This is a genomic window from Enterococcus sp. DIV1283b, assembly GCF_051710965.1.
Classification (GTDB): domain Bacteria; phylum Bacillota; class Bacilli; order Lactobacillales; family Enterococcaceae; genus Enterococcus_B; species Enterococcus_B lactis.
On sequence record NZ_JBIOLR010000001.1, the window covers coordinates 643,015 to 700,685 of the forward strand.

Here is a 57,671-nt window from a genome sequence, read left to right on the forward strand (position 1 = left end):
TCAGCAATATTTGTCGGCTGGTTGGATCGACGATCATGTTCATTGTTTTGAGGAAATGACTTTGTATTATGATTATCCAGACCAGATCGGTGTGAATAAAGGTGTGACAACAGTCATAGATGCAGGGACAACTGGGGCAGAAAACATTGCTGATTTTTATGAACATGCCAAACTGGCAAAAACAAATGTCTATGCGCTTTTGAATATCTCAAAATGGGGAATCGTTGCACAAGATGAACTAGCAGACCTAAACAAGATCCAAGCTGATATGGTAAAGCAAAAGATCAAGGAACTGCCAGATTTCATTATTGGAATCAAAGCACGGATGAGCAAGAGCGTAGTTGGTCAAAACGGCATCACTCCACTAGAACTGGCAAAAAGGATACAAAAAGAAAACCATCAGCTTCCTTTGATGGTCCATATCGGTTCTGCTCCGCCGGAATTGCCGGATATCCTCTCTTTGCTGGAATCAGGAGATATCATGACTCATTGTTTCAATGGGAAAACAAACGGCATCTTGGATCAAGAAACGAAAACAATCAAACAAATAGCTGTAGAAGCAAAAAATCGAGGAATCATCTTCGATATTGGACATGGGACGGATAGTTTTAATTTCCAAGTTGCGGAAACTGCCTATAACCAAGGGATAAAAGCAGATACGATCAGTACAGATATCTATATTCGTAATCGTAAAAACGGTCCAGTCTATGATTTGGCTACAACGATGGAAAAATTGAAGCTTGTCGGATATACGTGGGAAGAAATCATCGAAAAGGTGACGGAAGTTCCTGCACAGAATTTCCATTTGAAGACAAAGGGACAAGTCAAAGAAGGCTTTGACGCTGATTTTACTGTTTTTGAATTGATCAATCAACCCAAGGAACTAATCGATTCCAATGGAGAGAAAAGACAGTCAAATCAGCAAATCAAACCAGTACAAACAATCATCGGAGGAAAAAGTTATGCATGCGAATCATGAGAAATTTCAGCTGAAGAAAGTCATTAATGCTTCAGGAAGAATGACGATTCTAGGCGTCTCGACCCTTTCAGAGACAGTTCTTGACGCGCAACGTTTTGGCGGTCAGCATTTTTTTGAGATGGAAGAATTAAGCATTCAAACAGGGAAATATTTAGCCGATTTGCTAGAAGTAGAAGATGTCCAGATCGTTTCATCCGCTTCTGCAGGAATTGCTCAATCGGTAGCTGCTGTTATAGGCAAAGGAGAATTGTATCCCCTTTATCACCCTTATGCAGAATCCATCAAAAAACGACAAATCATTTTGCCGAAAGGACACAATGTAGATTACGGAACGGCTGTGGAAATCATGGTACAGCAAGGAGGCGGTCAGGTAGTCGAAGCAGGTTACGCCAATATGTGTACGCCGGAACAGATCGAAATGATGATCACAGAAGAAACAGCAGGGATTCTCTATATAAAAAGCCATCACACGGTACAAAAAAGTATGCTTGACGTGTCAGAGGCAGCACAGATTGCCAAAAAGCACCAGATTCCGTTGATCGTTGATGCCGCGGCAGAAGAAGATCTGAAAAAATATGTGCAAATGGGCGCCGATTTGGTTATTTATTCAGGGGCAAAAGCAATCGAAGGACCAAGTGCCGGAATGGTCATTGGGAAAAAAATGTATGTTTCATGGGTCCGGATGCAATCAAAAGGAATTGGACGTTCCATGAAAATCGGAAAGGAAAATATCCTTGGTTTTGTCCAAGCAGTGGAAGACTATTTGAACAAAGGCAGTGAGTCTGGCTCTGCAATGAAAGAAAGACTACAGCCATTCATCGAACAACTTAATCAGATCAATCATTTAGAAGCTAAGATCGTTCAAGATAGTGCAGGTCGAGCAATCTATCGAGCAAGTGTGAAAGTTTCAGGAGATCAATCAGCAAAACAAGTGATTAAAGCATTGAAAGAAAAAAATCCTGCCATCTATACAAGAGAATATCAGGCAAACAACGGCATCATCGAATTCGATATCCGTTCTGTCAATCAACAGGAGATGGCAAAAATCATTGATCGTTTAAAAGAAATCTTGAAGAACTAGGAGAGAAAAAGGAATGAGATTAAGTCCCAATTATTTAAAAGATAAGATCTGTTTAAATGTGTTAGCAAATTCTGTAGAAAACGCAAAAGAATGCTATGAGGCAGCAGAAGGCCATATCGTTTTAGGTGTACTTTCAAAGAACTTTTCTGACGACGAAACAGCTATTGCAGAAATGAAAAAATACCAACAAGCAACAAATAACGCCTTGTCCATCGGTCTAGGCGCGGGAGACCCAAACCAGAGCCAGATGGTCACTCGTTTAGCCGAAGTATTGCAGCCTCAGCATGTCAATCAAGTATTTACAGGAGTAGGAGCTTCCAGAGCAGTATTGAAACAGACAGAAACGGTCATCAACGGTTTGGTTTCTCCCACGGGTAAAGAAGGGTACGTGAACATCGCAACTGGTCCTTTAAGTTCACAAGGACCTGCAGGAGTCGTGACACTTGAAACAGCTATTCGATTGTTGAAAGATATGGGCGGCAGCTCGATCAAATATTTTCCTATGAAGGGACTTGCCCATATCAAAGAATATAAAGCACTAGCAGAAGCTTGTGCTGCCAATGATTTTTATTTAGAGCCAACTGGTGGGATCGACCTTGATAATGTGGAAGAAATCGTACAGATCGCAATAGACGCAGGAGTGAAAAAGGTCATCCCTCATGTATATAGTGCAATTATCGACAAGGATACAGGGAATACACGCCCAGAAGAGGTACGTCAACTGTTGCAATTGATGAAAAAAATCGTGGAATAAGGTGAGAAGAATGAAAATCGGTGCATTTGGGGAAGTCATGCTGCGACTCACTCCTCCTGAACATTTGATGCTGGAACAAACCCATACCTTACGCATGGCTTATACAGGGACTGGCGTAAATCTGGTAGGGAATCTTGCCCATTTTGGCGTTGAAAGTTATTTACTGACGGCTCTGCCAGACAATCGGCTAGGAAAAGCAGCACTCACTAATTTGAACGGCCTAGGTATCCAGACGAAGTATGTGATCCATCAATATCAACACATCGGCACTTATTTTGCGGAAATGGGGTATGGTGTCCGCCCGACAGAAGTCACTTATCAAAATCGAAAACATAGCTCATTTGGTTTATCTGTGATGGAGGATTATGACTGCGTAGCGTTTATTGATGAGATCGACTTGATCCATATCTGCGGGATCAGTTTAAGTTTGTCCGATGAGACAGCTGAAACGGCTATCCAATTAGCAGAACAAGCACATAAAGCAGGGAAAAAAGTTTGTTTTGATTTCAATTATCGTCCTAGTTTGAATCAAGAAGATGGAAAAAAAGAACAAATGAAGAAGCGTTATCATACAATGTTACCTTATTGCGACATCTTGTTTGGCTCAGTCAGAGATCTGACAGAGCTAGTGCAGTGGGAGGAAACAGCCAATGTAGAAAACGAACATGATCCTATTTCTTATATCCAGTCCTTTATGAACCACTACGATATCCAATGGTTTGCTGGGACAAGGCGAGAAAGTGTAGATGGAAGAAAACAGTTAAGTGGTTATTTGATCACACAGCAAGAAGCAAAGAAAACAACTGTTTATCCCTTGGATGTACTCGATCGAATCGGGGCAGGGGATGCATTTGCTGCAGGGATCTTACTCGGTTTCTCTGAAAAGTGGTCCTTACAGAAGACCGTTTATTTTGCTTTAGGAAATGCTCGATTAGCTCATTCGATCCAAGGAGATGTTCCGTTAACGACAAGAGAACAAGTCGAACGTCTGCTGAATGATCCTGAAACAGACTTGATCCGGTAAAAAGATTCAGGGATAAAACAGGTTAGGATGATTTGTTGTCCTAGCCTTGTTTTTGCTAAAGGAGCTGAAAGTAAAATAAAAGGAGTACACCAAGACAATTACATAAAGCTAAAAAGTACATGAAAGGATAACACAGGCGAAGAAAATGCGAATGAATGTATTTTTTCCACATGTTGAAAAGAAATAGAGCAATCACAGAAACAAAAGGGATCAGGAAAGACAGAACAACGAGTAAACAGATGAAAAATCGAATCAATTGTATTCTTTCCGAAGATATTTTCTCTGATTCCATGGGCGCTTCAGGGAGATCAGGAAGAAATATAGAGAGTGTTTGACCATATAATTTAGCTAAGCGATAAACATTTTCGTGATCTGGAAACGAGCGGCCATTTTCCCAATTTGAGACTGTCTGTCTAGTAATCGCGAGCTTTTTTGCTAATTCTTCTTGCGTATGTCCATGTTCTTTTCGTAGTTGTTTTAATTTTTTTGGAAAAAGATCCCTCATAAATACTCTTCCTCTCATTATGTAAAAGCGCTTTTACATTCGTTTAACTCATTGTAAAAAGATTTTATCTATTCAGTCAAGAACAAAATAGGCAAAATAGAATTATCAAAAGAATGAGGTGAAAAGAATGAAAAAAATAATTTTAACTCTTACTAGTATAAGTATGTTGGGTGTATCATTCAGTCCAAGTGTCTCTGCTTTCACGATACAAAATTCAGCAGAAACAAGCGATAGTCAAACTATTGAGATGAACGAATTTGATAACGACATGTACGACCGCAACTAATGAAAAAAACGTTGAAAGTAGGAATATAATGGAATGGATTCGCACAGCTTTTCATATAATCTTTATTGAAAACGGATTGATTCTAGCTATTTTACTGTTAAGTATTGCAGTTGTTTCCAATAGTTTAGTGATATCTACTCAGAAAAAAGAAATGGAGATTCTTGAAAAACGCATGAGTTGTTTGGAAAAAAAGCAAACATCAAAATAATAAGCTATTTATTTAAGTGAATGAACGAAGGAAAAAGTTTATCTGATTTATTGAAATCAAAAACATTAGATTCTCTAGAAAATGCGTATGATACTCATGTAGGAGAGATTGCTTACAAAGAATATTTGAACGATCCTGTTTCTCGCTCATTAGGTGAATGGATGAAAGAAATGGGTATCGAAAAGTAATATGAGGTGTCATGTAGAGACCACGAAAAAATTTGAGAAGCAAATCGAAAAAATGGATAAATTCGTCACAAAAAACATCTTGAACTGGCTATTTAAAAATTTAGAAGACTGCGAAAATCCCAAGGCATTCGAAAAACAGTTGCTAGGTATTTATGTTAGTAAGTGGCGTTATCGAGTGGGCGTCTATCGAATGATTTGTAAAATCGATCATGGTAAAAGAAATGTATGAAAAATAAACGAAGTGTGCATAGATAAAAAAGCTTTTGGTTAATAGAAACCGATGAGTTGAGTAAAATCAAAACTGGGTCAGGATGAACATCATTCTGACCCAGTTTTTTTCCATCCAAAAAGAAAAGGGCAGTTAAAGAATCACTAGATTTTTATGTTTCACTATACCTTTTTCCTGTGTTATGATTTGAAAGAACTTTTGCTGATAGTAAAGCAAGTACATTGGTATTTTTAGTATGTGAAATGAAAAAGAAAGCTGGCGTATTTTTTTGAAAGCATTATATTTTTCAACTTTTGGTTCAAGTGAAGTGTTAAGGTATGGAGAGCTTCCAAAACCGAAGTTAGGTGAACAAGAGGTATTGGTACAAACCGAGTATATTGGATTAAATTTTGCAGACATCTATCGTAGAAGAGGCACTTATCATATCGAGAAACACTCACCATATATCAACGGATATGAAGGGGCAGGAACAATTGTAGATGCTGGTTCATCAGAACTGAAAGCGTTGATTGACAAGAAAGTTCTTTTTGTAGACGTTCCTTTTGCAAATGCTGAATTTGTAGCAGTTCCTGTTGAAAAGTTGATTTTTCTCCCCGACAGGATTGGAATGAAAGAAGCAGCCACAATTGGTTTACAAGGATTAACGGCCGATTTTTTGGCTCATGATCTTGGAAACAATGCACCAGGAGACAAGGTATTTATTACTGGTATCAGTGGTGGTGTCGGACAGCTTCTTTCTCAAATTCTGATTGCAGATGGCGTCAGAGTATTTGGCTCAGCTTCTACAAAGGAGAAGCAAGAAATAGCACTTTCTTTAGGAGTAGAAGAAGTATTTTCCTCAAGAGAAACCGATTGGCAAGCAGCTAACAACAATCGTTTCGACACAGTATTTGATGGCGTTGGCAAAACATTGGAAAGCAGTATTGAATTATTGCATAACAGGGGAAAAGTAATCTTTTTCGGAATGGCAGGAGGCAATCCGCCAGCTATTGATCTAGTAGATATGCTTGCTCATTCGAAAAGTATCCTTACAGGAGACCTTTGGGATTATCTTTCTTCTTTTGAGGAAAGAGAAAAAAGGAGTCAACGTCTCTTTTCTTATCTTACAAATAACAAGATAGTGATCCATGAACCGACAATTTTTTCGTTAAAGGATGGAAAAACAGCCCACGAATATCTTGAATCGGGAAAAAACATCGGAAAAGTATTGTTGAAGACAAAAGAGAAATAAAAATGAAAATACTTATAATTGGTAGGAATGGCATACTTGGAAAAGAAGTTGCGAAATCAGTGTTTTGAGCTAATGCCGAGGGTCAGATGATTGAATACCCTTTAAGGAAGAGGTTGTGAGCCTGCCGTTCAGCTCTGAGTCACAAGGAACAATTTCAAAAAACAGCTTCTTATGTTTGATGGCTATTGTGACTTGTGACCGAGGAGTTGTCAGGAGGACACCGTTTATTCGGAAAAAGGAACTGTGACACGTTTTTGTCAAAGTTCCTTTTTGTTTAATCTTCAGTACTTTGTTGCATTCATGTAATAGTTCTTAGTACATGACAAATTAATGATCTGTTAGTTTGAGAGTACTAGATGTATCTATCTTTTAACAGAAGGTTTCTGAATCCATATAAGGAGGGTACGCCTTTTTGTAGACGTCCTGTCTCAATCGAAGAAAGTTAACTTGTTTAATGTATGTCTTTTGTTCCCCTCGTTCAATTGTCGATTACCATGACATCAATAAGCTGTTTGATATCTTCAGGAGTGTTGGTCGGGATACTGATTGTAGAAGCTTCATCTAGTATTTTTTTAGTCTTTTCTTTGACTAGCTCAGGATGATCAGAAGTTTCATCATGTTGCCAATGAGAAGGAACAGGGTATTGAGTTATTGTACCGTTATGATTGCTAGAATAAACTACTAAACCTTGGAAAGTTATATTTCCACTAAGTGTGACTGTTTCAGCTGGAAAAGCGACACTTCCTTGGTCATAAGGGTCAATTGGTGTTCCTGCTGGAGACTTAGAAACATGCAGTTCAAAACCAGTACTTGGATCAGCTAACCATTGTTTATATTGTGTGCCCATCACAGCTAGCCAAACTCTAGCGTATTCTATTTCTAGATCAGAATAATTACTTAACAAATCAGTTGAATTACTGACTTGTGGACTTGTCGATTCACTGACAGAAGCATAAGTCTCACTACTATTTGTTGACGGTACAGTTGACGACGAAGTAGTTGATGGAACGATGGAAGAACTAGTGGTGTGTGAAACTGATTCACTACTGCTTTTAACAGTAGCGCTTGATTCGTTATTCGTTTTACTGTCAGTTGTTGCTTCACGAGCAGTAGTGTTTTCAATAACAGTCGAATGAGGTGTCGACTGGCGAGTGTTTTTTTGCTCGCAACCAACAAACAGAAGTACGAGAGGGAGTAAAATGAATATCCTTTTTTTCATGAAATTAACCTCCAATTATCTAAGAAAATAAAATAACGTTTTTATTTCTCTTTATTGTACTCCTGTATAATAAAGAGGAAAAGGATATTTGGTTAAGAAATCTCTCTGGTTTGGAGAGAATTAGATGAAAATTAAAAGCTAATCTGAATAGAATTTTTTTATAACCATATGACACAGCAAAGTTATTCTTTTACTTAGTATGGAAATCAAATTATTTAGCATAAGTATTATTTTTTTACATAAAGTTGTTGTTTTTGATATATATTTATTTGGCACTTTGTGATTATGTAAAAGAACAACGTGATGCTGGGCGAATCAAAGTAGTGACGGCATCTGATCTTTCAAATGATGTACAATAAAGAAGTTGATTAAAGATTCGAAAAACGATAATTAATCATTTGAGCCACACACTTAAGAAGAGGGGAATGAAGAAAGAATTTTGATGGAGGAAATAATGTATAAAATCAAGAATCTAGCGGGTGACTTAGATTTCCCAGAAGCCGTGATAGAACAAATGATGCTGGAATTAGAAAGTATTTCTAGTGAAGTGCTTGAACAATATAGTCGTGAATTACTGGATGCTAATAAAGCAAAAGCAGCTGCCAAAAAAATAGACGAAGTTTATGGAGAAGAGCCGTTTGTAGCATTAACAATTTATCTATATGCAGCTTCTCAAAGTTGGTTAAAAATTTATCAACTATTGAAGATTCCAAGAACTATCTATTTGGCAACAATGAATGCTTTTACTAGATTTATTCATGAACATTTTCAAGTAACAGGAAAGTATCGCTTTGACCGTGGTTTTTGGATTTGGCGTTACACTAGCGGATTGATCTTTCGGATTGGTGAATTGGAATACGAAAGGACATATTTTCCAAAGGGGCACAAAGAGCTAAAATTAGAGGGGAAGCAGTGTCTTTCTCTTCATATTCCTTCCGATGCAGATTTATCCCGAAATAAGATAAGAGATAGTTACGAAAGCGCCATTCGTTTTTTTGAATTGTATTTTTCTGATTATCATTACCAAGTGATGTACACAGATACTTGGTTACTGTCGCCAAATCTTACTAAATGGTTGAAACAAGATTCAAAAATCCGACTTTTTGCAGCTGATTATCGCCTTTTGTCAGTGGATGAACAAGATAATAGTGGAGTTCCATGGATCTTTGGACGAGTAGATGCTCAAGTACAAGACTATCCAGAAAAAACCAGTTTACAACGACAAGCGAAACAACAGTTACTTGCAGGTGCACACATTGGCTCCGCTTTAGGTATTCTTTCCCTATAACTTTAGCACTTCGAAATATTTTAAACATATAAGTAACTGCATTAACCGAAAAAATAGGCTTCTATGCATGAGAGAAACCTACTTATTATTGTCATAATAAGTCTAGTGATTAAACGAAGCTTTTAATTCATTAAAGCTACGATAAGGTACTCCATAGATCCATTAAATGAACCAAACGCCTCACCTCTCATCTTGAAACTATTAGAAGAAAGAAGAAGAGAAGGGGCACTAGAAACAAGTGTATTTTGCAAATGGGTCGTAAAAGAATAAGAAATGTTGCTTTTACAAAAACCTGGTCGAAAAACAGTACACATTTTCGTGATTTTTCGTTTTTTCTTGACTACTGATGGCGCTATCAGTATCATAAATGGCAGATAGAGACAGCCAAATAAAAAAAGGCACCTCTACTTCTAGTGGCAGCTAGAAGTAGAGGCCTTGAAAAGTCATCACACGTGACCGTCCAAGTTTGCCATAGTCAATGTAAATACATCAACCTTGTTTATTGTATCGAATCTAAAAGGAGAAATCTACCCTTTAGAGGAGAAATTTTAACAAAATGTATGCGTTTTATTTGCTGAGCAAAAGGTATTGGACAGTGTGTTCAATACCTTTTTTGTCTGAACATACACCCGAAGATAAATCTGCTCTATTCGAAGATCTCCTAAACTTTTCTTTTAATAGAGCTACAGCCAGCAGATCCGGTCAGTGTAAAAAGATGTTTTTCGCCAAAGAAATCAGCCTTTGCGTATCATATTATGAAAGCAGATTTTATTTGGCTGTTTTCTATCCTGTTTATTATAGAAAAAGCCAGTAGCCCCAAATGCAGAAATCATTCAAGGAGAAAAAGAGGTATCTTGGGATGATTTGACGATCATTTAGGAAGGTAGAGACGGAACAGAATGGATTACAAGAAAAGAGTACAACAAATGTTCCTAGATTCAGGAGTAGTATTGAAAGAAACAACACTAGAAAAAATCGAATATACAGTTTTTAGTATCGAAAAGGCTTAGTATATCTTTATGTCGAAGGAAAAGAAACAAAAAAACTTTCCTGTACTATTCCAAAGGGGCAAGAAAGTTACTATACGGCAAAAAAAGAAATCATACTTCACGTTGGAGACCAGTACACGATCGAACCAACTATCAAACACTGGTTCCAGGCAGGTGCAACAGGCGCGGTTATCACCGAATGTTCTTCCAGCAGTGATGATCCAAGTGATAGTTTTACGAATCCAGCTATTTATCGTTAATACAAAGGTTTAGGAACAAGCTGATGAACCAAAATGATCAAATTTCGATCATTTGGTTCGTCGGCTTTTTTATTTAGAGAAACATCAGGCGTTGGTGAAACATAACACGAGAATAAAATGGATTTTTCATTAATAGGAGAAATAAGTGTGTGACGATTTAAATAATGCGTGTTATTGACATGTAGGACGAAATCCCAATTTCTTCTATAAGTAAGTCGTTTCAATTTTATATTTACTAGTTATTTATTTTTTTTGTTACTGTAAAATAGCTGAAAAATTCTTTTTTTGTAAATACTATATATAGTGGTGCTTGATCTATATACCACTAAAAAACTACAAAATCTAGTCTTTTATTTTAAAAAAACACGTGTAGAATGAAGTTAGACTTTTGAGTTAGGGAGTGTTTTTTTATGAAACTTACTGTTTTTTGCGGTTCCCGTTTTGGCAATAAAGAAAGTTACAAATTTATTGCGCAAACGTTAGGAAAATATATGGCACAAGAAGAAATCGAACTGGTTTACGGTGGTTCATACTCCGGGATTATGGGAGTGATTAGTAAAACAGTACTGGAAAATAACGGAAAAGTCACAGGTATCTATCCAAATGGCCTTTTTGAAACTGAGCTGCCTGGGAAAGATGTTACTACATTCATTCCTACAGAGACGATCGATGAAAGAAAGGTATTATTATTTGAAAAAGGAGATGCTGTCCTCGTTTTCCCTGGAGGTCTAGGTACATTGGAGGAATTTTCGCAACTTCTTTCTTGGATAGCGATCGGCCTGACGCCTGATAAGCCAATCGGAATATTGAATATTGGCGGTTATTACAGCGGCTTGCAACAATTATTAGAAACTTTTGCAAAAGAGGATTTTATGGATAAAAAATGGTTGGATCAAGTGATCTTTTCCAACAATCCATTGGAACTGGTCAATGAATTACGAGCAGTATCTATTAAAAATCAGTTATTATTGAAGGAGGCAAAATAATGAGTCAAATATATTTAGCAGGACCATTTTTTTCAGAGGAGCAAATCGATCGAGTAAGTCGTATCGAAAAAGCGTTGGAGGAAAACAAAACAGTTACAAGTTTCTACTCTCCACGTCATCACCAAGAAAGCAATTATGAACTATTCAGTGCTGGTTGGGCGCAAGAAGTATACGAAAAAGATATGGAAGAGTTGACAAATGCAGAATTTGTTGTTGCTATCCTTGACTTTGAGCATCAAACAATCGATCCAGGAACGGCTTACGAATTAGGTGTGGCAACTATGTTGAAAAAACCGATGATCATCGTACAAGAAGAGACGGTACCTACGAACTTGATGATTACACAAAGTCTTCACACATATTTAAAATCAGACCAAGCTGTACGTGAATATGATTTTGAAAAATTGCCTGTTGAAACTTACGTAGGCGAGTACTTATAGAAGAGGAAGGGTTGTATGTCAGTGATTTTGATTTCAGGAACGATTGGTGCAGGTAAGAGCAGTTTGACGGATATGCTTGCAAAAGAGATTGATTCTAAACCATTTTATGAAAATGTCGAGGATAACGAAGTATTGCCGCTTTTTTATTCAAATCCTGAGCAGTACGCATTTTTATTGCAAATCTTCTTTTTGAATAAGCGATTTTTAGCAATGAAAAATGCTTTAGTGAACGATGACAATGTGCTAGACCGCTCCATCTACGAAGATAGTCTGTTGTTCCATCTAAACGCGGATTTAGGTCGGGTAACGGATATCGAAGTGCAGCAGTACGATAGCTTATTAGATACGATGCTAAACGAGTTAGATGATGTTGCTCCAAAAAAACGGCCTGATTTGATGGTCCATATCAAAGTTTCTTTGGACACGATGCTAGAACGTATCAAAAAACGCGGGCGTGACTATGAACAGCTAGAAAGCGATGAGACGTTATACACTTATTACGAAACATTGAACACCCGCTATAATCAATGGTATGAGGATTTTGATGTATGTCCTAAAATACAAGTGGATGGGGATACATTCGATTTTGTAGAAAATCCAGAAGATGCAAAAAAGGTGATTCGTCAGATCCAAGAAAAATTAGCTGAATTGGAAGGAAAGCCTGCTGGAAAATATTTTACAGATAATCAGCATGCAAAAGGTCAAGAATTAGGCTAAAAATAAAAAACCAAACGACGGGAAAGAAAAATTACTACGTGATGTAGAATAAGTCTTTCTATCGTTTGGTTATTTTATATTCAAAGATGTGAAATAAATAAAACGTTACTCTTTGATTTGTGAACTGAAATGAACCACTGTTTGTTTTACTGATGAAGCTTGATCAAAGGAAGAAGCTGAGTTTGAAGTTCATAAAAATCAGCCATAGTGAGTTTTGCTTGATTTTGCTTATCTTCTTTTGCTTTTTACATAATTTTTGACAGGATAAGATTCAAACGATTTAAAAGAATCTTTGACTAGTTTGTGGCAATTGTCGCATATACTCAAACTTCCTTGATCATTAAATTCTGTATGGATATTTTTGTTGTTATTACATGTACAATAATCAGGACTATCGATCATCCATTTCGTCTCCTTTACAGTCATCTTGCTTCTTTACTATAGCAGAAAAGAAGGGGAGAAACAAAAGAAGATCCAACAGACGGCACTATAGACTGTAGATGTTGCCATCCTCATCCTTCAAACGGTAATTACCGATTTTGGTAAATGTGACTGTTGCTTCTTTTTTATTTTCTTTTCCTGAAATAATATATTCGTCATCTGTGGTAGTGATCTTAATATCTGTCAGCACTGTTTTTTCTTCAGATGATTCAGAAGAATCAGTTCCTTGTGTCTGATACGTGCGTGTCCATTCCATTTTTTTATCTGTAAATGTCAACTGTCCCGCGGATAAATCCATATCTTTACGTACTTTTAGCGTATATACACTGTTAGTGATATCTGCTTTTTCCGCTTTTAAGACAGAAGAATCGGTTGTTTCGTCCGAGGATTGGTCAGAGCCGCCAAACAAATCACAGCCAGTCAATGTCAAAAGTCCCGCAGACAAAATAAATAGTACGATTAATTTCTTCAAAATACTTCCCCCATTTGATAGGATAAAGAAATTATACCATTGGAAAGTAAAACTTCAAACGGATGGAAGAGAAAAAATTCACAAAATACCATTAAATAGAATAAATTTTCAAAAGTCATAAAAAATCCACCACTTTTAGAAAGCGTTTTAAAAAATGTGTTGCAATCTTTTAGAAAAATGCTATATTAAAAATGAACCGGTTCAATTTTAGAATCTAGGAGATGAAATAATGAAAGTCGTAGACAGACTATCTGAAAAAATGCTACCAATCGTATCTAAGATGAGTAGCCAGCGGCACTTGCTGGCCATTCGAGACAGTTTTATCGTTACTATGCCGTTAGTAATGGCTGCTTCTGTCATGGTTTTGCTGAATGCTCTGATTTTTTCAAATGCAACAATCCAAAGAATACTTGATCTAAGTCCATTGGCAGAACTTGCTTCAATCGTGAATAATGGTACGATGAGTATTTTAGCTATTATCGTGTGTTACAATATCGGCTGGAATTTGGCAACCCATTATATCCAAACAGGCGTGATTGATGATCCATCATTTAGTCCTGTTCATGCAGGAATTCTAAGTACAGCCGTAATGTTTATTTTGATGCCTTTATCAAGTACAGTCACTTTGTTGGACGGAAATACAGCAGAAGCTACAGGGGTTTTCTTACAAAGTCTGACTTCTTCGTCTGGCTTAGCAACGGCGATGATTGCTGCCCTTGTCAGTACAGAATTATTTATCAAATTAGCGAAAATGAAGAGTTTTAAAATCAGGATGCCAGAAGGAGTTCCACCGGCAGTAGCCACGTCATTTAATTCTTTAGTACCAGAAATAGTTGTCATTTTATTTTTTTCAGTTGTCGTTTTTACTTTAAACCATACGACTGGTTTGAATGTTCCGCAATTAATTGAATTAGCGATTCAGACGCCATTGAAAGCTTTTGTTTTATCCGTCCCAGGCATCTTATTTTTACAGTTTTTCTCTGATTTCTTATGGGTGTTTGGGATGCATGGTTCGAGTATTTTGGCTCCTATACGGCAAGCACCTTTGTTACAATCTATTCAGGAAAACATGGATGCTTTTTCAGTAGGAAAAGAAATTCCTAATATTATTACGGAGCCCTTTACCAATGCATTTGGATTGATTGGAGGTGGCGGGTGTATTTTACCGTTAGTTATTGCTATCTTGTGGGCTTCTAAACGTCAAGAACAGCGATCGATCGCTAAATTTGGTCTGACTACTTGTTTATTTAATATTACTGAACCAATTATGTTTGGATTACCAGTAGTCATGAATCCAATATATATGATTCCTTGTGCTATTATACCATCTATTAACTTGATTATTGCCTACGCAGCCACAAGTCTTGGAATCATCAGTAAAACAGTTGCTGCTGCACCTTGGATCACTCCGCCGGTTATACAATCTTTTATTGCTACAGGAGGCGATATACGAGCAGCAGTCTTAACAGTAATACTTATCATTCTAGATGTATTTTTATTCCTGCCATTTGTGTTAGCCGCTAATAAGGCAAAATTGGCAGAAGGAGGATATTAAGGTGTACGATTACCCGTATCAAAACCCAAAGTTAACCATCCGCCAAAGAGTAGAAGATTTACTTTCGCGGATGAATATTGCTGAAAAAGTAGGACAGGTAAACCAGCATTTGTATGGTTGGGAGTGTTATGAAAAAAACGGAGACAAGATCGAATTAACAGAAAAGTTAAAAGAACATGTTAAATGGGGAGGCGGTCTGGGTGCCTTATACGGTCTGTTTCGCTCTGATCCGTGGTCTAAAACAGATTATAAGAATGGAATTCCTGCAAAAGAAAGCTGGAAGGTGGCTAATCTAGTCCAAGAATATGTACTACAGCATTCGCGATGGAAAATTCCTGTTTTGCTTGTGGAAGAATGTCCACATGGTCATCAAGGTTTGGATGGGATTTCTTATCCAACGAATATCGGCCGTGGAAATACCTTCAATGTAGCGTTATTAGAACAAACGAGCCGATTGATGGCAAAAGAACTGGCTGCTAAAGGTGTTCATTTAGCGTTGGTTTCGACTTTGGATCTGGCAAAAGATCCTCGTTGGGGAAGGACAGAAGAGTGTTTTGGGGAAGATCCGATTCTCTCAGCTCGTTTTTCTGAAGCGGTCGTTCGAGGGTTCCAAGGAGAGCTTATTTCAGAAAAAGTTTCTTTTCTTGATCAGACAGTAGAGGAAATCAATAAGAAGAAGGATCAGATCGGTGTTGTGTTAAAGCACTGTATCGCACAAGGAGAAGCTTTAGGCGGTCATAATTCAGGCACAGTGACGATTGGACGCAGAGAGTTTTCCGATATTTACGGACCATTATTGAAGAGTACAAGAAATGCAGTAGGTGTCATGGCTGCTTATAATGATATCGACGGGGTACCTTGTCATATCAATCGAGCGCTTTTTGAGCAAATATTAAGAAAAGAGATTGGTTATCAAGGGATCGTTATGGCAGACGGTGTTGCTTTGGATCGTTTATCCGATGTTTTTACAGATAAAAAGACTGCTGCAGCATATGCATTAGCGGCAGGAATCGATCTCAGTTTGTGGGACGAGACCTATACCAAGATTGCAGAAGCCATTGATGATCAAGTCGTAGATGAACAGCTACTAGATCAAGCAGTTCGCCGAGTTTTATCTGTCAAATTTTTATTGGGTTTGTTTGAACAGCCGTTTGCAAACGATCCAAAGGAGTATTGGGATCATCTCATGGAGGAATCAGAGCACTTAAATTTAGAGACAGCAAAAGAAAGTATCACTTTACTAAAAAATGACGGTATATTGCCGTTGGATCAACAAGTAAAAAACATTGCTGTTATAGGACCAAATGCTCACGATGTATACCACTTGTTGGGAGACTACTCTGCACCACAAACAGAAGACCGTTTGAAAAAAACGATAGTACAAGAAATAAAAACAGAGTTTCCCCAATCAACGGTTTCTTATGCACAAGGATGTGAAGTAAGAAATCAGGAGGATCAGGAAGAAAAATTATTAGAAGCGGTGACCCTTGCTCAAAACTCAGATGTGATCATTGCAGTTCTAGGTGGATCAAGTGCGCGGAACTTTGATATGGAATTCCTTCGTAACGGGGCAGTTTCATCGAAAGGGATCAACATGGATTCTGGAGAAAATGTAGATGTTGCTTCTCTTTCTTTAGGTGGATACCAAGAACGGCTGATCGAACAATTGCATCAACTAGGCAAGCCAATCATCACGATACTTGTGCAAGGAAGACCCTACGATTTGATGAAAATCGAGTCATTTACGAATGCCATTGCAACAGCATGGTTTCCTGGACAGGAGGGTGGAAAAGCCATTGCGCAGATGATTTCTGGAAGAAATAACCCAAGCGGACGATTGAGTTTGTCTTATCCTAGAAATAGTCAGCAACTACCTGTTTATTACTATCAGCGTGCTGCTTCTAAACAAGAGAATTATTATGATTTAAGTGGCAGTCCATTTTATCCTTTTGGACATGGTCTAAGCTATACAACATTTGAATACAGTCAGATGGAAGTCAAAACGGATATTGACAAAGTAATAATATCAATTAAAGTTAAAAATACAGGAAGTGTTTCAGGTAAAACAAGTACTCTTGTCTATGTCCGATTAATTGACGGCGCTGTCATCCAAAGAACGAAATTATTGAAAGCTTTTCGTAAAGATGAATTGGAATCTCAAGAGGAAAGACTGCTTGTTTTTGAACTCACTTCTGAAGACTTTAGTTATATGGATATTGATGACAAACAGCATTATGCAAAGAAAACGGTCATCATGGTCGAACAACAAGAAAGAGAAATCAAATGTAACTGGCAGGAGTGAAAATGTATGGCATCGATCCGTGACGTGGCTAAGATGGCTGGTGTTTCAGTGGGAACAGTTTCCCGCTATTTAAACGGTCAGCAGCTGAAGGAAAAGAATATGGAAAAAATAGCAGAAGCGATTTCAGCGTTGGACTATAAAGAAAACATCATTGCTAAAGGATTGAAGAATAATCGAAGCTTCTCTATTGGACTTTTGATAAACGGGATATCTAGCCGTTTTGGTTCAGAGGTTGTTTCAGGGATCGAAAGAGTAGCTGAAGAAAATGGGTATAGCTTATTATTAAGCGGGTTTGCCGATCAGCCAGAAAAAATCGAACAAAAAATCGAATACCTGATGAAGCATGCGATCGATGGGTTGATCGTCTTCTTATCAGAAGAAGAGTGGTCTGGATTTGAAATGCTCACAAAAATGAGTATCCCAGTTGTCGCATTGAATTGTCCGGATGGGCCAGCAGGTATTGATACAATAGTAGTGAATGATCGAGAAAGTGTAGCAAAAGTGATTGCTCATCATGGCGAACAAGGACATAAAACAATAGGATTTATTGCTGCCGCTCAGACAGATTACGTAGCAAGAGAACGTTTAGCTGGAGCTAAAGAAGCGGTACAAAAGGATCCGTCTATCCATTTAGAGATCTTTACAGGAGACTATTCTAGAAAAAGCGGCTATTACGGAGCAAAAGCATTATTAGAAAAAGGGGCAACTGCTATTTTTGTCAGCAATTACAATATGTCGATTGGTGCCATCGAATGTTTCAATCAAGAAGGTGTCAGAATCGGGAAGGATATTGCGTTCAGTCACTATGATTATTTAGATAAAAACGATCTGAGTATCCTTCCGAAAATCACGATCACGCCACCAACAGATAAAATCGGGGAACGAGCAGCAGAACAGCTGTTGAAACGAATCAAAAAAGAAGAGGAAGAAAATGAAAAAGTGATTGTGATGGAAAATATCATATATGGAATCAACTAAAAAAGAAAAAGAGGTGCTTTGATGAAAAGATATCAATTTCCAGAAAATTTTTGGTGGGGCTCTGCAGCAAGTGGTCCACAAACAGAAGGAAGAATTTCAGGCGATGGAAAAGGAGAGAACATTTTTGATTATTGGTACAAAAACGAACCGCAAAAGTTCTTTGATCAAGTAGGACCTGAAAAAACCTCGCAAGTTTATACGAAGTATCAAGAGGATGTACAGTTGATGAAACAGACTGGGCATAATTCATTTCGAACCTCTATCCAATGGAGCCGTTTGATACCTGATGAATCTGGAACAATCAACGAAGAAGCCGTTCGTTTCTATCATCGCTATTTTGATGAGTTGATTGAAAACGGTATCGAACCCTTTGTTAATCTGTATCATTTCGATATGCCGATGTATCTGCAAGAAAAAGGCGGATGGTTGAACCGAGAAACGGTTGAAGCCTATGAAAAATACGCAAAAAGTTGTTTTCAATTGTTTGGTTCGAAAGTAAAAAAATGGTTTACCCATAATGAACCGATCGTTCCAGTCGAGGCAGGCTATTTGTATCGATGGCATTATCCGGAAGAATCAGATATGAAAAAGGCAATCCAAGTTGGTTATCATGAAGTGTTGGCTTCAGCGTTAGCCATCAAAGCTTACCATGAAATGAACCAAAGCGGTGTCATCGGAATCATCTTGAATTTGACACCGAGTTATCCAAGAGACGAATCAAATCCCGAAGATGTTAAAGCAGCACGAATAGCAGATGCGTTTTTCAATCGTTCATTCCTTGATCCAGCTGTAAAAGGCGAGTTTCCCAGTGAATTGATCGAGAGAATAAAAGAACTCGATCTAATGCCGGAGATCCATCCAGATGATTTGACGATCATTAAAGAAAACACAGTAGATCTTTTGGGAATTAATTATTACCAGCCACGCCGAATAAAAGAAAAAGAAACACCAATCGATACTAAAAACGGTCCTATGCCTGAGGATTACTTCGACAATTATGAAATGCCTGGTCGTAAAATGAATCCTTATCGCGGATGGGAAATCTATGAAAAAGGAATCTATGATATTTTGATCAATGTACGAGATCATTATGGGAATATCGACTGTTTTATTTCTGAAAACGGCATGGGTGTAGAAAATGAAGCACGATTTATCAAGGAAGATGGTATGATCCACGATGATTATCGGATCCAATTTGTTCAATCTCATCTGAAATATGTCCATCAAGCCATTCAAGAAGGTGCCAATTGTTTAGGTTATCATATGTGGACATGTATGGATAACTGGTCGTGGACCAATGCCTATAAGAATCGTTACGGTTTTATTTCGGTAGATTTAGCACAAGATGGAAAAAGAACGATCAAGAAATCGGGTCATTGGTTCAAAGATGTATCGGACAGAAATGGATTTGAAGCTTAAAGAAAGAATAGCCAAGAGAGAATGTATAAAAGTCCCTATTCTTACCGCTTCAGGAAAAAGAAGTTCAATTATTTACGATCTTTTTCAACTTTTTTGTCTTTCTATTTCATTTTTTGTATATAATAGAATAGTCAAAATTAAATAGGAGTGGAGGAAGGCATGAGGAAAAAAAGACCGTTTCTTCTCTTTTGGTTATTCGGTTTTTTCTTACTGCTTATTTTATCCGCAGCATTTTCAGGAAAAATGACAGCAGATCTTGCTCAGAAAGAAACAGAAAAAATCGTAGCAAGCAAAGAATCAGTAGATAATTTCAAAAAAGAATTCTCAACTTATTGGTGGGAGGAATATAAATTAACTGCCAATTACGAAAAAGGTGAATTGGACATCTATTTGCCGAAAGGAAAAGAAGAAAATCAATTTATCAATATCGATGACGTACTTAGTGCGATTTCTCTCAGACAATATCAATTCAAAGATAAACATTTGACCGTTTTGCTTTTGACTCATGATGGCGACAAGGTAGCTCGTTTGAAAAATGGAAAAGTGATCACAGCTTATTCTGAAAAAGTGGACAAAAAAGTGGTGGCCGATCGATTAGCGGAATGGAAAAAGACCAATGAACAAGTCAAGAAAACAACAGATTCTTCTCAAAAAAACGAATCGACAGGAACAAGTCCTTCAGATTCTGGCAGTGGACAAACGATAACGGGAAATGAAGAAAATCAAGCCTCAATCATTACGAATGAGTCATCAGAAGGACAATATCAAACTTATGGGCAATGAAAAACAGAGGTTGTGACAGAAGTGGTCAGCTTCAAGAAATAAGAAGCTGCGACAAGAATTTTGTCACAGCCTCTTTTTTTGTACGAATACCGAGAAACTGGCTTTTAAATACCGTGGAGTGAAGCGGTCACCACAAGACTTTTATCTCTTCATTAGTTTAATCGCTTACATCACAGCGGTTTTATGCTGTGAAAAGTGGACGGAATAATCTTTAGAAAGAATAAAAAAATCTTAAGATAACAACTTTTTTAGGAAATTTTCATTTTTCAGGAGCAAAATAAGAAAAAATGTGAATAGAGAGAAGTGATATACGTGACACAACTTAAAAAATTGTGCCAAAATCGTTTAGCAATCGTTTTGACAGCTGTTTTCTTTTTCTGGCTGAAGACGATCATTGCCTACTATGCAGATTTTTCATTAGGTGTGGAAGGTACGATCCAGTACTTTATCTTGTGGATCAACCCAATTGCGACTACCTTATTGTTTTTTGGCCTTTCTTTGTATATTAAAAAGCCAAAGCCAGCGTTAGCTATTCTTTTGATCATTGATATTTTAAATACGCTTTTGTTGTACTTGAATATTATTTTTTATCGGGAATTCACAGATTTCATTACAGTCAAATCTGTATTAGGCTTTTCGAAAGTGTCGCAAGGGTTGTCAGGAAGCTCCTTTTCTTTGATGAAGCCCCATGATGTCATCTACTGGCTGGATATCGCTGTGTTCATTGGGCTACTGGTTTGGTTGAAGGTCAAGAAAATACCTATCAAAAGCAACCCTGTCAGTAAACCGATGGCTATCGCTGTTACCTGTCTTTCAGGATTGATTTTTTCAGGAAATCTAGCGTTGAGCGAAGCCAACCGTCCACAATTACTGCAGCGGACATTTGACCGTTCCTATATTGTCAAATATCTAGGGATCGATGCATACACTATTTATGACGGGATCAAAACAGGAATGACTAGCAGTGTTCGCGCACATGCAAGCAGTAATGGAATTGATGAAGTTTTAGATTATACAAAGAAGCATTACGCAGAGCCAAATCCTGAAACATTTGGGCTCGCTAAAGGAAAAAATGTGATTGTCCTTCATTTAGAAAGTTTTCAACAGTTTTTGATCAATATGAAGGTAGACGGACAAGAAGTCACGCCATTTTTAAATAGTATTTTCCAGAATCAAGCAACGATCAGCTTTGACAATTTCTTTCATGAAGTAGGACAGGGAAAGACAAGTGATGCTGAAAACATGCTGGAAACTGGCACATTTGGTTTACCTCAAGGCTCATTATTCACAGAACTTGGGTCAGATAATGTCTTTCAAGCAGCACCAGCGATCCTTGGACAAACACAAGGCTACACAAGTGCTGTTTTCCATGGAAATGTAGCTAGTTTCTGGAATAGAGATCATGTATATAAAAATTTAGGGTATGACAATTTCTTTGATCGATCTTATTTTGATGAATCCGACGAAACGTTAGGTTATGGGATATTAGATAAAGATTTATTCAGAGAATCTGCCCAATATCTTGAGCATCTACAACAGCCGTTTTACACGAAATTTCTTTCCGTAACCAACCACACGCCTTATTATACGGATGACAAGAATTTCGACTTTCCATCTTTGAATACTGGCAATAGCACAGTAGATAATTATGTTCGAACGGCACATTATCTGGATCAATCATTGGAACAATTTTTTACGTATTTGAAAAAATCTGGTATTTACCAAAATTCAATCTTTGTGATTTACGGGGATCATTTTGGGATCTCGAATACAGATAATAAAGATTTAGCAAGTGCTCTTGGTAAAGATCCAGATACATGGGATGAATTTGACAACGCACAGATGCAACGAGTGCCATTGATGATCCATATGCCTGGTTATACTAAAGGGACAGTCAATCATGAATACGGTGGAGAAATCGATGTTTTGCCGACATTACTACATCTATTGGGAATCGATGATAAAGATTATCTTCATTTTGGTACAGATTTATTATCTTCTCAGCATGATCAAGTAGTTGCTTTTCGAAATGGGAACTTTGTGACACCCAAATACACCGTCTTAGGAGGAAAAGCTTACAATAATCAGACAGGAGAAATCATCGATACGAAAGCAGCAGGAATCGACGAGGAAATCTCCAAAGATCAGGAAAAAGTCAAGACTGCGTTAAGTCTTTCAGATAAGCTGAATCAGGAAAATCTCTTGCGGTTTTATGTGCCAAACGGATTTGAGACGATTGATCCGAAAAAATATGACTATAAAAATGAAGCGGAACGTAATGAAGCAATCGAAAAGCAAAAAGGTGAACATTCGACCAGTGTCTTTTCAAAAAACGGCAATAAAACAACGACTAACCTATATCCAGTAACAGGAACCCATGCGGAGCAGCAAAAAAATACTCAATAAACAATCAAACCAACCTTCAGGGATTAGACAGCAGTCTCATGCTTGAAGGTTGGTATTTTTTATGAGAAAAACATTTTTTTATTTTTTTCGTGTATTTTTTCTTTTTAACGTATCTATTTATTGAATGCGGAAAATTTAAATTGAAATAATCATTCCTCTTATTGGCAAGCATTCTGGAAAAGCCAAGGGTTAATTTCAATTAAAAAAGGAGAACTATTATGTATGATGGAGAATTGATCAAGAAACTTCGAGTCAACAAAAAGCTGACGCAGTCCCAATTAGCGGAAGGAATCTGTTCTAAAACTTCGCTAGTCGGGATCGAGACAAATTCAGTGAAAAAAGTATCGTTTGGAACATTGAAATCATTTTTAGAGCGAATGAACATGACACTTGCCGAATATGAATGGATACGAAATCAGCTTGATGAGCCAAAAAAATTAAAGAAAAAAAGGCGAATGCTAGATCGGGTTCAAGAAGACAGCTTTGATCCTTATAAAGAAATTGCTAATAACCGCAGGCACTATAAGAAAACAGAAGATCTGTACTATTTGGTTTTGAATCTGCACATGTCCAAAAAAACAGAAGTATCTGAGACGGAATTTGAATTTTTGCGTTATGAATGTCGTATCATTGAAGAATATTTGATGCAAGTACCAGAGTATGGGCAATTTGAAGTATCTATTCTAGCTGATTTTCCTTGGATATTCAGTGATCGGTTTATTGAGAATAATTATTTGAAAATCAAAAAAAGAATGCGACGAATCGCGCAACTGAATAATCACGAGCAGTATCTTTTTACTTTTTTGACGAATTTGACTTTGTTTTATATAGAAAATGGTCGCTTAAAAAAGGCACGTAGCGTGAATGAAGATATGAAACGGAGTTTAGCGCATAAAGAAAGAAGTACAGTGATTTATGAAACATTGATGGCGGATTATTACCAACGACTGATTTCCGCTGCTTTAGGGGAAGAAAAATCGGAAGACTACCAAGAGTTTTTCGCAGTGATCGAATATACATTAGGGAAGAATCAAAGGAATTCTTTAGAGAAAAAACTGCTGGCCATTGCTAAACCCAGCAGTTAGACCAACAGTTTAAGATTTGTATCACTTCGCCGCTTTTTCAGACGGTTTGTTTGTATCGAATGGTGGGAAAAAGCGGGCGATCTCTTTTGTTGCAGCATCACGGGAATCAGAAGCATGGATGATGTTTTCAGTTCCCGGCAGTGCATAATCTCCTCGGATCGTACCTGGAACGGCATCAGCCGCTTTTGTTGCTCCGACCATTTTACGGACGATATCGATTACTTCCTCGCCGACCAGCACAAGATAAACGACCGGACCAGAAGTCATGTAATCGATCAGCTCATCAAAAAAACTGCGTTCAGTCAAGTGCTGATAATGCTCTTTTGCTAGTTCAGGTGTCATCGTTGCAAATTTCATTTCAGCAATGGCCAGTCCCTTTGCTTCAAAACGTTGGATGATGCTTCCGACCAAATGGCGTCTTACGCCGTCTGGCTTGATAATAACAAGTGTTCGTTCCATAACAGCACCTCGTTTCCTACTATAATTCTATTATAGCGGGAGGTGGAAAATGAGACAAATAAAACTGCGTGAGACAGGAAATATAACGCGTGTATTTTAAAAAAGTATGAAAAACATGGAAAATTAATTTGACATCCTCTTTTTTAGTTGTTATATTAACGAAGGAAAACCGAATAGGATTTGTTAGGTGAGGCTCCTATACAAACATAGGCTACTGCCCAAAAACGTCGAGAGACGCCAATGGGTAGAACAGGAATTGTCGAGATAAGGCTTTTCATAAGGTAGCTAAAAGCAGATATCTGCTTTTTACGTTGTACAGTGTCAAAACTCAACGATGAGATCTGAGAAGCTTTTTTGATTTGCTTTTTCAAACCTTTCGCTGAGTATTTGGCGAGAGGTTTTTTTGTTGCCGCAAATCCCATCGGTGAAAAAACAAAAAGGGGGGTGAGCGAGTTGGGAAAATAACTATTCGAAAAATGATTGGAAGTCATGAATTAAAATTACTTAGTAAAGGAGATGAGAACAAATGGATGACAGTCATTCGAAAAACAAGGATTTAGAGGAAAGGCCAGGGCTATTATCTATCTGTTCTCAGCCCCTTTCAGCATTTTCTCTATCGATCCGATAAATAGCAAAAGACCAGAAACAGCGAGAACAGCTGTCTTTTGGACACAAAGGAGAGATCGAGATGGAAAAAAAGAAAGATACACAAAAAATCTATGCAGCTTTTGCTGGAAAAACGAAGCAAGAATTATTTGAATTGTTCCATGCATCAGCAAATGGATTGTCAGAAGAACAAATCGAGCGTTCAAGAGAAACTTATGGTGAAAATGCGATTTCATATGGCAAAAAAACACCATTCATTATAGAAATATTGAAAGCATACATCACACCCTTTACATTAGTGTTGATTGCATTAGGAATTATTTCATTCATTACGGAATACGTATTAGCCGCTCCAGGAGATAAAGATCTCTTCGGTGTAGCCATTATCTTCACTATGGTTATCGTCAGTGGGACGATGACGTTGATCCAGTCTGTGCGTTCTAATCAAGCAGCTGAAAAACTGAAATCACTTGTGAAAGTAACGGCAGCTGTCAAACGAAATGGCGAATATACTGAGATTCCTATGGAAGAAATTGTCTGCGGAGATCTTGTTCGGCTTTCAGCAGGAGATATGATACCAGCGGATATGCGTTTATTGTCCGCAAAGGATCTATTCATTTCCCAAGCAGCACTGACAGGGGAAAGCTATCCAGTAGAAAAGCATGCGAAAGTATGTGAAGACGATCAGCAAAGCGAAACAAGTTATGAAAATCTTGTCTTTATGGGAAGCAATGTCATCAGTGGAAGCGCGGAAGGAATCATTGTTTCTGTCGGAAATGACACACTATTTGGGCATGTAGCAGAAACGCTATCTGAAAAACCCATCCAATCAAGTTTTGAATTAGGCATCCACAAAACATCCATGCTGCTGATCAAATTTATGTCATTGATGGCTCCAGCAGTTATCGTTATCAATGGGCTTACAAAAGGAGATTGGTTAGAAGCTTTTCTTTTTGGGTTATCTGTAGCAGTTGGTTTAACACCTGAAATGCTTCCAATGATCGTTACGACGAATTTGGTCAAAGGAGCAAGTGTGATGGCCAAAAAAGGAACAGTCATCAAAAATTTAAATGCTATCCAGAATTTTGGTGCAATCGATGTGTTATGTACGGATAAAACGGGGACATTGACACAAGATAAAATCATTCTTGAATATCATATGGATTGTGAAGGAAATGAAGATGATCGTGTTTTGCGCCATGCTTATCTAAACAGCTACTATCAAACAGGGCTGAAAAATTTGTTAGATGTGGCTATCATTGATGAAGCAGCAGAAACTTTAGATACAGATACGATCAATTATCAAAAAGTAGATGAAATTCCTTTTGATTTTGAACGTCGCCGTATGAGTGTTGTGGTCGCTGATCCAGCTGGCAAAACACAGATGATCACAAAAGGCGCGATTGAAGAAATGTTGAACATTTCTAAATTTATTGATCTTGGTGGTACTGTCGCACCATTAACAAAAGAACGAAAAGAAGCGGTGCTTGCAAAAGTACAATCACTTAATGAAGACGGCTTGCGAGTGATTGGTGTCGCACAAAAGACCAATCCAAGCGTTGTTGGAGAATTTTCAGTCAAAGATGAGTCAGACATGGTTCTGATTGGTTATCTTGCTTTCCTTGATCCACCAAAAGAAACAACAAAACAAGCGTTGAAAGCTTTAAAAGAACATGGTGTAGCTGTAAAAGTTCTGACTGGAGACAATGAATTAGTCACACGGTCTGTGTGCCGTCAAGTAGGCCTAGAAATCAATGAATTGATTACTGGTGAGAAAATCTCAGAAATGAATGATCATGAATTAGCGCAAGTAGCTGAAGACCATGAAGTATTCGTAAAATTGAATCCTCAGCAAAAAGCACGTTTGACGACAGCTTTACGTAAAAATGGTCATACTGTCGGATTTTTAGGAGATGGTATCAATGATGCTCCAGCAATGAAAGTGGCTGATATCGGTATTTCCGTGGATACAGCTGTGGATATCGCAAAAGAATCAGCAGACGTGATCCTTTTAGAAAAAGATTTGACGATTTTGGAAAGAGGTCTTCTTTCTGGACGAGAAACTTTTGGAAACATCATGAAATATATCAAGGCTACAGCAAGTTCTAATTTTGGCAATATGTTTTCCGTACTGATTGCCAGTACGTTCTTACCATTTTTACCAATGTTGCCTTTGCAACTTCTGTTTTTGAATCTGATCTATGACGTTTCTTGCATTTCCTTACCATGGGATCGGATGGATAAAGAATATTTGGATGAGCCAAAGAAATGGAATGCATCTAGTATTGGAAAATTCATGGTTTATTTTGGTCCAATAAGTTCGATTTTTGATATCACTACTTACTTGTTGATGTATTTTGTTATTTGTCCTGCTGTAGTTGGTGGAAGTTTCCATACATTGGATAGCTCACAACAAGTGATTTTTATCGCATTATTCCATGCAGGATGGTTCGTCGAATCCCTGTGGACACAAACATTAGTGCTCCATGCATTGCGTACACCGAAAATACCATTTATCCAAAGCAATGCAACATTTGCCATGCTAGTTATCACTACATTAGGAATCATTGTTGGTTCAGTCCTTCCGTTCACAGGATTTGGTGCTGAGTTAGGCTTGATGCCGCTCCCTGGCAATTACTGGTTATGGCTACTTGTAACAGTCGTCGCTTATCTGGCGCTTGTGACAGCTGTGAAGAAAATCTATATCCGTCGATTCCAAGAACTCTTATAAGTGATACGGCTGGCTCTATGCTTCTGTTCATTTTGGATCAGTCATGCTAAACTAGGTGTATTGTTTTGGAAAGGATTAATGTATAGATGAAAGGTGCAATATTTGATTTAGATGGTTTGTTAGTGGATACGGAAAGAACGTATCGCGATGGTTGGCTTTGGGGATTCCAGCAATTTGATATTCATATCCCGAAAGAAATCGTTGACGCTTGGGGCGGAAAAAACTGGAAACAAAGTTTTGATATTTTAGTGCAGGCAGCAGGCAGTCCTGAAAAAGTGCAGGAAGTCCGAGCAAAGCGTGAAGAATATTTTTATCAACAGCTGACAAGTGGAGCTATCCAATTGAAACCCTACGCAAAAGAAATATTGGCAGACTTAAAAGAACGTCATATGAAACTAGGAATTGCTACGACAACTGTTACGAAAAGAGCAATAGATATCTTGGATCACTTTCAATTAGCCGATTACTTTGATACGTTTACGTTCGGAGATGAAGTATCGGAGAACAAGCCTTCACCGGTCCCTTATCTGACAGCTTTGGAACGAACAGGATTAGAAGCTCCTTCAGCTTTTGCAGTGGAAGATTCTTTAGTAGGAGCGACAGCCGCTTCACGTGCAGGACTAGGCGTTGTTTTGATACCCGATTCCAGTTTTGTTCGAAATTATAGCGTCGAAGAGAAGGAAAAATTGAACCTTCTTGCGGAAGGGAAAGATCTTCGAACTGTTATTGAAATGTTAGATAAAAAAACAGAAAAATAAATATAGAAAAAATAATTTGAATTTCATGCTTGACTTTTCAGTTTTCCTCCTGTAGATTAATCCCAACAACAAAATATTGATTTCGTTGAGAAGGAAAGTAAGTTTGGAAACTTTGCAGAGAGGCTCTGGCTGGTGAGAAGAGTCAAGTAAGAAAAGCTGAAAATGGCCTTGGAGAATAATTTGTCGATAAGTAGGCAAATTCGGAAATGTTCGACCGTTAAAACGAACGCCAATCTCTCTTTTTGAGATGTTGGGCTTGAGGGAAGGAAACTTCCGAAAAAAGGTGGTACCACGATACGTCGTCCTTTTACTGACATAGTTTATGTTAGTAAAAGGATTTTTTTTTGAATATTATTTGCATTGAAATGGTAAGTACGATAGAAGAACCTTTGACAGAGAGCTTCGGTAGCTGAGAAGAAGCAAGGAACGACTATTGGAAAATGGCCATCGAGCAATTCATCCCGAGCATAGATGTAAGGCGATGACGGCTGCGACCGATATCTTGCTAGAGTATGATGGTACTTGAAGAGGAGTTGTGTGTGAACACAGCTTGAACATGAGGTGGTAACACGCAAAAAGGCGTCCTCAAGAAAATGACTATTTTTCATTTTCTTGAGGATGCTTTTTTTATAGACAAGGAGGAATGTTAATGATTGAATTGCGAGATGTTTCTGTATGTTTCAAACAAAAAGAAAAAGAGATACAGGCAGTAGATTCTGTAGATTTAACGATTGAAAAAGGGGATGTTTATGGGATCGTCGGTTACTCAGGTGCAGGAAAGAGTACGTTAGTCCGCGTGATGAATTTGTTGCAGAAACCAACAGCAGGAGAAGTCATCGTCAATCAGACGAATTTAAGCCAGCTCTCTCCAAAAGAATTGCGAAAAGAAAGAAAGGCCATCGGTATGATCTTTCAGCATTTCAATCTAATGGAAAGTCGAACGATTTTTGACAACGTAGATTTTTCTCTAAAGTATTCTGGAAAATCAAAACAGGAACGTCGTCAAAAAGTGAATGAACTACTGGAACTTGTCGGTCTGGAAGAAAAAGCATCTGCGTATCCTAAACAACTGTCGGGGGGACAAAAACAACGAGTGGCAATCGCACGAGCTCTGGCAAATGAACCTAAAGTGTTGTTATGCGATGAAGCAACTAGTGCACTTGATCCGAAAACGACCCTTCAGATCCTTGCACTGTTAAAAAAACTAAATCGTCAACTAGGTCTAACGATCGTCCTGATCACTCATGAGATGCAAGTTGTCAAAGAAATCTGCAACAAGGTAGCGGTTATGGAAGCGGGGAAAATCATTGAAAAAGGTAGCAGCATCCAGATTTTCAGTCATCCTGAAGAAGAATTGACTAAAGATTTTATTCGGACAGCGACACACCTTGACCAAGCATTGGAAACAATCAGTGCCCATGCAGCTTTTGCCAATCAGATTGCAAATAAATGGTTGGTGGAATTAAGTTATATCGGCAACCAGACGAACGAACCTCTAATCGCTCATCTTTACAGCAAGTACCAAGTAACAGCGAATATCTTATACGGTAATGTAGAGCTATTACAAGAAACACCCTTAGGAAGTTTGATCGTTACTTTAGCTGGAGAAACCAAACAGCGGCAAAAAGCATTGGATTATTTGATCAAATCTGGTGTAAAAGCAACTATTTTACAAAAAAACGAATTAGATAACCGTATCAAAGTCATCGAAGGAGGAAGCTAAAATGACTGAATTTTTTAAAACATATTTGCCGAATGTCTATTTGATTCCGGATGAATTCATCGAAGCGACAAAGCAAACACTATATATGTCTTTTTGGACGGCATTCATTGGTGGGATTATCGGAATCATCTTAGGTGTGACGTTAGTAGTGACGCGTCCAAATGGATTACTAGCTAACAGGCTGCTGTTCGAAATACTTGATAAGTTGATCAATATCATTCGTTCCATCCCTTTTATTATCTTGCTTTCCCTTTTAGCTTTGACTACTCGTTTCTTAGTTGGAACGACGATCGGTGCCAAAGCAGCTTTAGTCCCTTTGATTTTTGGCGTTGTCCCGTTTTTTGCCCGTCAAATCGAGAATGCACTGCTAGAAGTTGATCCTGGGGTGATCGAAGCAGCAGAAGCGATGGGCACGAGCCCAATCGGCATCATTTTACGTGTTTATTTGTTAGAAGGGTTACCTGGTATCATTCGGGTCTCAGCGTTGACGATCATCAATGTGATCGGACTGACTACCATGGCCGGAGCAGTAGGTGCCGGAGGATTAGGGAATCTTGCTATATCGAGAGGATATAATCGATTCCAAACAGATGTAACGATTGTCGCTACATTATTGATTCTGGTCTTAGTTTTTTTGAGTCAATTTATCAGTAATCAACTGATTAAAAAAATCACACATTGAAAGTGGAGGAGAAAAAATGAAAAAAATTATTCGTTTTGTAGTCATTACATTTGTAGCAGTTATTTGGTTGGCAGGGTGCAGCCAAGGAAAAGCAGCTACAACTGACAAAAAAGAAACTACCGTAAAACTAGGGATCATTGGGGAAGATACAGATGTATGGGACGATGTGAAAGACCGTTTGAAAAAGGAAAACATCCATTTGGAATATGTGAAATTTACAGATTACAATCAGCCAAATGCGGCTTTAGCAGATGGATCGATCGATTTGAATTCCTTCCAACATCAATTCTTTTTAGACAATTACAATGAAGAACACGGAACTGATTTAGTATCGATTGGGAATACGGTTAATGCACCGTTGGGAATTTATTCCAATACGTTAAAAGATGTGGCTGATATCAAAGACGGAGCGAAAGTTGCAATCCCTAATGATGTCACGAATGGCGGCAGAGCTCTTCTGTTATTGCAAACTGCTGGATTGATCAAAGTGGACAAGGCAAAAGGCCAAGCGCCAACTGTTTCTGATATTACCGAGAATAAAAAAAATCTAGACATTTCTGAGTTAGATGCTTCCCAAACAGCACGTGCTTTGTCAGATGTAGATATTTCAGTCATCAATAGCGGTGTAGCTGTAGATGCTGGATTTAATCCTGCTTCTGATGCAATCTTCTTAGAACCAGTCGATGACCATGCACGTCCTTATGTCAATATCATCGTTGCAAGAAAAGAAGATGAAGACAATAAAACGTATCAAAAAATAGTAGATGCCTATCAAACAGAAGAAACAGCCAAAGTAATCGAAAAAACATCAAAAGGTTCAAGCGTACCTGCGTGGGAAACATTCGGGAGAAAATAAGAAAAAACGACTAGCATAGGAGGAAATTTTTATGACAACCACACTCTCAACAAATCAATTGAAGGATTTGATCCAATACCGTTTACCAGAATATCAAGCACTTGCACTAGCTATCCACGATCATCCTGAAGTAAGTAATTATGAATTTTATTCCTCAGCAGCTTTAATCAAACAATTGGAAAAAGAAGGGTTCTGGGTAGAAAAAGAAGTAGCTGGGCACCGAACAGGTTTTGATGCACGTTATATTTCCAATAAACCAGGTCCGACAATTGCCTTTTTGGCAGAATTTGATGCTTTACCAGGTATTGGTCATGCATGCGGACATAATTTATTTGGTACTTACTCCGTATTAGCAGCCAGCATAGTGAAACAATTCATTGATGAGATTGGCGGAGAAATCCGTGTGTATGGTACTCCGGGGGAAGAAGGAGGCGAAAATGGATCAGCTAAGGGCAGCTTCGTTCGGGAAGGGTTTTTTGAGGATGTCGATGCAGCATTATGTGTCCATCCAGCTTTTCGTTATGGGAAAACGACAGAATCTTTAGCAAATGATCCAGTCGATATCAAATTTTACGGTGTCGCTTCTCATGCAGCAGCAGCACCTGAAAAAGGAGTAAATGCTTTGGAAGCCTTGATCCAAGTGTTTAACGGAATCAACGCTTTACGCTTGCAATTGCCAAAAGATGTCAATATCCATGGAATCATTACAGACGGAGGCGTGGCGGCCAACGTCATACCAGACTACGCTGCTGGACGTTTCTATTTACGTGCAGGAAATCGACAAACATTAGACAAAGTATATGAAAAAGTGGAAAATATCGTACGAGGCGCTGCATTAAGCACGGGTACGACTTTTGAGTTTGGATTGTTCCAAAATGCAGTCGATGATGTCATCGTCACGCCTTCTTTCGATGACTTATTCTTCCAACATGCAAAAGAAGCAGGTGTGCCTGATGAAGAAATAGAAACGGAACAAAGAACAAGTCTAGGTTCTTCTGATGTAGGAAATGTCAGCCAAGTCATTCCAACGATACAGCCTACTGTAGCAATCTCTGAGACATACATTGCCGGACATACAGAAGAATTCAAAGCTGCTGCTAAAAGTGAAAAAGGACTTGCTTCTATTGCGATTGCAGCGGAATTACTTGCCAATACAGCTCTAGATTTATTGAGAGAACCCAAGCTATTAGAAAAAATCAAACAAGAACATCAAGAAATAGTAGCAAGAAAAAAACAAGAGGGCGCTACTTTCTAGTAAAAAGATAAAGTTGTGAGTGAAAGTTATAAAAATAATTTTCAGAAAAATGAAAAAACATTTTCTTTTTCATTGACAAATGATCTTATGGAAGGTAAACTTCATACAAGTCAACTTTTCACGCAGTAGCGGTTAGGTGTTTTGTTCAGAAAGTCGGTGGTCGCTGCGAACCGATCAAGCCTAATTGACGAATTACATGGAAAGTCCATACATTTGAATAATCGTTTGAAAGTGAAAAACAGATCTGTTTTTAATTAAGGTGGTACCGCGGAGTCATTCGTCCTTAGTTGAAAGCAGGTCTTTTTATTTTTATAAAGGAGGAATCGCGGATGAATTGTGGCGGAGTAATCCGATATCTTAACTTTTTTAGAACATAAGAACAACTAAAAAAGGAGAGATTATCATGGAAAAAAAAGGAACACCAAGTTTTTTAGAAGCAACACTTGTATTAATGGTCATTGTTTTAGGCATTGCGATTGGCGTAGTCGGATTAAAGGTTTCGCCTAATATCACGATTTTGGCAGCTATCGGAATGGTCATGTTGTACGCAGTGATAAAAAAATACCCGACAGATTGGCTGCACGAAGGGATCATCAATGGCATCAAACCGGGGATCATTCCAATCTTTATTTTTATTTTAGTCGGTTCATTGATTGCTGTATGGATACAAGCAGGAATTATTCCAACCCTCATGGTCATTGGATTTAAATTGATCAGTGTCCAGTGGTTCGTCCCTTCTGTATTTGTTGTTTGTGCAATCGTAGGTAGCGCTGTAGGGAGTGCCTTTACGGTTATGTCAACGATTGGGATTGCATTTTTTGGTATTGGGACAACACTAGGACTAAATCCAGCCCTTGTAGTTGGAGCCATTGTTTCAGGTGCCGTTTTTGGAGACAAGATGTCTCCATTATCCGAATCAACAAATTTAGCAGCAGCTATTGTTGATGCCGATTTGTTCAAACACATCAAGCATATGATGTGGTCGACTGTTCCGGCATTTGTTGTTTCTTTCTTTTTATTCATGATTTTAGGACACACAAGTAAAGCCGCAAGTCTTTCATCTATTCGTGAAGTGACCGATATTCTAGAAGCAAACTTTACTATTTCGATCTGGTCACTGATTCCTCTATTTTTAATGCTCTTGTGTGCATGGAAAAAGGTGCCGGCAATTTTGACGATTTTGTTGAATATCGCTGTAGCAGTAGGAATGATCTTTATTCAAAACCCACAAACTTCCTTAACGAAGTTGGCAGGGGTCATCGAATCTGGATTTGTTTCAAATACTGGAAACCAACAAATCGATTCACTACTTAGCCGTGGAGGAATCGAAAGTATGATGCCAACTGTGTCATTGATTATTCTAACATTGTCATTAGGTGGTTTGTTGATCGAATTTGGGTTGATTTCAACCGTTATGGAACGAGTATCAAGAAAGATGACGAACACTCCAAAATTGATTTTTACAACATTGATGACAAGCATCGGAGTAAATATCTTTATTGGAGAACAATTTCTATCTGTTATCCTGCCTGGTAATGCATTTAAAGAAACTTACGAAAAAGCAGGCTTTGATCCAACTGTATTAGGGAGAACACTAGAAGATGGTGGAACAGTAATCAACTACTTAGTACCTTGGGGGATCGCCGGAAGTTTCGTAGCAAGTACATTTGGCATTCCTACACTCACTTACTTGCCATTCGTGTTTTTCAGTTTGCTTTCACCTGTGTTTTCGATGGTCAGTGCCTTTACAGGTTGGGGGATCTCAAAGAAATTTATGAAACCGCAAGAAGCAGTAAGCAAGACAGCGCAATTAGAACAATAAAAACGTAAAAAGGAGCTGCAACAATTTTTGTCGCAGCTCCTTTTTTCAATAGCTCTAGCTATTCAATATAAATAGAATAAAATTCTCTATTGGTTTCATTCATTCGTCAAGACGAAAGCATCATTCTTTTTTTGATAACTGAAATAAATGAACAGGTAAAGCAGACCGGTCAATACAGTTACCCCAATGGAGTTCGTGAAGAGGATACCGAGGAAAATCAACCCTAAGACTGCTAATGCAAAAAAGCTGATTCCTTTGTCCCATAACGTTCCTTTCCTTAGTGCCAGTACAAAGGACGCCGCACTGATAATGATCCAGATCAATAATACTGTATAGGAAAGAGAACCTGCCAGATAGCCAAATAATTTGTCACCGACAAAATAAGAAAGAGCCACACCTAGATAAAGAACACTGGTACAAAACAGCACAGCACGTTGCGGTACTTGATGCTTGTTTAAAACAGCTAGTTTTCTAGAAGAACCTTTTCGATCTTTCAAGCGGAAGAACAAAATTCTCGAAGAAGCATATACACCTGAATTGATAGACGAGAACAGAGCAAGAACAATCACGAAATTGACGATATCTGCCGCAAATGGAATATTCATTTTTTCAAATACCATCACAAAAGGACTAACGTTCGTGCCTGCTAAAGTATTCCAAGGAAAAATAATCAAAAGCAAAAATAAAGGAATAATGTAAAAGGAAATGATTCTTCCCATGACGCCTTTGATTGCTTTAGGAATCGCACGTTTAGGATCATCTGCTTCGCTTACTGTGATAGCAATCAGTTCAGAACCGCCATAAGAATAGATAACTACAAGCAAAGAACTGATGATTCCCTTCATACCATGGGGAGTAAAACCACCATGATCAGTTAATTGTTGAAGGGTAGGGAAAACACCAGTACCCAACATTTGCTGACCGACAAGATAAGCAGCAAAAATGATCAATAGGATAATGACACTGATTTTAGCAAAGGCTAGCCAATATTCTGTCTCTGCGAATAATCGTACCGAATAAAGATTGATGATAGTAGTTAAAACAGCCAACATAAAAACAAATACCCAAGCTGGGATGTGGGGGAACCACAACTGTAAAAAGGAAGCAGCTGCAACAGCTTCAGCAATGATATTGATAATCCACATGGACCAGTAGACCCAATCGGTAAAATCGGCAGAATGAGCACCTAGATATGGACGAATCAATCCAGATAATCCGTGGTGCGTATCGCCACCACTTAAAACGATTTTTCCCAGACCTTTCATCACGATATATAAAATTATGCCGCCAATCAAAAAAGCGATCAATACAGAAGGGCCGGCGATTCCAATCGCTTCGCCACTTCCTTTAAATAGACCTGCACCAATCGCTCCACCCAAAGCTAGCATGGTGATATGTCGGGAGCTAAGTTGTTTTTTCAATTTTTTATCTTCCATAAATAACCTCTTTCTTTTAAATTCACAATCAAAATGTATAGTAAGAATAAATAGCAATAATAACAATGACTAATGATAACAAATTTTCAGACAATTACAACTATTCAGAAAACTTTTAGGCATATTTTAATGGAAGAATGATTTATTTCATCGTATTTTCATAGAAATGTTAAATTTTTATAAAAATAATAGGAAGCGTTTTACTGGCTTTTTACTATTTAAACAGGCTATCATAGGAAAAAGTGACAGAGAAAGTGAGGCGGAACAGATGAACAAAAACGACGTATTGCTAGTTGCGAAAAATAAATCACTTTATTTTTTTCCTTCCATCCGCTCTTTAGATGTTTGGTCCGGAAAAGATTTACTACAGTCGGAATTCATTAAATCAGCTCGACAACAGTTGGCAAATTATCAGCTGATCGTTTTTTTAGATTATGGATTTGATATGGAGATGGCTCGACGCGTGCGTCCATTTACCAATGCAAAAATCGTGTTATTTTTTTGGAACCACTTCAAAGCAGAACACGAGGCGATGCTGAAACAGGCACAAGATGAACCGGCAATCGATGAGATTTATCATTTTGATTTTTTGGAAGCGAAAGAACTTGGACTAAAACATAATAGTTCCTTTTATTCGAAACATATGGATTTTTCTTCTAGCGAACCAAAGACGGATCTTTTTTTTGGTGCAACAAATAACGGCAGAAAAGAACGGGCAGAAAAATATAAGCAGGAATTTACAAAAAGAGGTGTTACGACCAATTACTTTATTCTTCCGCTTCGAGGAAATGAACAACCTGGATACCTTACTTATGAAGAGTATCTGAAAAAAACTGGGGAATCGAGCGGGATTCTAGAACTGTTGCGGGAAGGGCAGCAAGGAGTGACTTTGCGAACGTTTGAATCTATGTATTTTCAAAAGAAGCTAGTGACAGATAATCAAGCCATAGCTCATTATCAGTTTTATCATCCTGAAAATATTTTTTTGCTTCAAGAACGTGATTTAGATGAATTACCGGAATTTCTGCATACGCCATTTCAGCCAATCCCATCAGAACTGTTGGAATTTTTTGATGCAGAAAATTGGGCAAAACGATTTTTCACTACTGACTCCGCTATTTATGAACAATATGAATACGATCTTTCCTCTGTTAAAAATAAATAAAAGTGCCAACCAATCATAGCTGAAAATAAACAGGCGCAATTCTTATGGCAACATGAGAATTGTGTTTTTCTTTTTGATCTTTCACGGGGGGTAAAAAAATGAGAACCAGCTGCTGATCCAGCTGATTCTCATCAGAGAGCCTTTTATTCTGCGCCAAGGATTCCTTCTTTTGCATGGACTAATTGGGTCAAAAAGGCACAATATGGTGTAGCAATATCATATTTTTGTCCTTTTCGCCAAACGGCACCATTGATGTAGTCGATTTCAGTCAAACGATGGTTTTTGATCAGGTCTTGGTACATAGATGGGTAATGCAACCCGATGTTGTCAGGATCATAAGTAGAAGCAATATGTTGGTACACTTCTTCTTGATCTAATGTGATTCCTTCTTTTGCTGCGATAGAAGCAAACTCAGATACGATCGTTCGAACCATGCCCTCTGCCGCTTTTTGCGCACCTAGTTCAGCAATATTACAATCCAAGATCGTGCATAATCCATTTAATGTTCCGTTTACACAAGCTTTTCGCCAAATGGAATAACGAATATTATGACTATAGATTGGATTCAATTTTGCTTCTTGAAAGACTTCTACAACTTTTTTTGTAAATACTTCGCCTTCTGGTTCCAAGTTCTCTAGTTCGATTTCTCCATCACCTAATAATGTGACTTTTCCGGGACCAGCTAGACCAGCTGTCCACATCGTGATCCCAAATAAGATATTTTTCTTTGGTACATATTTTTCCAGTACATCTTCATGACCTAATCCATTCAGTAAACACAAAACATAAGTATTCTCAGTAATAATGGATTGGATCGAACGAAACATATCATCTAATTGATTCGCTTTTGTCAAGGCTACGATCAAATCCACGTGTTCGTTGCTTTCGATGATTTCTTCTGGTGAATAGATTGGCAGTTTTGCAACTACTTCTTTGCCATTAAAGTCAGCAATCAATCCATTTGTACGAATGGCTTCAATGTGAGCAGGCCAGCGATCGATCAAAACGACCTCATTTCCGCTTTGATGCAACATCAATCCGATTCGGCTGCCCATTGCTCCGGCTCCAGCTATTGCGATTTTCATGTTTTTTCTCTCCTTTATTCAATGAGTTCTCTTTTAGTATATAGAAAAACAGAAGAAAATAGCATTGTTTTGTTTGAAAAAAGTGAAAAAAAGTGTCTTACTTAAGAAGAAAGTGAGGGATATAGATGGATATTTTGGCGGCAATCGATTCATTTAAAGGAAGTGCTTCTTCATTTGAATTAAATCAGGCAGTTCTAAATGGCTGGGAAGACCGTAAAGGAAGAAAAATCAATGTGCCGATTGCAGATGGCGGAGAAAATACTGCAGAAGCAATCTATTACGCGCTCGGGGGAACCTGGCGTACGATTGATGGGATGGATCTCTTATTTCGTCAGCGAAAAATCAGTTATTTATTGACGAACTGGCAAGGAAAAAATACCGCAGTCATTGAATCTGCACAAGTATTAGGATTAGATTTACTCGATAAACCAACGGATCAAACCATCCGACTTGCTTCTAGTTATGCCTTGGGAGAGCTTATCAAAGATGCACTGCTTCAAGAAGTGGAACAAATCATTGTCACTTTAGGAGGGAGCGGATGTAGCGATGGCGGTCTAGGATTACTCCAATCCTTGGGTGCTTCTTTAGAAGGGTACACAGAAGGAAATCCTTTGTTATCTACTAAAAAACTTCATTTGGATCGAAGGAACGTTCTTGTTTCTAAAGTAAAAGTGATCATCGCTGCAGATGTGACCAATCCATATACAGGTCAACAAGGAGCTGCTTGGCAATTTGGAAGACAAAAAGGAGGAACGGATACGACGTTAGCTTTCTTGGATAAACAAGCAGAAAAAATTGCTCAGCAGATAAAAGATTTTTGGGAGGTGGATTTAGATGACATCCCAGGAAGCGGAGCAGCAGGCGGTATTGGCGGAGCCCTTTTTTTGTTAGGAGCGAAGATGGTCTCTGGTTTTGAGTTGGTCAGCCAAATCACTGGATTAGAAAAACAGATCGAACAAGCAGATGTCATCATTACAGGAGAAGGGCGGATTGATCAGCAAACAATTCACGGAAAAGTTCCATATGGCGTAGCAGTGCTTGCAAAAAAATATCGAAAACCAATAATCGCTATTTGCGGAAGTAGAGACCAAGAGTTGGAAGGACTCTCTGATTTTCTCCCCATTGTCTTAAGCATTCAATTAGGACCAATCGATTTAGAGGAAGCAATGGAACACAGGCAAACATTAGAAAAAACAAAAATCTTAGGACAGACACTCAGCAGATTTTTCACCATCCTCCCGAAGTAGTTGACAAAATCAATTTCTTTATGCTATCGTAATTTCAAATATAGGACAAAGTGAGGGATCCGTGCATTGAAAAATTAAGTCGATTGATGAAAGCTGCATTCAGACTGTACCTTGTGGAGACAAGGGAGCAGTGTGCAGATTTTCAGGATTGGCTTGGTTCTTTCGATGTATGGGTCTTTTTGTGTGCACCAAACCCTTGCATCCTCTTTAGCCAGTTCTGAAAATAGGACTGGTCTTTTTTTACGAGGTGATGGAATAATGTCTAAAATCGAAATAAAAAATCTGACATTCGGCTATGACAGCCAAGGCACATTATTATTTGAACAAGCCAATCTAAACTTTGACACACAATGGAAACTAGGACTTATCGGACGAAACGGTCGAGGAAAGACAACTTTACTGAATATCCTGCAAAACAAACTCCCTTATCAAGGGCAAGTGAGCCATCAGCAAGCGTTTGTCTATTTCCCGCAGCAAACAAAAGATAAAGAGCGTTTAACCTATTATGTATTAAATGAGATTACGGATTTTGAGATATGGGAAATTGAAAGAGAGCTCCAACTGATGCAAACAGATCCTGAAATCTTATGGAGAGAATTCAGCACACTATCAGGAGGAGAGAAGACAAAAGTCCTACTGGCACTCTTATTTGTGGATGACACTCATTTCCCGTTAATCGATGAACCAACGAATCATTTGGATATCTCTGGTAGAAAACAAGTAGCGGCTTATTTGAAAAAGAAAAAACAAGGATTCATCGTGGTGAGTCATGATCGGGGATTTATCGATGAAGTAGTGGACCATGTTTTAGCAATCGAAAAGAGCCAACTGGAACTCTATCAAGGGAATTTCTCTATCTATGAAGAACAGAAAAAACTTCGTGATGAATTTGAAATAGCTCAAAATGAAAAATTGAAAAAAGAAGTCAGCAGGCTAAAGAAAACAGCGGCAGAAAAAGCAGAATGGTCTCGTTCCCGAGAAGGAGACAAAACAAAGAAAAAAGTCGGATTCATCGATACGGAATCTAGGCGAGTAAATAAAGGAGCAGTAGGCGCTGATGCTGCACGGACGATGAAACGATCTAAAGCAATCGTGAATCGGATGGAAACCCAGATCAGTGAGAAAGAAAAATTATTAAAAGATATCGAGTATATCGATGCTTTGACGATGAATAGCCAAGTGTCTCATCATAAACGGCTGTTAAGCGTAGAAAATCTTCAATTAGGGTATGAAAATCTGTTATTCGAGCCAGTTCATTTTACGATCGAACCTCATCAGCGGGTGGCAATTTCAGGTCCTAACGGCGCGGGAAAGTCATCCATTATCCATTATCTTCTGGGAACATTCAACGGCAAGGTTGTAGGAGAAAAATCCCAGCCCAAACATTTGACCATTAGTTACGTACGCCAAAATTATGAAGACAATCGAGGGACATTGGCGGAATTCGCAGAGAAAAACCGAGTAGACTACCAAGCATTTTTGAATAATCTCCGAAAGCTTGGGATGGAAAGAGATGTTTTTCATAACAAAATCGAACAGATGAGTATGGGACAACGGAAAAAAGTGGAATTGGCTAAATCTTTATCACAACCAGCTGAGCTATATATATGGGATGAACCATTGAATTATTTGGATGTCTTCAATCAAGAACAATTAGAACAACTGATTTTGAACGTGAAACCTGCTATGTTACTAGTGGAACATGATCAAACCTTTCTAGATAAAGTATCTACTGAGATTATTTCTCTTGAGAAAATCTAAACCTTGTAATCTCAAAGACAACAAGGTATGGTTAAGGAGAACTTTGTCAACGAAGGAGAGAATCACATGCTTTATGTAACGAGACACGGAGAAACAACTTGGAACGCACAAGGATTAGTTTGTGGGCGGGCAGATGTGCCGCTGACTGAAAAAGGACAGATGCAGGCACAGGCACTAGCAGAAAAGGTAGTAGATTTGCCTGTTCCGATCACGAAAATCATCCATTCCCCTCTTCAACGAGCAAGAGATACAGCACAAGCAGTAGCTGATCGTCTCAATTTGCCGATGACCGCTGATGAGCGATTGGTAGAAATGGATTTTGGGGATTATGATGGACTGCCAAGCAAAGATGAAAACTTTCAAAAAGCGCGTTTAGCGTTTGCTGTACGTTTCCCAAATGGAGAGTCGGTCTTAGATGTGTATGCACGGATCGTTCCTTTATTGAAAGAATGCATGGAAGACGAAGAAAATGTCTACTTGTTAGTCTGTCATAATGCCTTGATAAGAGTGATCAATGCTTATTTTCATCCGATGCCTAATGAAGGGTTCTTTACATTCATGGTAGACAATACAGAATTGGTTTCTTATGAGTAATTAGGCTTTTTTGTTATTTAAATAAAAATGTTTCAAGGCACTGCTTTTGCTTAGCAGTGCCTTTTTTTAGGTTATGACAATTCTTTTGGCAGTATAAACCTAATTTTTAGAAATGAAATTTAATTATTTTAATAAAAGTATTGAAATTTTGTTTCTTTAGATATATACTCTAGTCATAGAAATGAAGACGGATACAGAAAAAGAGGGATAATATGTTTGGCTTTTCAATATTTATGAATGATTCTTTGTCAGAAGAGAAGAAACAGTATATCCGCCAAATGGCATCCAATGGCTTTGTCGGTATTTTCACTTCCATGCATATACCGGAAGATGATGTTTCGGCTTATCAAAATCGATTGATCGAACTAGGAAGCGAAGCGAAAAAGAATAAACTAGAGTTGATGGTCGATATTTCAGGAGAGGCATTGAAACGAGCTGGCTTTTCATTAGAAGATCTAACACCCTTGAAAGCAATTGGTGTAACAGGGTTAAGAATGGATTATCATATTTCTAATCAGCAGATCGCTGACTGGTCTCATCAATTGAAAATCAGTTTGAATGCCAGCACGATCACGCCTAAAGATATCGATGAGTTGAAAGAAGCAGAGGCTGATTTCTCACAGATCGAAGCTTGGCATAATTATTATCCACGTCCTGAAACAGGGCTGGACAAAGAATGGTATCAGGAAAAAAATCAATGGCTCAAAACTCAAGGATTCCTTGTCCAAGGTTTTGTACCAGGAGATACAGAGTTGAGAGGTCCACTGTATCAGGGATTGCCGACTTTGGAAGAACATCGAGGAATCCATCCTCTTGCAGGCGCTCTTGAACTATTAGCAAGTAACACGGATATTGTTTATATCGGAGATGCAGGTCTGTCAGAACACGTTCAGGAGCAATTTGCTTCTTTCCAAAAAGAACAGACAGTCTTGCTCCATACGGAACCTGTAGATGAAGATTTTTACGAATATATATTAGGAAAACATACGAATCGGCAAGATGATGCAAGAGATGTCATACGAAGCGCAGATGCGCGTTTTCGAGAGATTCCGCCAATCCCAGTAAGAAATACAGCTAAGCGTATGAAAGGATCTATTACTTTAGATAACGAAAAGTATTTGCGCTATATGGGCGAGATCCAATTAACTAAATATGATTTGCCAGCGGATGAAAAAGTGAATGTAGTAGCCAAAGTCATCAAAGAAGAACTACCGCTGATCAACCAAATCAAAGCTGGTATGAACTATCAATTTATAAGAAAAGAAGGAAGATAAAAAATGAGCAAAATCAATTTAGAGAACCTAACAACGGAACGCAGAAACCAAGAAACTTTTGGATTAGATGAAATGAGTATTTCTCAAGCAGTCCAACTAATGAACAAAGAAGATCAGAAAGTGGCCGCTGCTGTTGAAAAAGAACTGACAAGTATCGAGCCAGTGATCGCCAACACGATTGAATCCTTTAAAAAAGGTGGTCGCTTGATTTATATGGGAGCTGGAACGAGTGGTAGACTTGGTGTATTAGATGCTGCTGAATGTGTACCGACATTCGGTGTAGAACCGGAAATGGTCATAGGTCTAATTGCTGGTGGAGAAGAAGCAATGACTGTAGCCGTCGAAGGAGCCGAAGATTCTTATGAATTAGGGCAAGAAGATCTAATCAAGCTGAATTTAACAAAAAATGATATAGTTATTGGTATCGCAGCTAGCGGTCGTACACCATATGTGATTGGTGGATTAGATTACGCAAAATCGATTGGTGCTGTTACAGGAACGATTTCTTGCAATAAACAAGCAGAAATCAGCAAGCATGCGGATTTCCCAATCGAAGTCGATGCAGGACCAGAATTTTTGACAGGCTCTACTCGATTGAAGTCAGGAACAGCACAAAAACTGATTTTGAATATGATTTCTACTATCAGTATGATCGGTATCGGTAAAGTATTCAATAACTTGATGGTCGACGTCAAACCAACAAATGAAAAACTAATCGAACGCTCAAAACGAATCATCATGCAAGCGACAGAAGCTGACTACGAAACAGCTGAAAAGTACTTTGAAGAAGCAGATCAAAATGTCAAACTGGCTATCGTCATGATTTTGACAAATAGTGATAAAGAGGCAGCTCAAGCAAAATTAGCTGAAGCAAACGGTTTTGTAAAAGGAACCTTATGAGGGGGAAAAGACCATGGCAAAAAACGAATTGACTTTGGAAGAACTGGCAAAACAAATTTATCAAGGAGCAGGCGGTATGGGCAATGTTGAAAGCATTGTCCACTGCATGACTCGTGTACGTATGAAGGTCATCAATGATGATCTTGTAAATGTCTCGGAATTAAAAGCGATTCCAGGAGTACTTGGCGTAGTAGAGGATGAACAGCTCCAAGTCATCATAGGACCTGGGAAAGTGAACAAAGTAGCGCAAGAAATGGTTGACTTAGCAGGCGTGAAATTAGGAGAAAAACTTCCTTCTGCTAGTGCAGCTACAGCAAATTCGTCTGCATCTGGAAAAGACCGTGTAAACGAACGGGCACAAGAAATGAAAGCGGCACAAAAATCGAAACAAAAACCCTCTAAAATCAAATCGGTATTAAAAGATATCTCTAATATCTTTGTACCAATGATCCCTGCATTTGTCGGCACTGGGATCGTGGCAGGGATTGCCGCAGTTTTAGCAAACTTAGTCACAGCTGGAACACTAGACGCAGGAACATGGCAACAATATATCGATGTGATGAACATCTTGAAAAACGGGATGTTTAGCTATCTAGTTATCTATACAGGTATCAATGCTGCACAAGTTTTTGGTGCAACGCCAACGCTTGGTGGAGTTATCGGGGCTGTTGTGATGCTGACAGGGATGAATCCGGAAGCACCACTGAAAAACTTGTTTACCGGTGAAGCTCTTGCAGCTGGACAAGGCGGGATCTTAGGTGTTATCTTCGCAGTTTGGTTATTGTCAATCGTTGAGAAAAAACTGCATAAAGTAGTACCTGATGCGGTAGATATCATCGTTACGCCAACTCTTTCACTGATTGCCATCGGTCTGATCGAAATTTTCTTCATCATGCCTTTAGCAGGGTTCATTTCTGACGGCATGGTCGGTGGGATCAACTGGGTACTTGGTGTTGGAGGAGCATTTGCCGGCTTCGTTCTAGGTACATTATTCTTGCCAATGGTCATGTTCGGACTACATCAGATCTTGACGCCAATCCATGTACAAATGATTGATGAAACTGGTCGTACCTTATTGCTTCCAATCCTTGCGATGGCCGGAGCAGGACAAGTGGGTGCAGCATTGGCATTATGGATCCGCTGCAAAAAAGACAAAGAATTAACAGAAATGATCAAAGGGGCTTTACCAGTCGGAATCTTAGGAATCGGCGAACCATTGATTTACGGAGTAACATTACCTCTAGGACGTCCATTTATTACTGCTTGTATCGGTGGAGGTATCGGTGGGGCAGTGATCGGAATGATCGGAAATGTCGGAGCAATCGCTATTGGACCTTCAGGAGCCGCTTTGATCCCATTGATCTCTGATGGTAAATGGTTAGGCTATATCCTTGGTTTATTGGCCGCTTACGCTGGTGGATTCGTTGCTACATTCTTCTTCGGTATTCCTAAAGACCGTTTAGAAAAAGAAGAACTAGCGACCGAAACAGCCACAGTAAATGAAGTACCTGAAAAAGCAGTACCTCAAGCTTCAGCTGAAAGTGTGACTATCCTCTCATCAGTCGCTGACGGAACAGTAGTTTCTTTAGATAAAGCAAGTGATCCAGTTTTTGCACAAAAAATGATGGGTGAAGGTTACTTTGTAGAACCAGAAAACGGACATATCTATTCTCCGGTTACTGGAGTAATAAGTTCTGTTTTCCCAACAAAACATGCTATCGGCATTACGACACCAAATGGCTTAGAAATCTTGCTTCACATGGGCATCAACACAGTTGACTTAGGCGGTACGCCATTCGATGTGAAAGTAACAGAAGGACAGCAAGTGACACCTGATACGCTTGTAGCAGAAGCTGACCTAGAAGCAATCAAAGCAGCAGACAAAGAAACCTCCATGATCGTCTTGGTAACCAATATGGATCGTGTAAAAAACTTTGTCTTGGAAAAAACAGGTAAAGCGAAAGCAAAAGCACCTGTGATGGATGTCAAAGCTTAATAAGATACTTCTGGAAAAAACGTTTATTCGGAAAAAGGGATTGTGACACTTTTTTGTCGCAGCCCTTTTTTTATTTGTTCCAGTTTTTTTTTTTTTAGAAAATGTAGTTCAAGTTAACGCTTCCTTTTAGGGTAAAATTATAGATGTATCAAAATAAAAATAATTAGGAGATAGCTGTATGAAAAAAATTTTTTCTTATGTCTAGTCACTATCATGCCAGTTATATTGTCCCCAGTAGCCATTTTTAGCCAACCAGTCACAGTCAATGCATCAGAAATATCAAGTAATGAAAAAGAAGGAATCAGTACTCTATCAATAACAAGTCCAGTTTTTGACGCTGATTATGATAATATTCCAGCTGATATGTTGAATGAGAGAGTTCAACCAAGAATTTTAGGTAAAGTTACCGTGTTTGTAGCTGGTATAGTAGTAGGCTATATTGTTGATGGAATAATTATTTATAGGACTGGGCAACCAGTATCACAACATATTGCAAATGCGATGAATGCTGCTAGAATATGGTATAATAATAATAAATTTACTTCTAACTTATCGACGGTACACTATGCTAATGGTGGAATATTTGGAGGTAATGGAAGACCTTTTTCAGCACAAATTTAGACGGAGATAATTAATGATGAAAAACAAATGGCAATTAATAATTGTTTTTATTATGGGTGTATGTGTAGGGCTTTTATTGAGATCGTTTCTATAAAAATAAAGAATAATAAAAAATATACAAGTAGTAGCTAAAAATTTTAATAAGCTGAACACTAAAAAATGTATCGAGGTGTCCAGCTTATTCTTTTGTGTTATTTATTTTTTTCTGCCAAAATTTGATAAACGCGTGCCACATCAGATGGTGTTCCCCGTAATTCATAATCTGCCAAGAAAGGAAAGCCGAATCTTTGTGCGTATTGTTTGGCTGTCAGACAATATTGATTGTTGAAGTTTTTATTACCGCTACCGACTACACCAAGGCAAAGTTTATGATTGTCTTCGTATTCCAGATATTCGCGCATTGTTTCGGTCAAGATTTCTGTGTCACCGTTGTCTAACCCATTCCCGCCGTCTAAATAAGTAGGAACGAAAGTAAAAAATGGTTCTGTTTCTTTCGTAAAATCGCTATTTTCATGGATTTCTTTTAAAGTAACTTCAGGATTGACAGGATTTTCTGCATGCATTTTTTCAGCATATTCTGCTAGATGTTTGGCAAAAGCACGCGTATTTCCTGAAATCGATATATATAAAATGTTCATGGCTCATCCCCCAATTCTTTCCCTTTAGTATAGCATCTTTTTTAAGTTTTTTGGTGGTGTAATTTGGAAAGGGACTAGGCGCTTTGCTTGTATAATGAGAAAAAAGTCGGTAGAATTATATTTCTATTAAAGTTTTTATTAATTAAGTAAAAATAAAAAAGGTTTGTTATACTTTTTGATAAAAGCGGTTTTACTTTGGAGGATGCTTACATGGATACAGAGCAACAGAAAAAAGGAATTGGTTTGATTCCACTTGCTGCCTTAGTGATTGGTTCAGCGATTGGAGGTGGCGTATTTGGTATTATGACGGACATCTCCGGATCGGCTGGTGGCCCAGCTATCTTCAGCTGGGTACTCGTAGGAACAGCAATGTTGATGCTTTCCTTATCGATCAATAATATCAATAAAAAACGTCCAGATTTAAAAGGCGGGATCTTTAGTTACGCAGAAGAAGGTTTTGGCCGTTTCGCTGGTTTTATCAGCGGTTGGGGTTACTGGCTCACATGCTGGTTAGGAAACGTGGCGTTCGCAACCTTGTTGATGAGTGCATTAGGTTATTTCTTCCCCGTATTCGAAGGTGGTCAAAATGTGGCATCGATCGTGATGAGTACGATCTTCTTATGGGGATATGCATGGCTAGTGAATCGGGGAGTTGAAAATGCTAGCTTTGTCAATGCTATCGTCACATTTTGTAAATTAGTGCCATTATTTTTGTTTATTGTAGTAGCTATCAGCACCTTTTCGATCCAACAATTCATTAATAACTTTTCTAGCGATATCATATTGAATGCGAATGGGCAGCCGATCCCGTTTTCTAGTCAAGTATTGAGTTGCATCATGGTGATGCTTTGGGTATTCGTTGGTATTGAAGGAGCTTCTGTCGTAGGCTCACGAGCAAAAAAACAATCGGATGTTGGGAAAGCAACGATTCTAGGAATATTCGGTTTGATCATTATTTACGTCTTGGTTTCCATGCTTCCATATGGCACAATGACGATGAATCAGCTGCAAACGATCAAAGCGCAACCTGCTATGGGATATGTATTTGAAATGATGGTTGGTAAATGGGGGGCGGTCGTGATTAACGGCGGTTTGATCATTTCTTTAGTTGGGGTTTGGCTCTCATGGACAATCTTGCCGATTGAAACAATGGGGAATATGGCTGAGGACGGACTTTTGCCTAAAGCATGGGGAAAACTCAACAAAAATGGGGCACCAACTTATGCTATCGTATTGACGACGTTATGTACGAATGTCTTTTTACTTTCATTATTATTCACTGACAGTGCGTATAACTTTGCTTATACACTTGGTACAGCAGCGATTTTCTTCACGTGGCTTTTCTTAGGGCTGTACCAAATGAAGCTTTCTTATCAGCGGAAAGAATGGGTCCAATTTTTAGTAGGATTTTTAGCAAGTGCTTTTCAAGTATGGGCCATGCTAGTCGTAGCCTTTAATGAAGTGATGCTTGTTCTTGTTCTTTTCTTACCAGGCATTTATTTTTACCTCAAAGCACGTAAAGAGCAAAACGAACCTGTACAACATATCCACTTAGATAAGATTTTACTTATCGGTGTGACGATGGTCGGAGTAATCGCAATGGTTTTATTTGCCACTGGGATGCTTCACGTATAGAAGTATAAAGAGAGGCTGTGAGCCTGTCGTTTATTCAAAAAAAGGAGCGGTGACACGAATGGTGTCACTGCTCCTTTTTTTGAATAAATGGTGTTCAAGAAGTAGCTTCTCTTCTAAAAATAAGCCGAAATTTCTTGAAACTGACTACTTCTGTCACAACCTCTTTTTTAATGAACCATCATACATTTTTTCGCTTGAATACGAGGTATCCCAATGCTAAGAACAAAGCAATGTAAGCTAAATTGCCAAACAGCATTTGATTAGTAGAAAGATGAGTCCATTGCTTCATGATCTCTTCGTTGCCAATTTGGTTTTGCAGATTCAGCATACTGATTGGATTCCATTTGATCCACTCCCATTTTTGAATGAGTGCGATGAGGATACCAGATATGATTGATGAAGCAAAATAAAAGACGATCCCTGCTGAGATGGAGGCACCGGAACTATTGATAAAACAAGCAATCATCAACACTAAACTTAAAATCAGCCATAAACCGATATAACTACCCAAAGTATAAGTGAACAAGCTTTGGATTAGTGTCTGACCAGTAGAAATCTTCTCCGTAAAGGAAATCGAAGGGAAAAGGATCAGTTTCATCAACACGGTGACAATAATAGCTAAAAGGTATAAATAAATAGAATAAATAACTAATGTGATCCATTTACTTACTAATATTTCTCCTCGAGAATACTTTCGATAAAGGAGATTTTTCAATGTACCATATTGTGATTCCATTGAAATGATCGTACTTGCAGCAGCAATCATGATAAAGACAATCCAAGATGTGGCACTGAAAAGCTGAGCAGTCATTTCAACTGGATCAATAATCGTCGTGTATTTTTTGGCTAGAAGTGCTGTTCCTATGAGCAAAGCGACTAATAGAACAGATAAAACAGCAGTTGACTTTTTCTTGATCAATTTAAATAATTCTTGTTTTACAAGCAATGTCATTTTTCCTCTTCCCCCTTTACTGAATCCAGAATTTCCAATAGGGAAGATTCCAAATCATTCGTCAGATGCTGAACATCTGTCACATGGATATTTTCTGCAGACAATAACTGAATCACAGTTCCTAATAATTCTTCGTTTTCTTTTAGAAGCTTGATTTTATCAGGATCTTCCAAGGGATATCCAGCGTCTGTCAAGATCGTTCGAGCAGCTTGATCATTTGTTGTAGAGATAACGATGAAATCTTGCGCTGTTTGGTTCAATTCAGCCATTGTACATTGTTTGATGATCTTTCCTTGATTGATCAGGATCAGCTCATCGACCATTTTTTCAAGCTCGCTGAGTAAGTGACTGGAGATCAAGAAAGAGGTGCCCTGAGTAGCCAAGTCGGTAATGATTTTTCGCACATCTCTTGTTGCTTGTGGATCCAAACCGTTCATCGGCTCATCTAAAATAACGATAGACGGATGGTTCAGTAAGGCAAGAGCAATTCCCAATTTTTGTTTCATTCCCAATGAGTAGGATTTCGCTTTTTTGTGAATGTACTTTTCCATCTTGAGCTGATTCACGATAGTGTCGATAGCAGATACATCGTTTGTTTCAGAGAATAACTTCAGATGATCATAACCTGTTAAGAATGGATAGATACCCGGATATTCGATCAATGCTCCTACTTGTTCTAATCCTTTATGACTAGAGGGAGAAATCTCATTTTCACCAATACGGATCGTTCCTTCTGAGTAATGGATCAGTCCTAAAATAGCTTTCATGATCGTTGTTTTTCCAGCGCCATTAGGACCTACTAATCCAACGATTTTGCCAGGAGATAAGCTAAAACTGACATCGCTGAGGGCTTGTTTGTGACCAAAGTTCTTGGATAATTCTTGGATCGAAAGACTTTTCAAAAATATTCACTCCTTTTCTATAGATAGTACAAGCATACACCTGATGAGCAGAGAAGTCGCTAGGTCATTAGTCTTATTTTCTTGTTTTTTCATAGAAAGAGGAATATCAAATAAAAAGCCCCGCTTTTTCTGATCAGTCCTTGTCTGCTTGTCTAAGTATCTAATGACCGCTAGTGATCTTGATGCCAATGATGCTGATGAGCAGCAACCCGACAAAGAACCAAGTGGAAAGATTTAGCTTATCATGAAACAAGACCACACCAATAATGACCGAACCAACTGCGCCAATCCCTGTCCAGATAGGATAAGAGAGACTCATCGGTAAACTTTTGATTGCCTTTGACAAAAAGTAAAAACTAGCAATCATGCCAATCACTGTGTAGAAAGAATAATTGACTTTGGAAAAACCATCACTCCATTTCATCATCGTTGACCAGAATACTTCCAAGATCCCTGCTATGATTAATTCCATCCATGCCATACTTACATTCCTCCTTAACTATAAAAAAATACACAAAAAGAGGAAAATCATCCCTTCAAAGACCTAATGGAATGATCATCCTCTTTATCCTACCCGGTGGCAGATCGTATATCTTTTTCTGTAGTATAGCACACCTATCCAGATATCGGCAATCTCATGCTTTTTAGTAAGGTGTATCAAGCATTGATGGATACATCATTAGCGGAAAAGAAAATAAATGCTTTTCAACAGCATAGAACTAATCTGTTATTTATAAATCATTTAAAAAAAACGGTAGCTGTTCCTTATTTTTATCTATTATCGAGCACTAGATTGAAAAAAGCTTTATCTTACAATAAGTAAGGTGAATTATATAATAAAAAAATAACGAAAAATATTTAAAAATAGTGTCTATTTCGTGAGAAAACAGCTATATTTTTTATGTGTTTTGCATTATAATTAAAAAAATATTGTCATTTTATGGAGGAAAATACATGGAAAATTATCTTAGCCTTTTAGGCGTATTGATCGTTATTCTCGGGTTCGCATTTAAATTAGACTCGATATTGATCGTAATGGTTGCTTTAGTTGTGACAGCTTTGACTGGCGGTCTTGGCATTCAAGGAATGTTAGAACTTTTAGGCACAAGTTTTGTGAACAATCGTGGGATGGCGATTTTCATCATCATTATGTTGGCGACAGGAACACTTGAAAGAAATGGTCTGAAAGAATCAGCGGCTTCCTTGATCAAGCGATTCAAGAAAGTATCTGCTGGCATGATCGTAGATATTTATGGAATCTTTCGAATGATCTTTGCGGCTTTTAACGTGAGTTTTGGTGGAGTTGCTGGATTTGTTCGACCAATCATTTTACCTATGGCATTGGGGACCATCGAATCAAAAGGGTTAGAAGTCCATCCGAAGCATGAAGAAGAACTAAAAGGGATGGCTTCAGCTATGGAAAATGTCTGCTGGTTCTTTGGACAAGTACTGTTCATCGGAGGAGCAGGGGCATTGCTAGTCCAATCCACATTGAAGGATCTAGGATATGACGTAACATTGGGACAGCTTGCTTTAGTGGAAGTTCCAGTGGCTATCACGGCTTTAGTCGTGGCAAGTGTCTACTTCTATCTTAAAGAAAAGAAGCTAGCGAAGAAATATTATTCAGAAAAGGGGCAATAAGATGGACTTTTTTACAAATCCTGATATTTTGTTAGGTGATAAATTATTGGAGATCCTTTATATCGTGATGGGACTTGTGTTGATTTACACTGGAGTAAGAAACTTAACAGATAAAACCAATCCTCATCGTTACGGCTCAGCCTTTTTCTGGACGGTTTTAGGGGTAGTTATTGCAGGAGGAAGATGGCTTCCGGCAATCGTGAACGGTGGTTTGATTTTTGCGATGACCATACCGGCGATTGCTAAGAAAGTCAGCAAAGGAGAAAGCCGGCTTCCATCAAAAGAATATATGGAAAAAATGTCAGACAAACTAGGAATGAAAATATTTATTCCAGCTTTGAGTATCGGTGTCTTTGCGATTTTGTTTGCTTTATTCACCAATTTAGGCGCTTTAGTCGGTGTGGGTGTCGGTGTTTTTGCGGCCATGCTGATCTTAATGTTCTTTTCTCGAGATAATCGCCCAAGCACATTTTTAGATGACGCAGCAGATATGCTGGGCACAGTAGGGCCATTAAGTATGTTGCCAATGCTTTTAGCTTCTCTTGGTGCGGTATTTACAAGTGCCGGAGTTGGAACAGTGATTTCCAATGCCGTAGGTACGATCGTTCCAGAAGGAAATGTGAACATCGGTATCATCATTTATGCTCTTGGCATGGTGATATTTACGGTAATCATGGGGAATGCATTTGCGGCTATCACCGTGATGACGGTTGGTATCGGTGCACCATTCGTATTTAGCCATGGAGCGAATCCAGCGTTAATAGGAATGGTCGCGTTGACTTGCGGTTTTTGTGGAACTTTGCTGACACCAATGGCTGCTAACTTCAATATCGTGCCTGTAGCGATGCTGGAAATGAAAGACAAATACGGCGTGATCAAAAACCAGTTGTTTATTGCGTTATTTATGCTGGTTTTCCAAATTGCTTATATGATTTTATTTAAGTAAAAGAGGCAAGAAGAGGTTGTGCCAAAAGTGGTCAGCTTCAAGAAATAAGAAGAAATTGACGAAAATGGCTTCTCAAATTTTTGTGGCATTTCGGCTTATTTTTCGAAGAAGCTACTTCTGGAACACCATTTATTCGGAAAAGGAGGTGTGACACTAGTCACACCCCCTTTTTGTTTCTCTAATACTCAGGTCAGAGCGCTGATTTCACAACCTCTTTTTTTAGTTTCCTGCCACGAATCTATCGAAAAAGAGCGTGGACTTTTTTCGATGATATAAGGATCATGGGTCACAACGATGACTGTTTTCCCTGCGCGATGCTGTTGGAATAACAGATCCAAGATATGGTTACGATTCTCGTTATCTAAAGAGCCAGTGGGTTCATCTGCTAGGATCAATTCTTTGTCTTCTAGCAGGAGTTTGGCAAAAGCTAGGCGTTGCTTTTCTCCGCCAGAAAGACGATAAACTTTTGTTTTCAATGGATAGTCTAAGGATACCTTGGCAAGAGCTTCTTGCTGCATCTTGATTTTTTCTCTTCGTCTGGTCTTTCGATAGATGAAGGGGATGTTCAAATTGTCCATGATCGTTTCATCTTCAATCAATCCATGATTTTGGAAAAGATAGGAGATTTTATTTCTCCGTAGTAAAAGAGCTGCTTTGCTGTTGATTTTCGGCGCATTTTTTCCAAAGAGAGAGACCGTTCCTTCATCAAATGAATCAATGAGTCCCAAAAGATTCAATAAGGTGGATTTTCCTGCACCGCTTTTTCCGTGGATCGTCCAAAATTCTCCTTGATCGATCGACAAGGAGACAGCATCCAGGACAAGTTTTTGTTTGTAGGTTTTCGTTACATGATCTAATTGGATGAGAGACATCAGACTATCATTCTCCTTTTAATATAGTTGCTTTTTCTTTTCTTTCCAAACGGTGCAAGGTGAAGAAAATCATCCCTATCTCTAAGATTGAAAAAAGAATCAGACTTTGGAGCCAAGCAAAAGGCGCATCCATGAAAGTCGTATATAAAACCAATGCACCATATTGTATGAAAAACGGCAAGAAAATCATACGATAAGTTTTGATCATGGAAATACCATTCAATCGCCAAATCGTATATTTCTGCTTTTTGATCTTCAAAGAAATCAGCACGAGATAAGCAATCATCGTAATCAAAAGATAAAGAGCGAAGAGAATTTCCAGGCTACGTTGTTTGATTCCGCCAAGACCTCTTTGTAAATCTACTTTTTTGATTTCTGAAAGCGGAGTGAGGACTGGGTAGTTGTCCAATAAATAATTTTCTTCCAGTACCTTTTTGATCGGTTCGAATGTTTTATCGATCGATTGAGTGATAGGAACTTTGACTGGGTCGAAATATCCACCACCAGTAATGATTTGTCGGAGGTTTCCCGCACTGTTGTTTCTTGTTTGGACTTCGATGACGTTCGGATAGTGAATGATCTCTTCATCTGGATGGAATGTATGGATTTCTTGTTTGGACCGGATGAGATAAAAATCAGCTTGTGATTCATCCAGAAAGTAGCCATGCAAGTAATGTTCTTTGATTTCTTGGAACTGGTTCTCCAATCTTTCCGGTACTAGAAAGACACGTTGTGTTTCCTCGGGAGAGATTGCTAGTTTTTGTCCAGTTACGCTGATGATCGGGTATTTTTGCAAATAATTGACATTTACACAAATTTTGCGGTTGATTTCTTTTTCTTCCATAAAGTAACTGACTGTACCAATCAGTAGCATCCCGTTTTCTTCTAGGTATTGATACAAGCGGTCTTGTTGGGCACTTAATACATTGTTTTCGATACTGATGACTTCATGGTTGTTTTTCCCTGAATAGGTATTATAAAATACTGCATACTCAGAAAATTCATCCGGATAGGTAGAAGGAAAAAGCGACAGATTGACCAGTTCTACAAGTGTAAGGACGCTTGCCAAGCACCAGACGAAGGCGATGGTCTTGAATAAATAAAGTGAAAAAATAAAGGTTCTGGCATACGATTTCCTATTTAGATTCTCCACAAAAGAAGTGGTACATAAGAAATAAACGACACATAGCAAACTAATGATAGATACGGTAAAAAAAGCGAATTGGTGGCTTATGTTCAAAAGGAAGATTGATGGATCAAAAATTAGCTGGACCAAACAACACGATCCGAACAGGAAAAGTAGATGTTTTATCAGTACTTTATATAAGATCGTCGCACAAGAGAGTCCGTTCAATCGTAGGATCGACAACTTTCTTGCATTGTCGAATAGCCATAGAGCGGTGAATAACAGAAAGAAGACCAGACTGATAACAATCAGGTTTCTCACAGGGCGTTGATCAAGCGACATGATAGTTTCTGGATGGTCGGTGTATTGAAAATCTTGAACCGTGAATGAAGGTTGGTAGAGTTCATTATACTTAGTCGTCAAGTTTTCGATGAACGCTGATACCTGCTCTGTATTTTGGCTCTCTACAAATTTCGTCGCTTCTTTAAAGGAAGGCAGCTCTATCAATGGATGATTGTTGAACGTAGCGTAATTGATTGTATAGTGTTGGGTTGAGAGGTGTTTTGCTGAAGGCTGATTCAACAGCGTTCTCAAATCAGGCTCATTGGAATAATAATCGATCACGACTAAATCAACACCTGCATCTAACTTTTCATTAGTAACTTTATACGTTCCGTTTGTTTCACGAAAAAGTACGTTCAACTGTTCTTCTTCTGCCGTTTCGAGCAAAATGGTCAGATTTCTCGTAAAATTTTGTCGATCGTCTTGGATCGTTCGAGGTAGATCGAACGATCGGTATTGTTCAGGAAGCGAATAGCTGTCGGCGATGATCCTTTCTTGTGTCATCTCTTGGACATAAAAGAAAATCATGAATGAAAGGATAGAAAAAAGGACAAATAAATTCAACCGAATAAGTTTATTGTTCATGAAATGTGATCCTTTACTGTTAAAATAAGTAGCAACTTTTTAATGATGTCTGATGAAAACATCAGTGTAGTTACTTAAAGATGGATTACCACCAGCCGTAATACGCTAAGCCTGTGTGTCTGCTATCACCTACTACAGTGGCATAGGCATACATGTTACGGTCAGCATAAGCGGTCCGTCTATTATTACCCACCACTGCTGTTGCATAGTGGAATTTATCATAATGATTGAAATTTGACCAAGCTTGTTTGGTTCCCCATGCTACTCTCGGCCAACTATGCGTCCCGTATGTCCAATGTCCGCGGTGGATATGGACAGATCCTCTGCTTTCTAAAGGGGCATCCGTTATGAGAGAGGGATCTGTCGTGCCAATCACTTTCCCGCTATCATCCAAAATGACTCCGCCTGATCGAGGCATTTGTTCGGTTATCCGTATTTCGTTTTTTGAGTCTGTGACTGTGTCAGCATGTACTTCTGCTTGCACCATGCTAGTGAGGGTACTTCCTAAAAGAAGTCCTATTTTGCAAACTAATGTTATTTTTTTATTTCTTACTTCCTTTCTTTAATAAATGGTATAGGTGATATTTTCATCAGACAATCTTTATTTTATAGTAAAATAATATGTTTTCAAAGTAGTGGAACACCATTTTTTTATAAGAATATATTAAGTTTGCTATGTTATGTTATTTAAACTCTTCTTTCCTTTATTTACGCTGTTCAAGGAAAATGGTAAGATAAAAGATAACCATATGTTAAATCAATCGGACGGAGGAACAACAGATGAAAGTACTAGTAACAGGTTTTGATCCATTTGGTGGGGACAAAGTGAATCCAGCCTATGAAGCAGTAAAGAAAATGCCAGATGAAATCAGCGGTGCTGAAATCATCAAAGTGGAAGTACCGACCGTATTCGAAAAAAGCAGTCAAGTAGTCAAAGAAGCCATCCAACAGTACCGACCAGATGTCGTGATCTGTGTCGGACAAGCAGGTGGACGGTCAGCAGTCTCGTTCGAACGTGTCGCAATCAATCTAGCAGAAGCAAGAATCCCTGATAATGAAGGAAATCAGCCGTTCGACACGGCTTTAGAAGAAAACGGTCCAGCCGCTTACTTTACTTCATTGCCAATCAAAGCAATGACAAAAAATGTACAAGATCATGGTCTACCAGCGTACATCTCTTATACAGCAGGAACATTTGTCTGCAACGATATCATGTATCGTTTGCTTCATTTGATC

General features: G+C 38.4%; 52 protein-coding genes, 1 riboswitch and 2 other annotated features (2 of these 55 only partly in view). Of the genes, 39 read left to right on the plus strand and 13 right to left on the minus strand.

The window, feature by feature from the left end:
- The 4 genes in view from IGJ53_RS03040 to IGJ53_RS03055 are tightly spaced (at most 13 nt apart) and all read left to right on the plus strand, a layout consistent with a single transcriptional unit that may run on beyond the window.
- On the plus strand, nucleotides 1-979 hold the 3' portion of the coding sequence (locus IGJ53_RS03040; protein ID WP_010732020.1) for an amidohydrolase/deacetylase family metallohydrolase. Its footprint begins 134 nt before the window's first position; the window shows 979 of its 1,113 coding nt (coding positions 135-1,113); its start codon lies off the left edge, out of view; it ends in the stop codon at nucleotides 977-979.
- Nucleotides 963-2,060 (plus strand): DgaE family pyridoxal phosphate-dependent ammonia lyase, encoded by a 1,098-nt coding sequence (locus IGJ53_RS03045; protein WP_259741786.1) that lies wholly within the window; start codon nucleotides 963-965, stop codon nucleotides 2,058-2,060. Before IGJ53_RS03040 ends, IGJ53_RS03045 begins: the two co-directional genes overlap by 17 nt.
- A 13-nt stretch (nucleotides 2,061-2,073) precedes the next feature.
- The gene (gene dagF, locus IGJ53_RS03050) at nucleotides 2,074-2,814 is read left to right on the plus strand and encodes a 2-dehydro-3-deoxy-phosphogluconate aldolase (RefSeq protein ID WP_010732022.1); all 741 of its coding nucleotides are present in this window, start codon (nucleotides 2,074-2,076) and stop codon (nucleotides 2,812-2,814) included.
- Nucleotides 2,815-2,824: 10 nt separating this feature from the next.
- Nucleotides 2,825-3,838 carry a sugar kinase gene (locus tag IGJ53_RS03055; protein WP_438749543.1) on the plus strand — a complete coding sequence of 338 codons (1,014 nt, stop codon included), beginning with the start codon at nucleotides 2,825-2,827 and terminating at the stop codon, nucleotides 3,836-3,838.
- A 55-nt stretch (nucleotides 3,839-3,893) separates the two neighbouring features.
- On the opposite strand, the gene IGJ53_RS03060 is transcribed toward IGJ53_RS03055, so the two are convergent.
- Nucleotides 3,894-4,343: a helix-turn-helix transcriptional regulator gene (locus IGJ53_RS03060; protein WP_259741788.1), complete on the minus strand. Its 450-nt coding sequence runs from the start codon at nucleotides 4,341-4,343 to the stop codon at nucleotides 3,894-3,896.
- Between the two features lie 314 nt (nucleotides 4,344-4,657).
- Between IGJ53_RS03060 and IGJ53_RS03065 the strand changes: the two genes are divergently transcribed.
- The 4 genes from IGJ53_RS03065 (at nucleotide 4,658) to IGJ53_RS03080 (ending at nucleotide 6,485) form a co-directional block, all read left to right on the plus strand.
- Nucleotides 4,658-4,837, plus strand: coding sequence for a hypothetical protein (locus IGJ53_RS03065; RefSeq protein ID WP_002312114.1), 180 nt, complete (start codon nucleotides 4,658-4,660; stop codon nucleotides 4,835-4,837).
- Between the two features lie 20 nt (nucleotides 4,838-4,857).
- Nucleotides 4,858-5,025, plus strand: a complete 168-nt coding sequence (gene relB / locus IGJ53_RS03070) for a type II toxin-antitoxin system RelB family antitoxin (protein ID WP_010732024.1) — start codon at nucleotides 4,858-4,860, stop codon at nucleotides 5,023-5,025.
- A 1-nt stretch (nucleotide 5,026) separates the two neighbouring features.
- Nucleotides 5,027-5,254 carry a type II toxin-antitoxin system RelE family toxin gene (locus IGJ53_RS03075; RefSeq protein WP_259741789.1) on the plus strand — a complete coding sequence of 76 codons (228 nt, stop codon included), beginning with the start codon at nucleotides 5,027-5,029 and terminating at the stop codon, nucleotides 5,252-5,254.
- Nucleotides 5,255-5,522: 268 nt separating this feature from the next.
- Nucleotides 5,523-6,485, plus strand: coding sequence for a zinc-binding dehydrogenase (locus tag IGJ53_RS03080; protein ID WP_010732025.1), 963 nt, complete (start codon nucleotides 5,523-5,525; stop codon nucleotides 6,483-6,485).
- 478 nt (nucleotides 6,486-6,963) lie between these two features.
- On the opposite strand, the gene IGJ53_RS03085 is transcribed toward IGJ53_RS03080, so the two are convergent.
- Nucleotides 6,964-7,704: a hypothetical protein gene (locus IGJ53_RS03085; RefSeq protein WP_259741790.1), complete on the minus strand. Its 741-nt coding sequence runs from the start codon at nucleotides 7,702-7,704 to the stop codon at nucleotides 6,964-6,966.
- 454 nt (nucleotides 7,705-8,158) lie between these two features.
- On the opposite strand from IGJ53_RS03085, the gene IGJ53_RS03090 reads away from it, so the two are divergent.
- The 5 genes from IGJ53_RS03090 to IGJ53_RS03110 all read left to right on the plus strand — a co-directional run bounded on the left by IGJ53_RS03090 (nucleotide 8,159) and on the right by IGJ53_RS03110 (nucleotide 12,384).
- Nucleotides 8,159-8,992: an acyltransferase domain-containing protein gene (locus tag IGJ53_RS03090; RefSeq protein WP_010732027.1), complete on the plus strand. Its 834-nt coding sequence runs from the start codon at nucleotides 8,159-8,161 to the stop codon at nucleotides 8,990-8,992.
- Between the two features lie 1,102 nt (nucleotides 8,993-10,094).
- Nucleotides 10,095-10,241 carry a hypothetical protein gene (locus tag IGJ53_RS03095; RefSeq protein WP_375379632.1) on the plus strand — a complete coding sequence of 49 codons (147 nt, stop codon included), beginning with the start codon at nucleotides 10,095-10,097 and terminating at the stop codon, nucleotides 10,239-10,241.
- Between the two features lie 410 nt (nucleotides 10,242-10,651).
- Nucleotides 10,652-11,227 carry a TIGR00730 family Rossman fold protein gene (locus IGJ53_RS03100; RefSeq protein WP_002293608.1) on the plus strand — a complete coding sequence of 192 codons (576 nt, stop codon included), beginning with the start codon at nucleotides 10,652-10,654 and terminating at the stop codon, nucleotides 11,225-11,227.
- The gene (locus IGJ53_RS03105) at nucleotides 11,227-11,667 is read left to right on the plus strand and encodes a nucleoside 2-deoxyribosyltransferase (protein ID WP_002308312.1); all 441 of its coding nucleotides are present in this window, start codon (nucleotides 11,227-11,229) and stop codon (nucleotides 11,665-11,667) included. Before IGJ53_RS03100 ends, IGJ53_RS03105 begins: the two co-directional genes overlap by 1 nt.
- A 15-nt stretch (nucleotides 11,668-11,682) precedes the next feature.
- On the plus strand, nucleotides 11,683-12,384 hold the full coding sequence (locus tag IGJ53_RS03110; protein WP_002293604.1) for a deoxynucleoside kinase: 702 nt from the start codon (nucleotides 11,683-11,685) through the stop codon (nucleotides 12,382-12,384).
- A 487-nt stretch (nucleotides 12,385-12,871) separates the two neighbouring features.
- On the opposite strand, the gene IGJ53_RS03115 is transcribed toward IGJ53_RS03110, so the two are convergent.
- Nucleotides 12,872-13,297, minus strand: coding sequence for a hypothetical protein (locus IGJ53_RS03115; RefSeq protein ID WP_010732029.1), 426 nt, complete (start codon nucleotides 13,295-13,297; stop codon nucleotides 12,872-12,874).
- A gap of 229 nt (nucleotides 13,298-13,526) precedes the next feature.
- Here IGJ53_RS03115 and IGJ53_RS03120 point away from each other — a divergent pair, with 229 nt between their 5' ends.
- The 7 genes from IGJ53_RS03120 to IGJ53_RS03150 all read left to right on the plus strand — a co-directional run bounded on the left by IGJ53_RS03120 (nucleotide 13,527) and on the right by IGJ53_RS03150 (nucleotide 23,825).
- Nucleotides 13,527-14,852, plus strand: a complete 1,326-nt coding sequence (locus IGJ53_RS03120) for a PTS sugar transporter subunit IIC (RefSeq protein ID WP_010732030.1) — start codon at nucleotides 13,527-13,529, stop codon at nucleotides 14,850-14,852.
- Nucleotide 14,853: 1 nt separating this feature from the next.
- Nucleotides 14,854-17,154, plus strand: a complete 2,301-nt coding sequence (locus IGJ53_RS03125) for a glycoside hydrolase family 3 N-terminal domain-containing protein (protein WP_010732031.1) — start codon at nucleotides 14,854-14,856, stop codon at nucleotides 17,152-17,154.
- A gap of 6 nt (nucleotides 17,155-17,160) precedes the next feature.
- Complete coding sequence (locus IGJ53_RS03130; protein ID WP_010732032.1) at nucleotides 17,161-18,132, plus strand: LacI family DNA-binding transcriptional regulator; 972 nt, start codon at nucleotides 17,161-17,163, stop codon at nucleotides 18,130-18,132.
- Nucleotides 18,133-18,153: 21 nt separating this feature from the next.
- Nucleotides 18,154-19,551, plus strand: a complete 1,398-nt coding sequence (locus IGJ53_RS03135) for a glycoside hydrolase family 1 protein (protein ID WP_438749550.1) — start codon at nucleotides 18,154-18,156, stop codon at nucleotides 19,549-19,551.
- 159 nt (nucleotides 19,552-19,710) lie between these two features.
- On the plus strand, nucleotides 19,711-20,334 hold the full coding sequence (locus tag IGJ53_RS03140) for a hypothetical protein (RefSeq protein WP_010732034.1): 624 nt from the start codon (nucleotides 19,711-19,713) through the stop codon (nucleotides 20,332-20,334).
- A gap of 312 nt (nucleotides 20,335-20,646) precedes the next feature.
- Nucleotides 20,647-22,740 carry an LTA synthase family protein gene (locus IGJ53_RS03145; RefSeq protein WP_002374032.1) on the plus strand — a complete coding sequence of 698 codons (2,094 nt, stop codon included), beginning with the start codon at nucleotides 20,647-20,649 and terminating at the stop codon, nucleotides 22,738-22,740.
- 218 nt (nucleotides 22,741-22,958) lie between these two features.
- Nucleotides 22,959-23,825 carry an Rgg/GadR/MutR family transcriptional regulator gene (locus IGJ53_RS03150; protein ID WP_010732035.1) on the plus strand — a complete coding sequence of 289 codons (867 nt, stop codon included), beginning with the start codon at nucleotides 22,959-22,961 and terminating at the stop codon, nucleotides 23,823-23,825.
- Nucleotides 23,826-23,846: 21 nt separating this feature from the next.
- Here the strand turns inward: IGJ53_RS03150 and ndk are convergent, their stop codons facing one another.
- Complete coding sequence (ndk, locus tag IGJ53_RS03155) at nucleotides 23,847-24,284, minus strand: nucleoside-diphosphate kinase (RefSeq protein ID WP_002308328.1); 438 nt, start codon at nucleotides 24,282-24,284, stop codon at nucleotides 23,847-23,849.
- A 172-nt stretch (nucleotides 24,285-24,456) separates the two neighbouring features.
- Nucleotides 24,457-24,631: riboswitch (M-box (ykoK) riboswitch) on the plus strand.
- 341 nt (nucleotides 24,632-24,972) lie between these two features.
- Between ndk and mgtA the strand changes: the two genes are divergently transcribed.
- From mgtA to nhaC, 7 genes are all read left to right on the plus strand, one after another.
- On the plus strand, nucleotides 24,973-27,621 hold the full coding sequence (gene mgtA / locus IGJ53_RS03160; protein WP_438749554.1) for a magnesium-translocating P-type ATPase: 2,649 nt from the start codon (nucleotides 24,973-24,975) through the stop codon (nucleotides 27,619-27,621).
- Between the two features lie 86 nt (nucleotides 27,622-27,707).
- Nucleotides 27,708-28,379, plus strand: a complete 672-nt coding sequence (locus IGJ53_RS03165; RefSeq protein ID WP_010732037.1) for an HAD family hydrolase — start codon at nucleotides 27,708-27,710, stop codon at nucleotides 28,377-28,379.
- A 76-nt stretch (nucleotides 28,380-28,455) separates the two neighbouring features.
- Nucleotides 28,456-28,689 (plus strand) — a binding site (T-box leader).
- Nucleotides 28,690-28,730: 41 nt separating this feature from the next.
- Nucleotides 28,731-28,969: a binding site (T-box leader), on the plus strand.
- Nucleotides 28,970-29,028: 59 nt separating this feature from the next.
- Nucleotides 29,029-30,102, plus strand: a complete 1,074-nt coding sequence (locus tag IGJ53_RS03170) for a methionine ABC transporter ATP-binding protein (protein ID WP_010732038.1) — start codon at nucleotides 29,029-29,031, stop codon at nucleotides 30,100-30,102.
- Nucleotide 30,103: 1 nt separating this feature from the next.
- Nucleotides 30,104-30,784 carry a methionine ABC transporter permease gene (locus IGJ53_RS03175; protein ID WP_002312131.1) on the plus strand — a complete coding sequence of 227 codons (681 nt, stop codon included), beginning with the start codon at nucleotides 30,104-30,106 and terminating at the stop codon, nucleotides 30,782-30,784.
- Nucleotides 30,785-30,800: 16 nt separating this feature from the next.
- Nucleotides 30,801-31,640, plus strand: a complete 840-nt coding sequence (locus IGJ53_RS03180; protein WP_010732039.1) for a MetQ/NlpA family ABC transporter substrate-binding protein — start codon at nucleotides 30,801-30,803, stop codon at nucleotides 31,638-31,640.
- Nucleotides 31,641-31,671: 31 nt separating this feature from the next.
- Entirely contained in the window at nucleotides 31,672-32,895 is a 1,224-nt protein-coding gene (locus IGJ53_RS03185; RefSeq protein WP_002320010.1) for a M20 family metallopeptidase, read from the plus strand.
- A 403-nt stretch (nucleotides 32,896-33,298) separates the two neighbouring features.
- Complete coding sequence (gene nhaC, locus IGJ53_RS03190) at nucleotides 33,299-34,717, plus strand: Na+/H+ antiporter NhaC (protein WP_002374013.1); 1,419 nt, start codon at nucleotides 33,299-33,301, stop codon at nucleotides 34,715-34,717.
- A 95-nt stretch (nucleotides 34,718-34,812) separates the two neighbouring features.
- Here nhaC and IGJ53_RS03195 read toward each other — a convergent pair whose 3' ends face one another.
- Nucleotides 34,813-36,153, minus strand: coding sequence for an amino acid permease (locus IGJ53_RS03195; protein ID WP_002374011.1), 1,341 nt, complete (start codon nucleotides 36,151-36,153; stop codon nucleotides 34,813-34,815).
- A 268-nt stretch (nucleotides 36,154-36,421) separates the two neighbouring features.
- Here IGJ53_RS03195 and IGJ53_RS03200 point away from each other — a divergent pair, with 268 nt between their 5' ends.
- Nucleotides 36,422-37,318 carry a hypothetical protein gene (locus tag IGJ53_RS03200; protein WP_010732040.1) on the plus strand — a complete coding sequence of 299 codons (897 nt, stop codon included), beginning with the start codon at nucleotides 36,422-36,424 and terminating at the stop codon, nucleotides 37,316-37,318.
- A 143-nt stretch (nucleotides 37,319-37,461) separates the two neighbouring features.
- Here the strand turns inward: IGJ53_RS03200 and IGJ53_RS03205 are convergent, their stop codons facing one another.
- The gene (locus tag IGJ53_RS03205; protein WP_438749560.1) at nucleotides 37,462-38,403 is read right to left on the minus strand and encodes a 2-dehydropantoate 2-reductase; all 942 of its coding nucleotides are present in this window, start codon (nucleotides 38,401-38,403) and stop codon (nucleotides 37,462-37,464) included.
- A 125-nt stretch (nucleotides 38,404-38,528) separates the two neighbouring features.
- Here IGJ53_RS03205 and IGJ53_RS03210 point away from each other — a divergent pair, with 125 nt between their 5' ends.
- The 7 genes from IGJ53_RS03210 (at nucleotide 38,529) to IGJ53_RS03240 (ending at nucleotide 46,796) form a co-directional block, all read left to right on the plus strand.
- Nucleotides 38,529-39,650 carry a glycerate kinase family protein gene (locus IGJ53_RS03210; protein WP_010732042.1) on the plus strand — a complete coding sequence of 374 codons (1,122 nt, stop codon included), beginning with the start codon at nucleotides 38,529-38,531 and terminating at the stop codon, nucleotides 39,648-39,650.
- A gap of 258 nt (nucleotides 39,651-39,908) precedes the next feature.
- Entirely contained in the window at nucleotides 39,909-41,411 is a 1,503-nt protein-coding gene (eat(A), locus tag IGJ53_RS03215; protein WP_010732043.1) for an ABC-F type ribosomal protection-like protein Eat(A), read from the plus strand.
- Between the two features lie 66 nt (nucleotides 41,412-41,477).
- Nucleotides 41,478-42,005, plus strand: a complete 528-nt coding sequence (locus IGJ53_RS03220; RefSeq protein ID WP_259741795.1) for a histidine phosphatase family protein — start codon at nucleotides 41,478-41,480, stop codon at nucleotides 42,003-42,005.
- Between the two features lie 212 nt (nucleotides 42,006-42,217).
- Nucleotides 42,218-43,279 (plus strand): DUF871 domain-containing protein, encoded by a 1,062-nt coding sequence (locus IGJ53_RS03225; protein ID WP_010732044.1) that lies wholly within the window; start codon nucleotides 42,218-42,220, stop codon nucleotides 43,277-43,279.
- A gap of 3 nt (nucleotides 43,280-43,282) precedes the next feature.
- Nucleotides 43,283-44,179 carry an N-acetylmuramic acid 6-phosphate etherase gene (gene murQ / locus IGJ53_RS03230; RefSeq protein WP_002306098.1) on the plus strand — a complete coding sequence of 299 codons (897 nt, stop codon included), beginning with the start codon at nucleotides 43,283-43,285 and terminating at the stop codon, nucleotides 44,177-44,179.
- A gap of 13 nt (nucleotides 44,180-44,192) precedes the next feature.
- On the plus strand, nucleotides 44,193-46,175 hold the full coding sequence (locus IGJ53_RS03235; RefSeq protein ID WP_010732045.1) for a glucose PTS transporter subunit IIA: 1,983 nt from the start codon (nucleotides 44,193-44,195) through the stop codon (nucleotides 46,173-46,175).
- Between the two features lie 213 nt (nucleotides 46,176-46,388).
- Nucleotides 46,389-46,796: a hypothetical protein gene (locus IGJ53_RS03240; protein WP_259741796.1), complete on the plus strand. Its 408-nt coding sequence runs from the start codon at nucleotides 46,389-46,391 to the stop codon at nucleotides 46,794-46,796.
- A gap of 191 nt (nucleotides 46,797-46,987) precedes the next feature.
- Here IGJ53_RS03240 and nrdI read toward each other — a convergent pair whose 3' ends face one another.
- Nucleotides 46,988-47,434: a class Ib ribonucleoside-diphosphate reductase assembly flavoprotein NrdI gene (gene nrdI / locus IGJ53_RS03245; protein WP_010732046.1), complete on the minus strand. Its 447-nt coding sequence runs from the start codon at nucleotides 47,432-47,434 to the stop codon at nucleotides 46,988-46,990.
- Nucleotides 47,435-47,644: 210 nt separating this feature from the next.
- Between nrdI and IGJ53_RS03250 the strand changes: the two genes are divergently transcribed.
- Nucleotides 47,645-49,069 carry a basic amino acid/polyamine antiporter gene (locus IGJ53_RS03250; RefSeq protein WP_002306103.1) on the plus strand — a complete coding sequence of 475 codons (1,425 nt, stop codon included), beginning with the start codon at nucleotides 47,645-47,647 and terminating at the stop codon, nucleotides 49,067-49,069.
- A gap of 178 nt (nucleotides 49,070-49,247) precedes the next feature.
- Here IGJ53_RS03250 and IGJ53_RS03255 read toward each other — a convergent pair whose 3' ends face one another.
- The 3 genes from IGJ53_RS03255 to IGJ53_RS03265 form a co-directional block, all read right to left on the minus strand.
- Complete coding sequence (locus tag IGJ53_RS03255; protein ID WP_086310496.1) at nucleotides 49,248-50,021, minus strand: ABC transporter permease subunit; 774 nt, start codon at nucleotides 50,019-50,021, stop codon at nucleotides 49,248-49,250.
- Nucleotides 50,018-50,923: an ABC transporter ATP-binding protein gene (locus IGJ53_RS03260; RefSeq protein WP_010732048.1), complete on the minus strand. Its 906-nt coding sequence runs from the start codon at nucleotides 50,921-50,923 to the stop codon at nucleotides 50,018-50,020. Before IGJ53_RS03260 ends, IGJ53_RS03255 begins: the two co-directional genes overlap by 4 nt.
- Nucleotides 50,924-51,083: 160 nt before the next feature.
- On the minus strand, nucleotides 51,084-51,404 hold the full coding sequence (locus tag IGJ53_RS03265; RefSeq protein ID WP_002308356.1) for a DMT family transporter: 321 nt from the start codon (nucleotides 51,402-51,404) through the stop codon (nucleotides 51,084-51,086).
- 473 nt (nucleotides 51,405-51,877) lie between these two features.
- On the opposite strand from IGJ53_RS03265, the gene IGJ53_RS03270 reads away from it, so the two are divergent.
- Together IGJ53_RS03270 and IGJ53_RS03275 are read left to right on the plus strand one after the other, a co-directional pair.
- Nucleotides 51,878-52,564 (plus strand): DUF969 domain-containing protein, encoded by a 687-nt coding sequence (locus IGJ53_RS03270; protein WP_010732049.1) that lies wholly within the window; start codon nucleotides 51,878-51,880, stop codon nucleotides 52,562-52,564.
- A gap of 1 nt (nucleotide 52,565) precedes the next feature.
- Nucleotides 52,566-53,510 carry a DUF979 domain-containing protein gene (locus tag IGJ53_RS03275; RefSeq protein ID WP_002287082.1) on the plus strand — a complete coding sequence of 315 codons (945 nt, stop codon included), beginning with the start codon at nucleotides 52,566-52,568 and terminating at the stop codon, nucleotides 53,508-53,510.
- A 185-nt stretch (nucleotides 53,511-53,695) separates the two neighbouring features.
- Here the strand turns inward: IGJ53_RS03275 and IGJ53_RS03280 are convergent, their stop codons facing one another.
- The 3 genes from IGJ53_RS03280 to IGJ53_RS03290 all read right to left on the minus strand — a co-directional run bounded on the left by IGJ53_RS03280 (nucleotide 53,696) and on the right by IGJ53_RS03290 (nucleotide 56,922).
- Entirely contained in the window at nucleotides 53,696-54,382 is a 687-nt protein-coding gene (locus IGJ53_RS03280; RefSeq protein ID WP_438749566.1) for a putative bacteriocin export ABC transporter, read from the minus strand.
- Nucleotides 54,383-54,389: 7 nt separating this feature from the next.
- On the minus strand, nucleotides 54,390-56,435 hold the full coding sequence (locus IGJ53_RS03285; RefSeq protein ID WP_259741798.1) for a bacteriocin-associated protein: 2,046 nt from the start codon (nucleotides 56,433-56,435) through the stop codon (nucleotides 54,390-54,392).
- A gap of 85 nt (nucleotides 56,436-56,520) precedes the next feature.
- Entirely contained in the window at nucleotides 56,521-56,922 is a 402-nt protein-coding gene (locus tag IGJ53_RS03290) for a lactococcin 972 family bacteriocin (RefSeq protein WP_010732052.1), read from the minus strand.
- Nucleotides 56,923-57,215: 293 nt separating this feature from the next.
- Between IGJ53_RS03290 and pcp the strand changes: the two genes are divergently transcribed.
- Nucleotides 57,216-57,671, plus strand: partial view of a pyroglutamyl-peptidase I gene (gene pcp, locus IGJ53_RS03295; RefSeq protein WP_010732053.1) — the 5' portion only. It continues 189 nt past the right edge of the window; only the first 456 of its 645 coding nucleotides appear in the window; its start codon is at nucleotides 57,216-57,218; the stop codon falls past the right edge of the window.

What these genes read in the sequence shown, in the direction of transcription:
- IGJ53_RS03045 (WP_259741786.1), top strand. Translation starts at nt 963, where the DNA reads ATGCATGCGAATCATGAGAAATTTCAGCTGAAGAAAGTCATTAATGCT.
- dagF (WP_010732022.1), top strand. Translation starts at nt 2,074, where the DNA reads ATGAGATTAAGTCCCAATTATTTAAAAGATAAGATCTGTTTAAATGTG.
- IGJ53_RS03055 (WP_438749543.1), top strand. Translation starts at nt 2,825, where the DNA reads ATGAAAATCGGTGCATTTGGGGAAGTCATGCTGCGACTCACTCCTCCT.
- IGJ53_RS03060 (WP_259741788.1), bottom strand. Translation starts at nt 4,343, where the DNA reads ATGAGGGATCTTTTTCCAAAAAAATTAAAACAACTACGAAAAGAACAT.
- IGJ53_RS03065 (WP_002312114.1), top strand. Translation starts at nt 4,658, where the DNA reads ATGGAATGGATTCGCACAGCTTTTCATATAATCTTTATTGAAAACGGA.
- relB (WP_010732024.1), top strand. Translation starts at nt 4,858, where the DNA reads ATGAACGAAGGAAAAAGTTTATCTGATTTATTGAAATCAAAAACATTA.
- IGJ53_RS03075 (WP_259741789.1), top strand. Translation starts at nt 5,027, where the DNA reads ATGAGGTGTCATGTAGAGACCACGAAAAAATTTGAGAAGCAAATCGAA.
- IGJ53_RS03085 (WP_259741790.1), bottom strand. Translation starts at nt 7,704, where the DNA reads ATGAAAAAAAGGATATTCATTTTACTCCCTCTCGTACTTCTGTTTGTT.
- IGJ53_RS03090 (WP_010732027.1), top strand. Translation starts at nt 8,159, where the DNA reads ATGTATAAAATCAAGAATCTAGCGGGTGACTTAGATTTCCCAGAAGCC.
- IGJ53_RS03100 (WP_002293608.1), top strand. Translation starts at nt 10,652, where the DNA reads ATGAAACTTACTGTTTTTTGCGGTTCCCGTTTTGGCAATAAAGAAAGT.
- IGJ53_RS03105 (WP_002308312.1), top strand. Translation starts at nt 11,227, where the DNA reads ATGAGTCAAATATATTTAGCAGGACCATTTTTTTCAGAGGAGCAAATC.
- IGJ53_RS03110 (WP_002293604.1), top strand. Translation starts at nt 11,683, where the DNA reads ATGTCAGTGATTTTGATTTCAGGAACGATTGGTGCAGGTAAGAGCAGT.
- IGJ53_RS03120 (WP_010732030.1), top strand. Translation starts at nt 13,527, where the DNA reads ATGAAAGTCGTAGACAGACTATCTGAAAAAATGCTACCAATCGTATCT.
- IGJ53_RS03130 (WP_010732032.1), top strand. Translation starts at nt 17,161, where the DNA reads ATGGCATCGATCCGTGACGTGGCTAAGATGGCTGGTGTTTCAGTGGGA.
- IGJ53_RS03135 (WP_438749550.1), top strand. Translation starts at nt 18,154, where the DNA reads ATGAAAAGATATCAATTTCCAGAAAATTTTTGGTGGGGCTCTGCAGCA.
- IGJ53_RS03140 (WP_010732034.1), top strand. Translation starts at nt 19,711, where the DNA reads ATGAGGAAAAAAAGACCGTTTCTTCTCTTTTGGTTATTCGGTTTTTTC.
- IGJ53_RS03150 (WP_010732035.1), top strand. Translation starts at nt 22,959, where the DNA reads ATGTATGATGGAGAATTGATCAAGAAACTTCGAGTCAACAAAAAGCTG.
- ndk (WP_002308328.1), bottom strand. Translation starts at nt 24,284, where the DNA reads ATGGAACGAACACTTGTTATTATCAAGCCAGACGGCGTAAGACGCCAT.
- mgtA (WP_438749554.1), top strand. Translation starts at nt 24,973, where the DNA reads ATGGAAAAAAAGAAAGATACACAAAAAATCTATGCAGCTTTTGCTGGA.
- IGJ53_RS03165 (WP_010732037.1), top strand. Translation starts at nt 27,708, where the DNA reads ATGAAAGGTGCAATATTTGATTTAGATGGTTTGTTAGTGGATACGGAA.
- IGJ53_RS03170 (WP_010732038.1), top strand. Translation starts at nt 29,029, where the DNA reads ATGATTGAATTGCGAGATGTTTCTGTATGTTTCAAACAAAAAGAAAAA.
- IGJ53_RS03175 (WP_002312131.1), top strand. Translation starts at nt 30,104, where the DNA reads ATGACTGAATTTTTTAAAACATATTTGCCGAATGTCTATTTGATTCCG.
- IGJ53_RS03180 (WP_010732039.1), top strand. Translation starts at nt 30,801, where the DNA reads ATGAAAAAAATTATTCGTTTTGTAGTCATTACATTTGTAGCAGTTATT.
- IGJ53_RS03185 (WP_002320010.1), top strand. Translation starts at nt 31,672, where the DNA reads ATGACAACCACACTCTCAACAAATCAATTGAAGGATTTGATCCAATAC.
- nhaC (WP_002374013.1), top strand. Translation starts at nt 33,299, where the DNA reads ATGGAAAAAAAAGGAACACCAAGTTTTTTAGAAGCAACACTTGTATTA.
- IGJ53_RS03195 (WP_002374011.1), bottom strand. Translation starts at nt 36,153, where the DNA reads ATGGAAGATAAAAAATTGAAAAAACAACTTAGCTCCCGACATATCACC.
- IGJ53_RS03200 (WP_010732040.1), top strand. Translation starts at nt 36,422, where the DNA reads ATGAACAAAAACGACGTATTGCTAGTTGCGAAAAATAAATCACTTTAT.
- IGJ53_RS03205 (WP_438749560.1), bottom strand. Translation starts at nt 38,403, where the DNA reads ATGAAAATCGCAATAGCTGGAGCCGGAGCAATGGGCAGCCGAATCGGA.
- IGJ53_RS03210 (WP_010732042.1), top strand. Translation starts at nt 38,529, where the DNA reads ATGGATATTTTGGCGGCAATCGATTCATTTAAAGGAAGTGCTTCTTCA.
- IGJ53_RS03220 (WP_259741795.1), top strand. Translation starts at nt 41,478, where the DNA reads ATGCTTTATGTAACGAGACACGGAGAAACAACTTGGAACGCACAAGGA.
- IGJ53_RS03225 (WP_010732044.1), top strand. Translation starts at nt 42,218, where the DNA reads ATGTTTGGCTTTTCAATATTTATGAATGATTCTTTGTCAGAAGAGAAG.
- murQ (WP_002306098.1), top strand. Translation starts at nt 43,283, where the DNA reads ATGAGCAAAATCAATTTAGAGAACCTAACAACGGAACGCAGAAACCAA.
- IGJ53_RS03235 (WP_010732045.1), top strand. Translation starts at nt 44,193, where the DNA reads ATGGCAAAAAACGAATTGACTTTGGAAGAACTGGCAAAACAAATTTAT.
- IGJ53_RS03240 (WP_259741796.1), top strand. Translation starts at nt 46,389, where the DNA reads ATGCCAGTTATATTGTCCCCAGTAGCCATTTTTAGCCAACCAGTCACA.
- nrdI (WP_010732046.1), bottom strand. Translation starts at nt 47,434, where the DNA reads ATGAACATTTTATATATATCGATTTCAGGAAATACGCGTGCTTTTGCC.
- IGJ53_RS03250 (WP_002306103.1), top strand. Translation starts at nt 47,645, where the DNA reads ATGGATACAGAGCAACAGAAAAAAGGAATTGGTTTGATTCCACTTGCT.
- IGJ53_RS03255 (WP_086310496.1), bottom strand. Translation starts at nt 50,021, where the DNA reads ATGACATTGCTTGTAAAACAAGAATTATTTAAATTGATCAAGAAAAAG.
- IGJ53_RS03265 (WP_002308356.1), bottom strand. Translation starts at nt 51,404, where the DNA reads ATGGCATGGATGGAATTAATCATAGCAGGGATCTTGGAAGTATTCTGG.
- IGJ53_RS03270 (WP_010732049.1), top strand. Translation starts at nt 51,878, where the DNA reads ATGGAAAATTATCTTAGCCTTTTAGGCGTATTGATCGTTATTCTCGGG.
- IGJ53_RS03275 (WP_002287082.1), top strand. Translation starts at nt 52,566, where the DNA reads ATGGACTTTTTTACAAATCCTGATATTTTGTTAGGTGATAAATTATTG.
- IGJ53_RS03280 (WP_438749566.1), bottom strand. Translation starts at nt 54,382, where the DNA reads ATGTCTCTCATCCAATTAGATCATGTAACGAAAACCTACAAACAAAAA.
- IGJ53_RS03285 (WP_259741798.1), bottom strand. Translation starts at nt 56,435, where the DNA reads ATGAACAATAAACTTATTCGGTTGAATTTATTTGTCCTTTTTTCTATC.
- IGJ53_RS03290 (WP_010732052.1), bottom strand. Translation starts at nt 56,922, where the DNA reads ATGGTGCAAGCAGAAGTACATGCTGACACAGTCACAGACTCAAAAAAC.